We start from the raw sequence: 57671 nt of genomic DNA on the forward strand, positions 1-57671 counted from the left end.
TAATGCAGTACGATCTTCAAAGTTAAGATGATGGTATGACAATTTTATATACTCCATAAACCCTTTAAATTAATTAGGTGGTTTATGTCGCACTTCAAGTTTTACTCTGCCCAGAAACAGGCGCAATCCAGATGACGTTACCATTACGACGCTTATCCAAGTTTTTACTTTTCAGGATAATATCTAAGGCTTGATCCCAAGGCACATCTTTTAAACGTAAGGTAATGTTGCCTTGCACGGTGTCTGATGCCACCATGTTAATGCCTGTGAAATCAGCCAATAACTGCAATACACGACGCACTTCGATGTCTTGGAAATCCAATGAAATCTTTTTGCCTGTATAGCTTTGCGCTGCACGCGGTTTAAACGGGTTTTTATCGACAGGGCGTTTTAGGCTGATCGTTAGTTTGTCTTCTGCTTGATACGCCATATATTCATAGCTGCCTGCAGACTGAATAGTAATCACGCCATTGCTGCCATCATTGTGTGCATCAATGGTCGAAACAGGTGTTGCAAAATCATTGACATTTAAACGACGCGCCAAATGTGCAGGTATTTTATTACCTAAAGTACGTACCACAATTTTGCTACCTTGCTGCTGCACATCTACAGGCGTATTGCTACCGAGTAGATCAATCACCACCTGACCTTCACCTTCACCGCCGCGCTGGAAACCAATATTGGAAACGCCTTGTGCGCTACGTTGAGCAGTTACGGCAGCCACAGGGGTTGCCGTTTTTGAGTTGATTTTTAAAATAAAGGTGTTGCCTTCAACCCGCGTGGTGAATGCCCCCGCGTCTGCTAAGTTCACAGTTAAACGTGAACGCTGTGCATCTGAACTGACCTCTACAGAGCTAGCTTCTTTGGTCGCAACAGCAACGCTGTTTTGTTTCAGAGTTTGTTGTGCTTTATCAAAATCTAGAATCAAACGGGAAGGTTGTTCGAGCTGATATGCAGCAGGTTGAGGTGGCAAACCATTAAACATCACACGAATTTCGGTGCCCTGCCCCGGAATTTGCATGGGTACGATGTTGGTAATGCTGACTTGGGCATTGGCAACTTGCATCACGGCCATTGCGACTGCACCCATTGAAAACTGACGGAACAAATTGTTCATTGTATTACCATCCCCAAAAATAAAATCTTTCACACTGTTATTCATTTTTATTCCTTTAATTTATGGCGCAGGCCCAATTAAAACTAAACTTCTTGGACGTTCTACATAACCTTCACGACCATCTGGAATAATTTCGATTAAATCAATTTGTGTAGGTGTAATATTTACTACACGACCATGATTTACCCCCATATAGCTACCACGTTGGATACGCTCAATTTCACCGTCTGGTGTTTGAATCAATGCCAAAATTTGACCATTTTGACGCATACTGCCTTTCATGGTCAGTGATTCAAGTGCGTAATTTTCCAAAGGTTGTAACTGGCGAGCAAGGTTCGGATAAACGCGTTTCCCTGCCATTATTTTAAGCTCTGCCGCCAATGAGCTCGGCAAAAATGGGCTTTTGAGCTGGTGTGCTGCATAGTTAAAAGTTGGTGCAGGTTCAAACACAGGTGCGGGTTCAATTGGCAGTGGCGGCTGATTACGAATTTCAGCCATTTGTGTATTCACAGCATCAATCCGTGAATCACAACCTACCATCAACAAAGTCGCCATCAGAGCCAACGAAAGCTTTTTAATCTTCATTATTCAGCCCCTCCAACATTACCCGCAGTTTGAGTATCTGCAGTGCCTACATAACGATAAGTTTTTGCTTGCGCTTTATAGGTTACTTGCGGAATATCAGTTTTCTTGTCTGTATTTTCAGTCGCTACAATTTCAAAGTCGTGCATGGTCACAATACGTGGCAATGCTGCTGTACCGCTCACGAATGAACCAAATGCATGGTAATCACCTGTTGCTTCAATTGAAATTGGCTGTTCAATAAAGAACTCTTGCTTAATCTCATTCTCTAAACGAATGTTTTTAAACTTTAAACCTGAATTCACGCCAGTGACGTTAATATCTTCAACCAATCCTGGAATTTCAGTTTCTTTTGGCAATTGTTCAAGTTGTTGATTAAAGTTCGCTTCCATTTCTTGTAATTGTGCTTGATATTGCTGCAAATTACGCAATTTAGAATCTTTTTCGCGGAACTCATTTAACAAGTTTTGTTCTTGTGCTTGTGCTGCTGCAATGGCATCTAACTTTGGCTTGATCACGACAAAATAACCTAAAGCCAAAATCAAGAAAATAATAAAAATCCAGCAGGTAATTTTGACCGAAAGCGGCCAAGCACCATAATTGTTTGGATCTAGGGTATTGAACTGTTGAAAAAACTTTTCAACAGTCATTTTCTTTTTCGGAGCAACAGCAGCATCCTGATTTACTTCATCATATTCATCGAGACTCATTGTGCTGCCCCCGCTGCTGATGTTGGATTAGGTTCTGTTGGTGTTACAGGAATCGCAATATCTTCTAAATCTGAAGTCACTACGAAAGTACCGTAACTTTCCTCTACACGAGGAACCACAGAGCTTGGTGCTTTATCTTTGTTTTCTTCTTTGGCTAAGAATGAATTCATAAATGCATTGCGATACCAAGGCGATGCTTCCAAATTACGCAAGAATTCAGCCACTGTATTTGGACTTTCAGCCTTGCCTTCAAAAGTAAATTTATTGCCTGTCCGACTCACTTTGGTTAAGTACATATTGCTTGGTGTCACACGCACCAATTCATCCACTAAACGCACAGCAATTGGACGCTGACTTTGCAAGCCCTGAATTAACTTCATGCGCTCAACAATAGCATTCCTCTGTTCTTGCAAGCCTTCTAAAGATTTTAATTGTACATCTAGGTTTTGGTTGGTGCTGATCACCAATTGATTGGCTTGTTCTTGATCTTCTAACTTCGCGTTATAGAAGAACCACGCTAAAGTCACCAATAACACCCCAACAGCAGCCGCTGCAATACAAAATACAATAAATTCTTTTTTTCGTTTTTCTCTTAGCTCATCGCGCCAAGGGAGTAAGTTAATCTTTGCCATTAATCAAAACTCCTCATTGCTAAACCACATGCCACCATCAATGACGGTGCATCACTTTCAATTTTTTTAATGTCGATTTGTGGAGAGAAGCCCATTTGCAAGAATGGATTGGCAATGGTCACACGGTAGCCCAGTTTTTGCTGCAACAACTTCGCAAGACCTGGAATATTGGCATTCCCCCCTGCCAATAAAATGTGATCAATTTCGTTAAATTGTGAAGATGAAAAGAAAAACTGCAGTGAGCGTGCAGCTTGTTGCACCACCGCCTCTAAGAACGGTTCGAGCACTTCTACATCGTAGTCATCTGGCAAAGTACGGCTTTTTTTCGCGCGACCTGCTTCTTCATAAGACAAACCATAACGGTTTTGAATTTCTTGTGTCAGCTGCTTACCACCAAAGGTTTGTTCGCGGGTATAAATAATTTTGTTATTTTGCAGCACCGACAAGGTAGTCATGCTATGACCAATGTCCAAAATACCAATAGTGTTCACACCCATTGGCAGGGTATCGGAGAACACTTTAAAGGCATTTTCGATGGTAAAACTTTCGACATCGGCAATTTTGGCTTTCAAACCACCCAACTCTAATGCTTCTACTCGTGCTTCGACGTTTTCTAAACGTGTCGCAACGAGTAACACATTGACGCGGTTTGGATTGGCTAAACGGTCTGGTTGGACTTCAAAGTCTAGGCTGACTTCATCTAATGGGAATGGAATATATTGCTCGGCGTCCATACGAATTTGAACTTCACGCTCATCGCTGGTCATATCTGCATCCATTTCAATGATTTTGGTAATCACCATTGAGGTTGGAATTGCAAATGCTGCCGATGTAGATTGCGTGTTTGCTAAGTTCAATGCACGTTCAAGCGCATCCCCGACTGCTTCTGGATTGAGAATGTTTTTTTCAACCACACTGCCTTCTGGAAGTGGGACCAGCGCATAGCTTTCGACCCAATATCTCCCATTCTTAACAGAGAGTTCTAATAACTTAACAGAAGTAGAACTAATATCTACACCTATTAACCCCTTACTTGGCTTACGATATAACCTACGCACGATAATACCATTCCTATTATTTTTTTATCCCCAAAAAAATTTAACCTACTAATCCGCGCTGGTCTATAATTTTTTACGGATACAATAATTCATCTAACAATCCGTAAATCTACTCGCTATACTGACCAGCAATTAGTTTGCTATTAGCGCTTATTAAAACGCACTTGTTATGAAAAAGCTATCTTGTTCGGGTCGTGTTCATCCATTTTTTTTGATCATAATTATAATTTTGGTCGCAATACCGATGGGTTTCTATGGCATGTATCTCTATATTGCCCCATCTTTGCCAGAAATGACCACCTTAAAAAAAGCACCATTACTAAAGCCATTGCAGGTGTACAGTGCCGATAATGAGCTGATTGCCGAGTATGGCGGCAAACTTTCTGTACCTGTCGACTACGAACATATTCCTGAAAAATTCATTTTTGCGTTCTTGGCAGCTGAAGATTCTGCTTTTTTTGAACACAGTGGAATCAGCTTCAAAGGTTTGGGGCGCGCGGTGAGCGAGGCCGTAACAGGCTCCAATGTGCAAACGGGCGGTTCGACCATTACCATGCAGGTGGCAAAAAACTATTATCTCAGTCCTGAACGCACCTTAAAGCGCAAACTTACCGAAATCTTTTTAGCACGTAAAATTGAACAAAATCTGAGCAAAGAAGAAATTTTGACCTTGTACGTCAATAAAATCTTTTTGGGTAAAAATGCTTATGGTATCGCGGCAGCTGCCAAAATTTATTACAACAAAAGCCTAGAAGAACTGTCGATTGCACAAATGGCTATGATTGCAGGCTTACCTAAAGCACCTTCACGCTACAATCCTGTAGTGAATCCTGAGCGTGCTTTGGAGCGTCGCAACTGGATTTTAGGACGCATGTTGCAATTAGGGTATATCAACCAAAATGAGTACCAAAAAGCGATTGCTGAACCCATTAATTTAGATATGCCAGACCGTAGCATTAGCAATAAACATCCCTATATTGGAGAAATGGTACGTGCTGAACTGGTCAGTAAATTTGGCGAACAAGCGGTTGATTCGGGCTATAAAGTTTACACGACGGTAGACAGCAAACGTCAGATGTATGCTGAACAGGCGGTGCAAGAAGGCTTAGAGGCTTATGATCGTCGTCATGGATGGCGTGGTGCAGAGGCACATGACAAGCCTCTGCATGAGTTTCGTGCTTATGCCAATACCTACCCTGCGCAAGTTAGCAAAGTACTGAATAATTCTTTTGAAGCGTTAATGCAAGATGGCACAACTGTTACTGTACCGTGGTCAGGTATGTCTTGGGCGCGCCCCTATCGCAATGCTAACAGTGTAGGCAATGCGCCAAGTCGCGCGGCACAGATTGTAAAAGTCAAAGATATTGTCCGTTTACGCCCAAATGAAAATAAAACCGCTTGGTCATTAGTACAAGTACCAAAAGTGCAAGGTCAATTGGTCGCAATTAACCCGAATAACGGCGCCATTGAAGCATTGGTGGGTGGATATAATTTCTATCAATCCAAATTCAACCGTACTTTACAAGGTTGGCGCCAACCAGGTTCTACCATTAAACCTTTTGTCTATGCACTGGCTTTAGAGCGTGGTATGACACCACACACCATGGTCAATGACAGTCCAATCACCATTGGTAAATGGTCACCACGTAACTCCGATGGTCGTCATTTAGGCATGATTCCGTTACGTCGTGCACTCTATTTATCTCGTAACACGGTTTCGGTACGCTTATTACAAGAAGTCGGTATTGAGCGTACCCGCCAACTATTCATGGATTTTGGTTTACAGGAAGATCAGATTCCGCGTAACTACACGATTGCATTAGGTACACCACAAGTTTTGCCTATTCAAATGGCAACGGGCTATGCCACTTTTGCCAATGGGGGTTACCGTATTCAACCGCACTTCATTAACCGTATTGAAGATGCTTATGGCAAGGTGATTTATCAAGCCAATCCTGAATATGCGTGTATTGCTTGTATTAATTCCAAAGAACAAACAACTGAAAGTGCCGAAGCCACCACGCCCGATGATGAAGTGATTGAAGTGACCAATAAAAAACTGGCACAAGCTGAACAGGATCCACAATTATTGGCAGAGCGTAGTCAGTACAAACAGGCACAACGTATTTTAAAATCTAGCTCGGCGTATGATATGTCCAACATTTTACGTGATGTGATTCAACACGGCACTGGTCGTGCCGCGCTCAGAATTGGCCGTGGTGATATTGGCGGCAAAACAGGAACCACCAACGACGCCAAAGATGCTTGGTTTGCAGGTTTTAACGGCAAACTGGTGACTGTAGCTTGGGTCGGCTTTGACCAACCTACCACTTTAGGACGTCGTGAATATGGGGGTGTCGCAGCGCTGCCAATTTGGACAGATTTTATGGGCAATGCACTTAAAGGCACACCTGAAGCATGGGTCAGTTTAGACAGCAAAGCCAAAGCGCCACAACGTGAACTCAATCAAATGAATGCAGAACAGAAGCAGGATTATCGTGCTTCACCGCCATTGGCACGTCCACTGTATCGACCTGCGCCTGTTACGCCAGCACGTGCGCCTGAGCGAGATTTTGACGACTTACCAGGCGAGGAAGTGTTAATTCCTGAAAACGCTGCACCGCCTGCCATGCAAGCGCCAAACAACAGCCCTGCCAAACCCAATGCAGCACCTAAACCTGCTCCCGATGCGTTAGAAAACTTAATTGACGAAGTCTTGTAACAACAGACAAGCAGTCAGAAAAAAGCCCTCTTATGCAAACATCAGGGCTTTTTTATGGGCTATTCAAACTTACTTTTTCTGAAATAGATAAATTTGATGCTGTGCTGTCACGTCAAACTGGGTTTGCTGTTCCAACGCCTGACGGCGCTCTGCTTTGGCTTTATAGGCATAAGGTGTCATAGCAATTAAATGAATTAAATCGCTTTGATTGAGCTGTAATGGTGTTTCCACCACACTGGCATCAACCAAATCAAAGGTGTCTTGCAATTGAGTGATAAATTTTTCGGGTTCATGTGGCTTCACTTCTTCAAACAAAGCTTGACGCATCGCCAATAAATGCTCAGGCGCAGGCGTTACTACCAACAAATAGCCTTGTGGTTTTAAAACCCGCAAAATTTCCTGTTGTGGAATTGGGCTAAACAAGCTGGTGCAAACATCAATGCAATGATCCAACACAGGCAAAGTTGCTCCTGTCCCCACCACCCAAGTCACTGCAGGATTCAGTTTTGCCGCTACTTGTACGGCATTCTTGGCAATATCCACCCCGACACACTGCAACACTTCGCCTTGCATGGCAGCAGTGTAATAGCCTTCACCACAGCCAATATCCAACAAATTTTCGATGCGTAACGCACGAATTTTTTGCACCACCGCCTGTTGCAAGGGCGCATAATGCCCGGCACTTAAAAAGGCACGGCGTGCCTGTACCGAAACAGGTGTATCTCCTGGGTTTTTACTGTGTTTATGCTGCACGACATGCAAGTTGACATAGCCTTGTTTCGCGACATCATAACTGTGGTTGCTGGCACAGCGCCACGTTCTGTCATGCAGTTGTAAGACCTGACGACACACAGGACACATCAGCAGATTCATGATTTTCTCCAAAGCAGGCGGCATAAAAAAGTCGGCAGGTGCCGACTTTTCAAGGTTTTTCGGTTCTTTTGGCTTAGCGTAATTTTAAGGTCATTAGGCCTAAAACCACCAGCATAATTGTAATAATCCAGAAGCGAATCACCACTTGGGTTTCACGCCAGCCTTTCTTTTCGTAGTGGTGATGCAACGGCGCCATTAAAAAGACACGTTTATTGCGCATACGCAGTGAACCAATTTGCAGGAATACTGAAATGGCTTCAACCACAAACACACCACCCATAATCGCAAATACGATTTCCTGACGCACCATCACGGCAATCGTACCTAGCATTGCCCCCAAAGATAGCGCACCGACATCGCCCATAAAGACTTGTGCAGGATGCGCGTTATACCACAGGAAGGCTAAGCCTGCACCAATCATCGCGGCACAAATCACCACTAACTCGGATGCATATTTCACATAAGGAATATGCAGATAATCAGCAAAACGAACATCCCCCGCCAAGTAGGCAAATACACCCAAACCGGCCGCAACTAATACGATTGGCATAATCGCCAAGCCATCTAAACCATCAGTCAGGTTTACCGCATTTGAGGCACCGTTAATCACCAAATAAGTAAAGATAATGAAGCCAATACCGAGTGGAATCAAAGACAAAGGAATGCTGAAATCTTTAAAGAATGGGATCAACACATCCAACATATCTGCGGTTTGTGCAGGATTTGGCTGTTGGGTTGCAATCACATACAAGGCAATACCTGCACCCAATGATGCGACCGAAGTCCAGAAGAATTTTTTACGTGCAGGCAAACCCGCATTGTCTTTGTAGCGAATTTTAATCCAGTCATCTGCCCAGCCTACAGCGCCAAAAATGACCATGACCGCCAGTACAATCCAGACATAAGGGTTAGATAAATCTGCCCATAATAGGGTCGAAATACCAATGGAAAGCAGGATTAATACCCCGCCCATGGTTGGCGTACCCATTTTTTTGGCATGCCCTTCAGGTGCATAAGAGCTGACTGCTTGACCGTATTTTAATGCTTGCAGTTTACGAATCATCACAGGGCCAAGCACCAAGCCAATGCCAAGTGCAGTCAAGACACTCAGTAATGAACGTAATGTTAAATAACGAACCACCTGAAACGAGCTGTTATAGCCCGCCAGCTGTTCAAATAACCATAACAGCATTTAAATTTTCTCCATCAATGCAGCCATCAACGTTTCCATATGGGTATAACGAGAACCTTTAAATAGGAAACTCATGGACTGAGGTTGATGTGTTTTTACCAGATCAATTAAAAACGGTAAGGCTTGTTCTTGAGTGACAAAAGCCTGTAATTTTTTTCCATATTGGGTACTACGCGCACCTTCTTGGGTCGCAGGTGCAAATTCACCGACCGCCACCACAAAGTTGATGCCACCAATAGACACCAAATCACGCCCCAACATATAGTGCTGTTGTGCTGCACTATTGCCCAGCTCGCCAATATCACCAATAACCATAACCCGCACGCCTGTTTGCTGTGCAAGGACTTCGCCTGCAGCACGCATAGAGGTTGGATTGGCATTATAGGTGTCGTCAATGAACAAATGTGCGCCATGCTGAATAAAGTTCAAGCGCCCTTTTGCGCCTTGTGCCTGCTCTAAGCCTGCGACTATATCATCTAAACTTACGCCAATTGCCAGTGCAAAAGCCGCAGCTGCCGTGGCATTTTGTACATTGTGTTCACCTGCAAAGGGTAAATGAACCTGACGCACACCTTGGGCAGTATTTAAACAAAAACTTGCCGATTGTGGCTGCAACTGAATGTCTGTCGCAAACACATCACCGCCTTCGCCAAAACTTAGACGCTGTTCCGACTGAACCGCTTGCTGAATCTGTTCGGCAAAATCATCGGCAGCAGGGACAATGGCCGTGCCTTGTGGAGCAATATGTGCATAAATTTCAGACTTAGCCCGACAAATGCCCTCACGTCCACCAAACTCACCCAAATGCGCAGTACCAATATTGATAATGCCTGCCACCTGCGGCTGCACCAAGTTTGAGGTGTAATCGATTTCACCTTGATGACTTGCGCCTAATTCCATCACCGCATATTGATGGCTTGCATTCAACTCCAATAACATCATCGGCACGCCCAAGTCATTATTAAGGTTGCCACGGGTAATTAAAATCGGTGCCAAACGCGACAAAATACTACCCAGCATTTCTTTGGTGGTGGTTTTGCCACTACTGCCTGTTAACGCAATCACTTTTAATTGTGGATGTTGCTGACGACGAAATGCGCCCAAGTGTCCTAAAGCTAAGCGAGTATCAGGTACAACCAATTGGCAAATATCTGCGTCTACAGGCTGGCTGACAATCGCCATTGAACAGCCCTGAGTCGCCACTTGAGCCACAAAGTCATGCGCATCAAAACGCTCACCTTTTAATGCCAAAAAGGCATCACCTGCTTCAGCATGTCGTGAATCGGTCAAAATACGTTTAATCTCGTCCTGCGGTGTGTGTCCATTCAGCCAATAACCTTGTGTTGCCTGTTGCAGTTGCTCAGCAGTCCAAGGTTCTAAAATTGCAGTACTGGTGGTGGAAGTGTGCATACAAATTCCTTATTGCGCTGGGTAAGCAGAAGGTGAGCAATGTTGTGCATCTATCGCAGCTTGCACTTCAATCACATCATCAAACCAGTGTCTTACCCCATCTATTTCTTGATAATTTTCATGACCTTTGCCTGCAATCAACACAATATCACCTGATTGAGCATGTTGAACGGCATATTTAATCGCTTCGCGGCGATCATGAATTTCATGTGTTTGTGCCACTGACAAATCTACACCTGCCTGCATATCGGCAAAAATTTGCAAAGGATCTTCTGTGCGTGGGTTATCTGAGGTCAAGAGCACGACATTGGCATAATCCAGTGCTGCTTGGGTCATAAGTGGGCGTTTGCCACGGTCACGGTCACCACCACAACCAAATACTGCCCAAAGCTGTGCGCTGACATGACGTTTTAGGGTTTGCAGTACTTGAATCAAGGCATCTGGGGTATGTGCATAATCCACCACAAATAAACGCTCTGCATCACGCAGCACTTGCATACGGCCTGGCGCACCTTTCAGTTGTGGTACAGTCGCAATCAAGTCAGTCAACTCAAAACCTGCCTGCTCAGCCGCAATTAAACTCGCCACCAAGTTTTCAACATTAAAATGTCCGAGCAACGGACTTTGCACCACATATTCTGCCGTAGCAGTTTTTAGCTGGAAACGTACGCCATTCAGACTGTATTCGATTTGCTGTACTTGATAATCAGCCGCCTGCTGCGTGGAATAAGTCAAAATTTTCGGTTGTGCAGGATTCTGCTGCGCAGCTTGCAGCATGATCTCAGCATATTCATCATCCAAATTGATAATTGCGACTTTTAAACTGGCAAACTGAAACAACATGGCTTTAGCGGCAGCATAGGCTTCTAAAGTGCCGTGATAATCCAAATGGTCTCGACTCAGGTTGCTATATACCGCAATTTCGATGTCGCAACCATTTAAGCGACCTTGCTCTAAGCCATGTGAACTGGCTTCAATTGCAGTAAACACCGCCCCTTGCTGGGCATAACTGTGCAAAGCATTTTGTAGTTGCAAGGCATCCAACGTCGTGTGCGTTGAAGCTTCTAAATTCGGTAAAATGCCGTTGCCTGTTGTGCCCATGACCGCACAGCGTTGACCTTGCAACATCAACAATTCAGCAATTAAACGTGAAATGGTGGTCTTGCCATTGGTGCCTGTGACCGCAAGTATGCGTGCCAAACGAACAGGCTGCACGGCTTGTAAATATTGTTTTTGCCAGTGTCCCATGCGCTGACGCACATCTGACACCACCAAATTATGCGCTACTGCCAAGGGTATTTCTGAAATCACCGCCAAAGCACCTTGTGCTAAAGCAGCTTGGGCAAATGCAATGGTTTTTTCAGGCTGTGACAAACTGGTCAGGGCGATAAAAATTTCACCTGAACGTACATGACGGCTGTCCAGTTGAAAGCCCTGAAAGTCTTGTGTCATCCAATCTGCAACGCTTGCTGTGCGGTAAATATCTTGAAAGCGAATCGACATGCGTCACCTGTTATGGAGTGTTGAGAGTTTCTAAAGGTTTATCTAAAGGCACGTTCATTAAACGTAACGATTCTTGCATCACACGAGCAAACACAGGCGCTGCCACCAAACCGCCATAATACTGACCCGTTGGGTTTTCTACGACCACCACCATCGCCAAACGTGGATCACTGACTGGAGCAACCCCTGCAAATAAAGCACGATATTCAGTTTGTGAGTAACCTTTGCGGTCTGCGCGAAGTTTATGTGCCGTCCCTGTTTTACCTGCAACCCGATACCCAGGAATATTGGCTTGACGAGCAGTACCGCCTGGCAAGGTCACCGCTTCCATCATCAGCATCACTTGATCGGCAATTTTGGCATCCACAATTTGTTCGCCTTTGGGCTGTTCTTCCAGCTTATATAGGCTAAGCGGCATTTTAACGCCTTTATTGGCCAGCATGGCATAGGCATCTGCCAATTGCAGCACAGTGGCATTTAAACCATAGCCATAGGACATGGTCGCCACTTCTGACACATTCCATTTACTTGGCGGCAAGATTAAACCTGCGCTTTCACCCGGGAATTTAACAGCAGAACGTGCACCAAAACCGAGACGTTTATAGAAAGTTGGCAAAGTTGCATAAGGTAACGACAAGGCAATTTTCGCCACACCTACGTTAGATGATTTTTGAATAATCCCCGCCAAAGTCAGTGACCCATAATTATGAGTATCGCGAATGGTGTGATTGCCCACCCGCATTGAACCACCACTTAAATTAACCACGGTATTCGGTGAATATTTACCGCTTTCCAGTGCCATTGCCACTGTCATTGGTTTCATGGTCGAACCCGGCTCAAAAGAATCGACCGCGCCACGGTTACGCATCGCATCTTTGTTCGATAAGCTTTTTTTATCATTCGGGTTATACGACGGCCAACTGGTCATCGCTAAAATTTCACCGGTTTTAACATCTACCGCAATCGCAGTAGCTGAACGGGCATTATTTGCTACCCCTGCCGCTGTCAATTCACGGTACATAATGTATTGCAAACGTGAGTCGATACTCAGGGTAATGTTTTCGCCTGGTTCAACCTCTTTCACCACTTCTGGGTCTTTAACTCGGTTGCCTTTTTTGTCACGGATGATTTGCTGTTCGCCATCTACACCAGCCAAGCGGGTATTTAGCTGCATTTCCAAGCCTTCAATGCCTGTGCCTTCACTGTTAGTCAAACCAATAATTTGTGCATTTGGCTGTGGCTGCGGGTAATAACGTTTATAGTTCTTTTCGGTATACACCCCTTGGAAATTACGTTTTAGAATCAGCTCTGCCTGTTGCGGCGGCACTTCTTTTTGCAAAACCAAATAACGTGAACGCGGACGCTCGTTCATTTTATTTTTCAGTTCTTGACGATCCATCCCCACGGCATCGGCAAGTTCATCTAAATTCAAGTTTTTATCGGGTAATTGGCGTTGTAATTTACGACTGGTCGGATTTTTTTCTAGCTCGGCTGTGATTTCTTCAAACAGTTTTTTATTGTCAAAATAATCACGTGGATCAATCACCACTTTCATTACAGGAGTACTAATTGCCAAAGGCACACCGTGGCGATCATAAATCACCCCACGCATGGCTTTGAGCTTTTCTGTTCTTAAAATATTGGCATTGGCTTTGTTTTGTAAAAAGTTATGGTTCACAATTTGCACATAAAACGCACGCCCCACCAGTGCCACGAACACTAGCAGTACCACAGCCCACATTAAGTAAAAACGCCACATTTCTACATGAATGGCATTTTTTCCAGTTACCGATTGCTGTTTCTTTCGGGTTTGCTTTTTGCGCGTATCGACCATGTGTAACTCGCCTTATTGTTGTGCTGAAGTTGTAGGCAAAGAAATCACCACCGTTTGCTGTGCAGGCGGTGAATACATACGCAATTGCGTCACCGCACGGGTGCCAATTTGGGCAGTTGCACCAAAGGTCTGCTGTTCAATTAACAAACGCCCCCACTCGGCATTTAAGTCATCTCGCTCGCGCATATAAGAACTCAGCTCACGATAATCATGGCGATATTCAAACACCTGAAACACCACCATAATCGCGCTGATAAACACCAGCGCCAATAAAATAAAATAGGCGACCATTTTTTTCAGTCGCACTTGAGATTGATTTTTTTCAACGCTTTCAGTTTTCATTATTGGCCTTTTCAAGCTAATCGTTCTGCAACACGTAGCCATGCGCTGCGTGAGCGTGGATTGGCTTTGACTTCTTCATCACTAGCACGTACACGTAAGATTTTTTTCAATCGACGTGTATCTTGTTGCTGTTGTGGCAAGCCCCAACCTGAATCTTCAGGCAAGCTCGATTCTTTTTGAATAAACTGTTTAATTAAACGATCTTCCAAAGAATGGAAGCTAATTACAGCCAAACGACCTTCGGGTTTTAACACCTCTACCGCCTGCGGCAAGAAGTTTTCAATATCTTCTAATTCTTTATTAATCGCAATACGAATTGCCTGAAAAGTACGCGTTGCAGCATGTTTGTTTTTTTCCCACTTCGGATGGGCAACTTTTACAATTTCAGCCAATTGCGCGGTGGTTTCAATATAACCCGCCTGTTTAATGGCTTTGGCAATACGGCGGCTATAGCGCTCTTCACCATATTGAAAAATCACATTGGCTAAGGCTTCTTCTTCAATATCCACCAACCACTCTGCTGCAGTCGGGCCTTGCGAATTGTCCATACGCATATCAAGCGGGCCATCTTTCATAAAGCTAAAACCGCGTTCTGCCTGATCGAGCTGTGGTGACGAGACGCCTAAATCAGCCATCACACCATCGACCTGTGTGACACCCAAATCATTTAACGCTTGCTGCATATCGGCAAAACTGGCATGAATAATCTGAAAGCGAGAATCTTGATGCGCCAATTCTGCTGCCACAGCCAAAGCTTGTGGATCTTTATCAAAGGCATAGACTCGTGCCTGCGCATCCAATTTGGATAATAACAAACGCGTGTGTCCACCGCGTCCAAAGGTAGCATCGACATAAATTCCTGTATTGCGATCTGCCAACACGGCATCAACAGTTTCATGAAGTAATACAGAAATATGCGACATAAGGTTCAATCAATACAGCTAAAATTTAACTGCACATTATTACCTTGTTTTGGCAAAGCTCCAAACGTCTTTTTGTAGATAAATATTACTTTTCATAGGGAAAACCGTTTTTGACTTTTTAAAAGCACAAAAAATCTCCGTAGAGATTTTTTTGTGCGCCAATCCAATCAAAGATTAGACAGAAATGAAGATGTGCTTAGCGCTTAGCGCTTAGCATTATAAATTTGGTCAAAAATCGCACCATTCACAAAATGGGTTTTTTGTGCATTTTCCCAACCACCGAACACTTCATCAATGGTGAAAGTTTTTAATTTCGGGAATTGAGCAGCATATTTTGCAAGGACTTTTTCATTACGTGGACGGTAGAAATGCTTAGCCGCCATTTCCTGACCTAAAGGCGAATATAAATAGTTGATATAACCTTTCGCCAACCATTTATTGCCATTTTTTTCTACTGTACGATCTACAATTGCCACCGAAGGTTCAGTCAAAATAGAAATAGATGGATAAACAATATCAAACTTGTCTTTGCCTAAGGTTTTTAAAGTCACAAGGGCTTCATTTTCCCAAGTCAACAACACATCACCAATGCCACGTTCAGCGAATGTGGTCATCGATGCACGTGCTGCCGAGTCCATCACTTTCACGTTGTGGTACATCTTACCTACAAATTCTTGCGCTTTAGCTTTAGAACCGCCTGGTTGCTTTTCTGCATAACCCCAAGCTGATAAATACACCCAACGCGGCAAACCACCTGTTTTCGGGTTTGGGGTAATAATTTGTACGCCCGGTTTGGTTAGATCATTCCAATCTTTAATCTTTTTCGGATTACCTTTGCGCACCATAAAGACGATAGTCGAGGTATAAGGCGCAGAGTTATGAGGAAATTCTTTTTGCCAACCCGCTTGAATTTGACCTGACTTTACAATTTCTTCAATATCATTCGCCAATGCCAAAGTGACAACATCGCCCTTTAAACCATCGACCACGGAACGCGCTTGCTTGCCCGAACCACCATGCGATTGCTTAAAGTTTACGTCTAAACCTGTACGTTTTTTCCAGTACTGACCAAACGATTTGTTAAATTCATCATAAAATTCGCGGGTTGCATCATACGATACATTTAAAAACTGACGATCTGCAGCCTGAGCAGTCGTCGCAGCAAAACCTGTTGCCAATAGAGCAGCAGCCAATAAAGCTTTCAATTGAGTTTTCATTACAACACACATCACTTTTAATCTATCACTCAATATATGTAATGCTTAGGCACTGCGCAATTTGTAAAAAACACAAAAAAATCTTTAAACTCAATAAATTTAACTTTATTTATTTGTTTTTATTAGATTTAGTTTAAGATGCAGCGTTTATTCAAAATTTATACCTTTTTATGAATTAGATATATGAAAAGTGAATAAAAATTTGTTCCACTTTCAAACTTAATGGCAAAATAAACAACATCACATCAAACCTACCTTCTCAAATTAATTTTATTGTGACTTTTGTAAAAATCTTCACGATATCTCCACAGTTGTTTGTTACAACATGTTCTAATCCAAAGCTCAGTGGACAAATCGGTATATAGTGAGTAAATAATGATAAAGATCTTATTAAAAATGTGACGAAAGTCTGCTTTTGTTAAGGTTTTTGTGATTAAATATTTAAGTGATTAAAACTATTTATAAATTGTGAGTTCATTCATAAAGGAAAGGGGGGAATCAAGATGAAATCTAAACTCATATGCATAGCATTACTCAGCTTAAGTACAGTCAGTCACAGTGCTGTGATCAAGTCTACTGAAAGTAAGACCCATTTAACTGCGGAAAAAGGCTCTTTAATTGAAAAAGCCCTTACCCAACAAAAACAGGCAGACAAGCAAAAATTTGACTCAAATAATGATTTAAAGGTGCTGACTTCTATTCACGTCGCTCCAACACAAAATTTCTTTGCCTTGCAAAATCAGCGTTTTAGCCGTTTCGTACAAGCCTTATTCCCGCAAGATAACTCATAACTCCGCATTAAATTCACTGCCTTTGATCCCCTTTTCAAATGCAGTTGAAACGCCCAAGTACAGAATGTTGAATTTAACATTAAGTACTTGGGCTTTTTCGTTATAATGGTTGCAATTTACATTTTGAATTAATTTTTGCTTATGACTGTTCGTACTCGTATCGCGCCTTCTCCTACTGGTTTCCCGCACGTGGGAACAGCGTATATCGCCTTGTTTAACTTATGTTTTGCCAAACAACACGGTGGTAAGTTTATTCTTCGTATTGAAGATACTGACCAACTGCGCTCAACCCCTGAATCAGAAAAAATGATTTTGGATTCATTGCGTTGGTTAGGCTTAAATTGGGCAGAAGGTCCAGATGTCGGGGGCCCGCATGCACCGTATCGTCAGTCTGAACGTATGGATATTTATAAGCAATACGCCTTGCAATTGGTTGAACAAGGACATGCTTTCTATTGCTTCGCTACTAGCGAAGAACTCGATCAAATGCGTGCAGAACAGCAAGCACGTGGTGAAAGCCCGCGCTACGATGGTCGTGGTTTAAACTTGTCTGCAGATGAAGTGCAGCGTCGTTTAGCGGCAGGCGAAGCGCATGTCATTCGTATGAAAGTGCCAACCGAAGGCGTATGTAAATTTAATGATATGCTGCGCGGTGAAGTGGAAATTCCATGGGCGCAAGTCGATATGCAAATTCTGCTGAAAACAGATGGCTTACCAACTTACCATTTGGCGAATGTGGTCGATGACCATTTGATGCAAATCACCCACGTAATTCGTGGTGAAGAATGGATTCCATCGGCACCGAAACATCAATTGCTTTATCAATATTTTGGTTGGGATATGCCTGTGTTGTGTCACATGCCACTGTTGCGTAACCCAGACAAATCAAAATTATCTAAACGCAAAAACCCGACTTCAATCAACTACTACAAAGACATTGGTGTATTACCCGAAGCGTTGCTGAACTATTTAGGTCGCATGGGTTGGTCAATGCCAGATGAAAGCGAAAAATTCACTTTAGCCGAAATGATTAAACACTTTGATATTCAACGTGTCTCACTGGGCGGCCCTATCTTTGATGTAGAAAAACTCAATTGGCTGAATGGTCAATGGATTAAAGCACTTTCACCTGCTGAGCTCTTAGATACCTTATTGGCTTGGAAAGCAGATCGAGCCAAATTGGAAGAGATTGCTGCCGCGATTCAACCGCGTATTCATTTACTCTCAGAAGCGGTCAATTGGTCTGCACATTACTTCAACCATTTCCCAAGCTTAAGCAAGGAACAGTTTGAAAGTAAAAAACTGTCTGAAGAACAAGTGCGTCAAAGCTTGCAATTTGCAATTTGGCGTTTAGAAAGTCTATTTACTTGGAACAACGACACGGTGAGCCAAACCCTGATGGATTTAGCAAACCAAATGGAAGTCAAATTGCGTGATTTCATGCCTGCGTTCTTTATTGCAATTGCAGGTTCAACTGCATCTACCCCTGTAATGCAAACTATGGTCACCATTGGCCCTGACCTGACCTTTGCGCGTTTACGTCATGCCTTAGAAGTGGTTGGCGGACCAAGCAAAAAAGAAGTGAAAGTCTGGGAAAAACTGAATGAAAGCATTAAATTGCCGAAAAATGATGCAATTGATCCAGCTTAATTCATTTTTTTATTGACGTGTGAGCGCAATAGCCCTAATATTGCGCTCACACAGACTGGGGTCATAGCTCAGTTGGTAGAGCGCTACAATGGCATTGTAGAGGTCAGCGGTTCGATCCCGCTTGACTCCACCAAGTTTAAATAAGGCTTTACCTGTGTTGCCTCATCAAGTCCCTATCGTCTAGAGGCCTAGGACATCGCCCTTTCACGGCGGTAACCGGGGTTCGAATCCCCGTAGGGACGCCATATTCAAGATGAATATAAAGCACTTATCTTCATCTTATAAAGAAGCTCAAGCAACGACTTGGGCTTTTTTATTGCCCTGTTTTCTGACAGACTGTTTTTGATTTGCCGTACATTTCGTTAGAATAACAATTAGATCAGAATTTTGGAGTTGTAATGCAATACCGATGCCCTAAATGTCAAAGCCCAAAAATCATGCCTGTTGCACAGGCAGGTCAAGCAACGCCACGTCCTGTTGTGCCTAAAAGCTTGGTGATGCTCATTCCTGCGGTATTTGTATTATTACTTCTGGTTTTAATTAGTATTGCCATGTGGATTTTTGGCGATGGCGCAGGCACGACCTTACAAAGCATTACAGTAGCGGTATTTGTTGTGTGTGTGATTGCAGGCTTTTTGTTCTACCGTGATTTGCCTGATTTTAAAATTTCCATGCAGGCTTTTATGCAGTCGCAAAAGCAATGGAAGTGCCGTGAATGTTCACATGAATGGGAAGTTTAAACACTGTTACTCTTTTCAGATTTCACATCATGCTGTTGTCTTAATACTCAATCAGCATGATTGAGTAAACACAAAAAACCAGCCCTAAGGCTGGTTTTTTATTTACAAACGTCGGGAATAATTACACACCGATTTTGCGATATTTTTGACGCTTGGTTACTAAGTCATCACCATCACGTTTGCGACGATATTCTTCGAATTCAGTATAGTTACCAGTGAAGAATTCTGGTGTTTCACCTTCGAATGACAAGATGTGCGTTGCAATACGGTCTAGGAACCAACGGTCATGCGAGATCACCATCACAGTACCTGGGAATACCAGAATGGCATCCTCAAGTGCACGTAAAGTTTCGATATCCAAGTCGTTCGATGGTTCATCCAGCAGGATCACGTTAGCGCCCATTTGCAGGATTTTTGCAAGTTGTAAACGGTTACGCTCACCACCCGACAATTGACCCACACGTTTTTGCTGATCTTGACCTTTGAAGTTAAAGCGACCGATATAAGCACGAGATGCGATTTCGTATTCACCAATACGCAAGATGTCTAAACCGCCAGACACTTCTTCCCATACGGTTTTGTTGTCGTCTAAGGTGTCACGAATCTGACCCACGTAAGCCACTTTAACCGACTCACCCAGCGTTACCGTACCGGTATCTGGTTGCTGTTCGCCAGTCATCATACGGAATAGCGTCGTTTTACCTGCACCGTTCTCACCGACAATACCAACAATGGCACATGGTGGTACTGAAAAGCTCAAGTCTTTATACAGGGTACGGTCACCAAACGATTTGCTGATCCCTTCAACTTCAATCACCTTGTTGCCCAGACGTGGACCAGGTGGAATGTAGATTTCAGAGGTTTCGTTACGCTGTTGGAATTCACGAGAGTTAAGCTCTTCAAAGCGTTCCATACGTGCTTTATTTTTCTTTTGCTGGCCTTTGGCATTAGAACGAACCCATTCAAGTTCTTTTTTCAATGCTTTAGCAAAAGACTCTTCTTGCTTCTGTTCTTGCTCTAGACGCGCGTTCTTTTGCTCTAACCAAGAAGAGTAGTTACCTTGGTAAGGAATACCATGTCCACGGTCAAGCTCAAGAATCCATTCAGCCACGTTATCTAAGAAGTAACGGTCGTGCGTAATCGCGACGATGGTACCCGGGAAGTCTTTCAAGAAACGTTCTAACCATGCAACAGATGAGGCATCCAAATGGTTCGTCGGTTCGTCTAGTAGCAACATATCTGGTTTAGACAAAAGCAAACGGCAAAGTGCTACACGACGGCGTTCACCACCAGAAAGTTTAGAAACGTCTGCGTCCCAAGCAGGCAGGTTCAGTGCTGCAGCAGCTTGATCCATCTGGTTTGTAAGGTTGTGCGCATTCCAAGTTTGAATAATAGCTTCAAGCTTTTCTTGCTCTTTGGCTAGTGCGTCAAAGTCTGCATCTTCAGCTGCATATTCAGCGAAGACTTCATCAAGACGAGCCAAAGCATCAAGTGGCTCACGCAAGCCATCTTCCACGTTACCACGAACGTCTTTACTTTCGTCCAAAGGCGGTTCTTGCTCAAGATAACCAATTTTGATGCCTGGCTGCGCACGAGCTTCACCAGAGAAATCTTTATCTACGCCCGCCATAATACGGAGCAAAGTCGATTTACCTGCACCGTTTAAACCAAGCACACCAATTTTCGCACCTGGGAAAAATGATAAAGAGATGTCTTTCAGGATTTCGCGCTTAGGCGGAACCATTTTGGACACTCGGTTCATCGTATAAATATATTGGGCCACGTAGGACTCCTCAATAGAAAACCAAATCTGGGGCTCAGATGAGCAGCCCCTGCTCTAATGAGCGAAAAAATAATCGGGTATTATACCTGAATACAGAGAAAAAATAAGACACCCCAAACATCTTGCATGCTTTGTTACAACTCTAGCGATCAGAGGATAAGCACAGCACTTTTTGCCTGCTATATCAAATTTACAGCTATATAATGCAGCATTTTTACACTTTCTTTCATATTTAAAAATGCTAGACTCAAGCCAATTTAACTCACGAAGATGAAGTAAACATGACCTATAAAGACGAAACCTTGGCGATTCATGCAGGCTATAGCCCTGAACCAACCACCAAAGCCGTGGCTGTGCCGATTTACCAAACCACTTCTTATGCCTTTGATAATACGCAACATGGTGCCGATTTATTTGATTTAAAAGTACAAGGCAATATTTACACCCGTATTATGAACCCAACCACTGCGGTGTTGGAGCAACGTGTTGCAGCGCTTGAAGGCGGGATTGGTGCATTGGCTTTAGCATCGGGTATGGCTGCAATTACCTACGCCATTCAAACCATTACCGAAGCAGGCGACAACATTGCTTCAGTATCAACTTTATATGGCGGTACATACAACTTATTTGCCCACACCTTGCCTAAACAAGGCATTGAGGTGCGTTTCTTCGATTATCAACAGCCTGAAAGCTTGCGCGACCTGATTGATGACAAAACCAAACTGGTCTTTGTAGAGTCAATTGGTAACCCATTGGGCAATATTATTGACCTTGAAGCGATTGCAAAAATTGCACATGAATATGGCATTCCAGTGGTGGTGGATAACACCGTTGCCACGCCTGTCTTGCAAAAATCATTTGATTTTGGCGCAGACATTATCATTCACTCACTGACCAAATATATAGGCGGTCACGGTACGTCTATTGGCGGCATTATAGTCGATAGCGGCAAATTCCCTTGGGGCAAATATCCTGAGCGATTTAAAGCCTTAAATACACCTGATCCAAGTTACCATGGTGTGAACTATGTAGAAGCTTTAGGTGCTGCGGCATTTATTGCACGTGCACGTGTAGTACCTCTGCGCAACACAGGTGCAGCGATTAGCCCGCATAACGTATTCCTGATTTTACAAGGTTTAGAAACCTTAAGTCTGCGTATGGAACGCCATACTGAAAATGCGCAAAAAGTCGCGGAATATTTACAGGCACATCCAAAAGTGAAATGGGTTAATTACGCAGGTTTAAAAGATCACCCACAACATGCGTTGGCACAAAAATATGTAAAAGGCAAACCTTCTGCAATTCTGTCTTTTGGCGTGCAAGATGGTCGTGAAGGCGGAACTCGCTTTATTGATGCGCTGCAATTATTCACACGCTTGGTCAATATTGGCGATGCTAAGAGTCTGGCTTGCCACCCTGCGACCACCACTCACCGTCAGTTGAGTGCAGATGAACTCAAGGCTGCAGGTGTGAGTGAAGATATGGTGCGCTTGTCCATCGGGATTGAACATGCCGATGACTTAATTGCGGATTTAGAGCAAGCTTTAACAGCCGTATAAAAACTCATCAGTTCAAGCTTTATACTGGCATCCTGCTGATTAATTTCAACAGGATGCTTTTTTATGTTAATTTTTCTTTGTATGTCTTTGCATTAGCTTTAGTTTATGGTAAAAATAAAGATATACAAATCACAAAAATATAGAGCAATTACTCTAAATTCATTTTTAAATTCAACCACTTATTGCATAGCTTTTTTTGTGAAATCGGCTATCATAAAGCCAAGGAAAACAGTTCAAATTCAATCTGAAATTTGAATCGGCACTTTCAATAAAAATGACAACTCAGGAATCAAAATCAGGAATATTAGCGTGAAGCCAAAACTAGAGAAACTTTTTCAAAAGCGTGTAAATGGTAAAGTCGCCCTTATTACAGGTGCATCGAGTGGTATTGGTTTAACCGTAGCACATAAACTAGCCGATGCAGGCGCGCATGTGCTTTTGGTGGCACGTACTCAGGAAACGCTTGAACAAGTCAAAGCTGAAATTGAAGCACGTGGTGGTAAAGCTTCAGTTTTCCCTTGTGATTTAAACGATATGGACTCTATTGATGCTGTATCACAACAAATTCTCGCCTCTGTCGATCATATTGATATTTTAATTAACAACGCAGGCCGCTCAATCCGTCGTGCAGTACATGAGTCGGTTGATCGTTTCCACGACTTTGAACGTACTATGCAGCTCAACTATTTTGGTGCTGTACGTTTAGTACTCAATATTTTGCCGCAGATGATGCACCGCAAAGATGGTCACATCATCAATATTAGCTCGATTGGTGTATTAGCCAACGCAACGCGCTTCTCGGCTTATGTGGCATCTAAAGCCGCACTAGATGCGTTTAGTCGCTGTCTATCTGCAGAAGCACATACACACAAAATTGCGATTACTTCGGTGTATATGCCACTGGTTCGTACCCCTATGATCGCACCAACCAAAATTTATAAGTACGTGCCAACGCTTTCACCTGAACAAGCAGCAGATTTAATTGCCTATGCGATTGTGAAACGTCCGAAGAAAATTGCGACACACTTGGGTCGCTTGGCTTCAATCACATATGCGATTGCACCAGACATCAACAACAAACTTATGTCGATTGGTTATAACCTATTCCCAAGCTCTTCCGCTTCTGTGGGCGAGCAGCAAAAACTGAACTGGGTACAAAAGGCATATGCACGCCTGTTCCCGGGTGAACACTGGTAATTTATACACATTCAAGTTTTCTTTAGGCGATCTACGGGTCGCCTATTTTATTACCACTCATTTCATATTACGTTATTTCAATCTTGCAACATCTACTGCAAGAGATAACGTTAACAAGCTTAATCATATGTCCATGCAGCTTGAACAAAACATTCAATTGCACCTTATTTTTATGCTATAACTCAGCTGTTTTTGAATATTTTGAATGGATTATGCGAGCACTAGCCCTCATTTTACAGTATGGCTGTTTTGCCTTTGCCTTATTTTTAAGTTATCAGGTTGCAACGGCGCTTTATCAGCAAGAATATGAACTCTTAGAGGTTGTTGCCGATGTAGGCACGATTTTAATTTGTATTGATTTAGGCGTATTTTTATTTAGCAGCAAAGCCTCACAAGGTTTAAATCTTCAGGAATATGCTCGCCAACTTGAAGCACCACCATCAAAACTAGTGGCAGTGACACGTAAACTTGGGCATTTGGGAATCATGCTGATTTTAGTGAGCTGGATTGTGCCGTTGATTTAAAAATGATTAATCAAACTGTAGATTAAAAATATACCCACAAAACAAAAAGCTCCCGAATTTCGGGAGCTTTTTGTTTGCGTAATTAAAGCTTACTTCGAACCTTTAATCCCTGCTTGTAACAACAATGCGCCTAAACCACCAATTTTATTTTCTTGCGGTTTAGCAGCTTGTGGTTTTTTCACTGGTGAACGGTCTGACTGAGGATGTGACTGCTGTGGACGTTTCGCCTGTGGCTTACGCTCTGTACGTTGCTCTTGATCACGACGTGGCGCACGCGCCGCTTTTGCAGGTGAAGCCGAACCTTCAGGACGCATCGATAAATTCACGCGGTTACGTTCTACATCAACCTGCAACACACGTACTTGAACAATTTGACCTGGTTTCACCACTTTATGTGGGTCAGCCACAAACTCATTGGCCAACTCAGAAATATGCACCAAACCATCCTGATGCACGCCCACATCTACAAATGCACCAAAGTTCGTCACATTGGTCACCACACCTTCAAGCTGCATGCCTTCAGTCAACTGTGCCACTTCAGTAATATCTTCACGGAACTTAGCCGTGCGGAATTCAGGGCGTGGGTCACGACCTGGTTTTTCCAATTCAGATAAAACATCTTGAATGGTAGGTAAGCCGACTTGATCATCCACAAATTCTTCAGCATTCACTGAACGGATAATTTCGGTATTGCCAATGATGTCTTTGACTGTAGTCGCTTTAGCAGCCACAATTTTTTCTACCAAACCATAAGATTCAGGGTGAACAGCTGAGGCATCTAAAGGCTCAGAACCTGCTTGAATACGCAAGAAACCTGCGGCTTGTTCAAAAGTACGCTCGCCTAAACGTGGTACGTTTTTCAAGGCTTGGCGGTTATCAAAACGACCATGTTCTTTACGGTAATCTACAATTTGCTGTGCAATTGATTTATTCAGACCTGCGATATAACCCAATATTGCTGAAGATGCCGTATTGACATCAACACCTACCGAGTTCACACAGTCTTCAACCACGGCTTCTAAGGTTTTTGCCAAACCTGCCTGATTCACATCATGTTGATACTGACCCACACCAATTGATTTTGGATCAATTTTTACCAATTCTGCCAATGGGTCTTGTAAACGACGGGCAATAGACACTGCACCACGAATCGACACATCTAGCTCTGGCAATTCTTGCGATGCCAACTCTGAAGCTGAGTACACAGATGCACCCGCTTCAGATACAGATACACGCGTCAATTTTAAGTCGCTGTGTGCAGCCATCATTTCTGCCACCACCGCTTCAGTTTCACGGCTTGCAGTCCCGTTACCAATCGCAATTAAATCAACATGGTGCTCACGGCATAAACGTGCTATCTCTTCAATCGCGCCTGCTTTGTCTTCTTTTGGTGCAAATGGATACACCGTGCTATGTGCAACTACATCACCAGATTGGTTCACCACAGCCAATTTGACACCTGTACGGATACCAGGGTCTACACCCAGCGTACAACGTGCACCTGCAGGTGCAGAAAGCAATAAATGACGCAAGTTTTCTGCAAAGACATCCATCGCTTCGGATTCAGCAGTCAAACGTTTTTCAGTCAATAATGAATGTTCGATTTGTGGACGCACTTTGCCCAACCAGAACAATTTTGCAGTTTGCTTTAAAAAGTCCTGACGTGCTTGCGGCTGAATCTGATCTAAATTGTATTCAGTTTCAATACGTGCCAAAGGTGCACTGTCTTCACCATCAACTTTTAAGCCCAAGACGTTTTCTTGGCGACCACGCAACATTGCCAATAAACGATGCGACGGCACTTTGTTCAGGATTTCTGAAAAATCGAAGTAATCACGGAATTTTTTGCCCACTTCTTTTTTCTCTTCAGAAGCAACCAAGCTTTTTAATACCGCTGTTTTGGCAAAAATTTCTTTTAATTCTGTCGTTAGCGCAATATTTTGTGCCCATTCATCAATCAGAATGTGCTGCACAGCATCTAACTGACTGTCTACATCTGGATAATCTGCATGATTAAAGCCTGTTAAAGCTTCACTTGGCTCGACTTGTTCTGCAAATATTTGCGCTGCGATTGGGCCTAAACCTGCTTCTTTGGCTTTAAACGATTTACTAGTACGTTTAGGACGGTAAGGCGCATAAATTTCTTCTAAGGCATTTTTGGTTTCAGCAGCGTTTACCCGTGCCAATAAATCATCAGATAATTTATCTTGTTCTTTGAGTGATTCTATTACTTTTTCGCGACGCTCATATAAATCACGTAAATACGATAAACGTGTATCGAGCTGACGTAGCTGCGTGTCATCTAAACCTTGCGTCACTTCTTTACGGTAACGTGCAATAAATGGAACGCTAGCACCTTCATCAATCAGTTTGATGGCAGCTTCTACTTGATTTGGTCGTACGGCAAGTTCTTTTGCTAACTGCTGAACTAAGTCAGTCATCGTGTGTGATCCTACAAGGATAAGTACTAAAAGCCATGATTATAAAGACCAAGACTATAAAATCCACAATTGTTTTATGAATTTTATAAATGGTGGTGTTTTGGCGATTTTTGCCAATTCGGCAAAATTTTATAAATCTAAATAAAATTCAGGCTGATGTTAGACTTAAACGGGCAAATATGTCAGTTTTTAACAGGGGAATGCTGTATATATTTGGTATCTATGTCTTGATTTTATCTGCAATATTTGTTGCTTTAGAGCATATGCAAAAGATACCAATGAATCGTATACTCAAAGCCAACTCAACTTTTTGTTTACGACGACAATAAAGAATAAAGGAGCACATCATGAGTTTAGTTGTACCTGCTGAAAAAACAGATACCGTACACAGCGAAACTGACCGCGTTGAACGCATTCTCGTTGTGGATGATGATGTGCGTTTACGTACCCTGTTACAACGTTTCTTGGAAGATAAGGGCTTTGTGGTTAAAACTGCCCACGATGCAACGCAAATGGATCGTTTGTTACAGCGTGAACTGTTTTCTTTAATCGTGTTGGATTTTATGCTACCTGTAGAAGATGGTTTAAGTATTTGCCGTCGTTTACGTCAATCTAACATCGACACGCCAATTATTATGCTCACGGCTCGCGGTAGTGACTCTGACCGTATTGCAGGACTTGAGGCAGGTGCAGATGATTATTTACCAAAACCATTTAATCCAAACGAGCTGTTAGCACGTATTCGTGCCGTATTACGTCGTCAAGTGAGAGAAGTACCGGGCGCACCAAGTCAGCAAATGGAAGTGGTCGGTTTTGGCCCATGGTCACTCGATTTATCGACCCGCACTTTAACCCGTGAAGGTCAGGTCGTGACCCTAACTACAGGTGAGTTTGCAGTACTCAAAGCGTTGGTACAACATCCTCGTGAGCCTTTAACCCGTGACAAGTTAATGAATTTAGCGCGTGGTCGTGAATGGGGTGCGATGGAACGTTCGATTGATGTTCAGGTGTCACGTTTACGTCGTTTAATTGAAGAAAACCCTGCCCGTGCACGATATATTCAAACGGTTTGGGGTGTAGGTTATGTATTTGTTCCAGATGGTGCGGAATAAGTTGAAAATGATGTGAGGCTTTAGCCTCACATCTTCATGCAATGATCAACATTTATGCGCACACCGATCATTGCGCAATGATTTAAAGAACACACATTCTAATAACAAGTATATTTATCATAAAATTTCACTCACCAAATTCGCTTTACAACCTCTGCCACAGGACAAGATGTGAAACTCGAACCCATCGACCCACAAGAATTTACCGACTATGTGGCGTATTCTGAAAAGAAACGTACCCGTTGGGAGCGTTTTTTAGACAAAATCAAACCACGCTCTGCAGCCATGCGTACCACGGTACTGGTGGTGTTTGTAGTGCTGTTTAGTCTGTTTATGTCGTTGTGGTTCTTTTGGCGCACCTTGTATTTACCTGAAATTCAACAACACGCCCGCTATTTAGCGGTTGAACTGGAAATTTTAAACAATCCAGATTTGCGCATTTTTCATAATGAAGCCGAAGTTGATGTAGATGCTTGGCTAAAAAATCGAGTCGGCATTGAATATGTGACCGATCCACGTGAGTTTCCCAATGTACGGGAAAAAGTCATTGCCGAATTTTTTACCCGACAAATTGAAAAAAAACTGGCAACTGAATTAAAAATGCAGGACGTCACTGTATATTTTCAGTTTAAGCCCAGCCCTCGTATTTGGATTCAAACCCCAGAAATGAATGGCAACTGGGTACGTGAACCCCTCAAAACTTATGCCAACTACAGCCCTGAATTGGTGTTTGGCTGGCTTTTGGGGATTCCGCTTTTGGCTGCAGCCATTATTTTGACCTTGGTACGTCAGTTGAACCGACCTTTGCGTCGTCTGCAAAATGCTGCCAACAGCTACAGTAAAACAGGCAAAGCACCCTATTTGGAAACCAATCACGGCCCGCAGGAAATTCGCGAGGTCAACCAAGCCTTTAACCAGATGATTTATACCTTGGAACAGACTGAACGTGATCGTCGGATCATGCTGGCGGGTATTTCTCATGACCTGCGCACGCCACTGACACGAATTCGTTTAAGTGCCGAAATGATGCCCGATGAAGACTTTTTAAAAGAGGGCTTAATTTACGATGTAGAAGATATGGATGCGATTTTGAATCAATTCATTTCTTATATGCGTGATGGTTCCGATGAAGAATTACAAGAAACTGATTTAAATGTGTTGTTGCAGGAACTGATTATTCAGTTTAAACCTTTGGATATACGCTATACTGCACAGGAATTACCTCTAATTCAGGCACGTAGTTTGTCACTAAAACGTCTGATTGGTAACTTAATTAACAACTCCAAACGCTATGGGGCAGAACCAATTGAACTTTCAGCAGAAGTGCTAGAGGATCAGATTCGGATTTGTGTTGCTGACAATGGTACAGGAATTCCTGAAGACCAGATTGCCGATTTAATGCAGCCGTTTGTACGTGGCAATGAAGCCCGCACCGTACAAGGCAGTGGCTTAGGCTTGGCAATTGTGAAACGTATTGTCGATATTCATCAAGGCGAGTTGACCATTCAAAATCGTGAACACGGGGGTCTAGAGGCCATTATAACCCTGCCACTACAAGCTGAAATTGTGGAAGAAAAAAGTAATATTGGCACGCTAGAAAAAATCAAACAAAGTTTGAGTGAACATTTCTAAACGGCTGATTCATTTGATCTCCATCTGGCTTGCTTTACACCAATTTCAGGCCAACAGCAAATCAGATGGATGACCAAAGCAAAAATTTCAGATGGTGCATATCAAAATTGTATAAAAATATATCAAATATATTTTTTCATTTACCGATTAGTATAAAAATAAAATATTAAATTCAATAAATTATGTATCATTTAGTATTTTTATATGCGCATTTAGGCAGAAAATTAGACCTTAGCCTAATACCTATGCAAAATACTTTTTTTGATCGGTACAATCGGTATCAGTCAAGTATTTTATGAGAGTTCGCCATGTCTTTAGATCGCATCCGTTTAGCCTCCCTCCACGACAAAGTAATCAGCGCAGAACAAGCTGCTGAATTCGTTCAAGATGGTATGACCGTAGGTATGAGTGGCTTTACTCGTGCGGGTGAAGCAAAAGCTGTTCCACTTGCATTGGTGGCACGCGCTAAAACCAATCCTTTAAAAATTGACTTAATTACGGGTGCAAGTCTTGGTAACGATTTAGACAAGCAATTGACAGAAGCAGGTGTTTTGGCTCGTCGTATGCCGTTCCAAGTAGACAACACGTTGCGTAAAGCAATTAACCAAGGTCAAGTGATGTTCATTGACCAGCACTTGTCTGAAACCGTTGAGCAAATGCGTAACAATACGCTTAAACGCCCAGACATCGCGATTGTTGAAGCAGTAGCGATTACTGAAGACAGCTTAATCATTCCAACAACTTCTGTAGGTAACTCTGCAAGCTTTGTTGAATATGCAGATAAAGTCATTATCGAAATCAACACGACTGTAAGCACAGAATTTGAAGGTCTACACGATATTTATATTCCTGAAGCGCGTCCAACACGTGGTCCAGTACCATTAACTCACGTTGACCAACGTATTGGTACAAAAGGTATTCAGTTAGACCCTGCAAAAGTTGTGGGGATTGTATTTAACGATACCTTACTTGACTCTCCATCTAACGTGACCGATCCAGATGACGAAACTCAAGCAATTGCAGATCACTTGATTGCATTCTTTGAAAATGAAGTTGCACAAGGTCGTTTACCGAAAAACCTAGCGCCATTACAAGCAGGCATCGGTTCAATTGCAAACGCTGTATTAACAGGATTCAAACACTCTAACTTTGAAGACTTGGTGATGTACTCAGAAGTACTCCAAGACTGTACGTTTGAATTGATTGATGCGGGCAAAATGAAATTCGCTTCTGGCTGTTCAATGACCTTGTCTGAAAAATGTGGCGATCGCGTATTTGGCAATCTTGCACACTACAAAGACAAATTCATTTTACGTCCACAAGAAATTTCTAACTTCCCTGAATTAGTCCGTCGTTTAGGCATCATTGGCATTAACACTGCACTTGAGTTTGATATTTACGGTAACGTGAACTCAACCCACGTATGTGGTACCAAAATGATGAACGGTATTGGTGGTTCAGGTGACTTCGCACGTAACGCACACTTGGCGATTTTCGTGACTAAATCAATTGCGAAAGGCGGTGACATTTCATCTATCGTTCCAATGGCTGCGCACGTAGACCATAACGAACACGACGTTGACATCTTAGTTACTGAGCAAGGTTTAGCAGACTTACGCGGTCTTGCACCACGTGAACGCGCTCGTGCGATTATCGACAACTGTGTACACCCAATGTACCGCAATGCCTTGAACGATTACTTCGAGCGTGCATGTGCAAAAGGTGGTCACACTCCTCACCTACTTCGTGAAGCATTGTCTTGGCATGCAAACTTCGAAGAACATGGTCACATGTTGACACCTGCACAACAAGAATCTGCGCAACCAGCGTAATTCATGTGCAATAAAAAACGCCCTGATTTTTCAGGGCGTTTTTTTATGTCTTAAGTTTTTACGTCTCATAAATTATCACAACGTCATTTGTGACAACGCACTCGACTTTACTCAAATGCCAAAGCTTTAAATTCATCTATAAAATGCTGTCCTAACTGACGCAAACCATCCACACTGAGTGTGGTTTCAATCACACCTAAAGACACGACATCACGTTGAATTTGTAGCACGGTTTGACCTTGCGGGTTGATATAAAAACGAGAACCTAAAGCTGCAAAGTTATTTGCCAAATCTGCGGCTTGTTCAGCTCGAACCTGGTTCACGAGGTCTTGTACAGTAAAACGGTATTGATCTTGCACCAAATTCAGGGTATTGGATTGCCCATATTCAGCACTTAATGCACGGTCATCTAAGACCTGTAAAGGCTTATCAAGATTGGCAAAAGCAGTCACAGGAAGGCACAGCACAAGGCTGAATAAAACAGCAGGAAAAAATTTAGACATAGAACACCTCACACATTACGCCATTACACGTGTGGAGAAATATCCTTTTTCACCCAAGCCTTATTTTAATCTCAAAGCAATTTCGAAATAGTGATTTTTTATACCAAACAACCTAAACGCAGCAAAATTGGAAACCGAATTTCCAAATCTTGAACAGATTGCTGCTGCAACAATTGTTGTAATTCAAGCAAAGGCGTCTCTGTATGCTGCTTTAAATAATGCTGCAGTCCCGACCAGGTGTTTAAATAATTCAGCAATTGTGTTGCCGGCCAGCGATATTTTAGGGAAAGTTCAGGTGTCACGATTTCTTTAAATGGGAAAGGAATCGTGCGATATAAATCATCAATATAACGGCGCTCAGCATCCCAATAACCTTTTAAGGTCTGAAAATACAAGCGTTGAATTGCTGCATTCACCCCAGGGTCTACAACTTGAATCAGCCCATAGCCCACCGCAGCGAATACTCCACGCGGTTTTAACACCCGATGCACTTCGGCGTAAAAGGCTTCAAAATCAAACCAGTGAATCGCTTGCGCAACGGTAATCAAATCCACACTTGCATCTGCCAATCCACTGTCTTGCGCCAAACAAGCGCGATAACGCACATTCGCCCAGTGTGGGGCTTGATCCAACTGTGCCCGACTTAAATCTGTGGCTAAAATCTGTTGAAAATGTGGTGCTAATAACTGGGTAAACTGCCCTGAACCTGCACCGCAGTCCCATGCCAAACCGCGCTCGGGTACGTGCTGTAAAATCGTATCGACAATTGCAGTGGAATATTGCGGACGTGCCTGACGATATAAATCGCTACCCCGCGAAAACAAATCTTTCATGCTGCATTCCCTGACCAGGAGTCCTTTATTCTAATCCACTTTTTTGACAGGGATCGTGGACGTTAGATGAAGATACCAAGCGGCTTTGAGTACAAGGCTTGGTTTTAGACATAAAAAATTTGGAGCATAAAAAAACCTCAAACAGTGTTTGAGGCTTTTGAATATGGTGGCGAGACCCAGGATCGAACTGGGGACACACGGATTTTCAATCCGTTGCTCTACCGACTGAGCTATCACGCCAATGCCCTGTATTAAGCCGTATCTCGGCTGAATAGTCAATAAAAATCATCACTTTTTTATTTGATCGCATAAACTTTATGCAAAAAAAATCCCTGATGGGATCAGGGATTGAAAACGTTTAACCGTTTAGAATATGGTGGCGAGACCCAGGATCGAACTGGGGACACACGGATTTTCAATCCGTTGCTCTACCGACTGAGCTATCACGCCAATGACGCGTATTAAACAGTTTCAGCTGTAAGACGTCAATAGTCTTTTTCGCTTTTCAGTGCAAATGTTTACTTTTACAGCAACCCCTGCATAAATTGGATGAAAAACCACCTGATATTATAGGCTTAGTGCCTATGACTCACAATTTACCCAAATGTGCTAAACAACGATGAATTGCGCCACAGCCTGGCTGAAAATGCTGCACACCTTTGGCTTCTTCCATACGGCACACTTCACTTACCAAACGATCTGCCACACCTCGACCTCGGTTTGCAGGATGCACCACAATATATTCAAGCGTACGATGCTCATCTTGCCCTGTGCACCAAATCGCACCAATCACTTTAGTATTAAATTCTGCCGTGTAAAGTAGGGTATACTGAGCCAAGTTCTGCTCAAGTTGGCTTACCGCATCTTGCCCATCACCAAATTCAGGGCTGGTATCATACAGTCGCTCAAGCTGGCTGCGCACTTCGGTATTTTCCAGTGAAGTATAGGCATGTACGGTAATAGGCATTGATTAACCCTCCTGAGCAATCTAATATGCTGAGACTTCGTCACAGCGAAAACATTTTACATCAATCATTTTTGACGTTTTTTTGAGGAACGTGTCTATGACCCAACGTATCAGTGAAGTGGTGAGGAATACCAACGAAACTAAAATTCGAGTTCGTGTGAATCTGGACGGTACGGGTCAAGGCACACTCAACACTGGAGTTCCATTTTTAGACCATATGATTGATCAAATCAAGCGACACGGTTTGTTTGATATTGATATTCATTGTGATGGCGACTTGGAAATTGATGATCACCACACTGTGGAAGACTGCGGTATCACGCTTGGTCAAGCTTTTGCGCAAGCTTTGGGCGATAAAAAAGGTTTACGACGCTACGGTCACTTTTATGCACCGCTTGATGAATCTTTAAGCCGCGTGATTGTGGATTTATCGGGCCGTCCGGGGTTATTTATGGATATCCCATTTACCCGTGCGCGTATTGGTACTTTTGATGTGGATTTATTCTCAGAATTCTTCCAAGGCTTTGTCAACCATGCATTAATGACACTGCACATCGACAACCTCAAAGGTAAAAACAGCCACCACCAAATTGAAAGCGTATTTAAAGCATTTGCACGTGCTTTACGCATGGCATGTGAAGTCGATCTGCGTGCTGAAAATACAGTGGCATCAACCAAAGGAACACTCTAATGACCCGAATTGCCCTTCTTGACTATGGCATGGGAAATTTACACTCTGCAGCGAAAGCTTTAGAACATGTGGGTGCAACGGTAGATGTGACCAATGACCCAAAACTGATTGCACAAGCCGATAAAATTGTGTTTCCAGGTGTGGGTGCCATGCGTGACTGTATGCAAGGCATGCATGAAGCTGGCATTGATGACGTGGTACGCAATGCGGTCTTTAATAAACCTGTATTGGCAATTTGCGTAGGCATGCAGGCGCTGATGCAACATTCAGAAGAAAATGGCGGTGCCGATGCACTGGGTATTTTTGCTGGCACAGTCAAACGCTTTCCTGAAGTAGCAGGTTTGAAAGTGCCACACATGGGCTGGAATCAGGTACACCAACGTGACCCGAACCACCCTATGTGGAACAACATTGAACAAGATGCACGTTTTTACTTCGTGCATAGTTTTTATGTCGAACCACAAGATGAAAAAATCGTGGCTGCGACCTGTGATTACGGTTTAACGTTCTGTACGGCTCTGCATCAAGACAACTTATTTGCGACACAGTTCCATCCAGAAAAAAGTCACACTGTGGGTTTACAGTTACTAAAAAACTTCGTGGAATGGAACATCTGATCTTCAAGATGATCCTCCCTTTAAAGCCGAGTTAATCTCGGCTTTATTTATGCGTGAATGTTTTTCACTGTTATTGCACACTGATTTGTGTTTAAAATTAAAGCGTTTTATACCTTTTTATTCAAAATAAACTGAGGGGCTGTCGATAATTGGTCTATGTTTGCGATGTGAGAAAAATATCTCACAAGATTTTTCGCAAATATATGCTGTGCGACAGAAAATTCAAAAAATCTAGGAATTACAACAATGAGTCAATATGTACAAGATTCTGCACTCAGTGCAGCGGGGCGTTTTGGTCGATTATCATTTTTAGCGTGGAACTGTTTGCTCAGCTTGGGGCTTGCAGTACTGATTGCAATTATTGCCGTTGTTGCACCTAATTTATTGCTAGAGCTCAGCTCTGGCTCTATGGGCATCGGCATGATCTTGCTCGTGGTCATTTATATCGTTGTGTTCTATTTTAGCTTTATTTTCACCATCCGCCGCTTGCATGACCGTAATCATACTGGCTGGTTGTCTTTGCTGATTTTGGTGCCTTTGGTGAATATTATTTTGGGTTTATATTTGGTATTTGCACCTGGCGATGATCGTCAAAATAGCTATGGTGCGGTACGTGAAACTGCAGGTTGGGAAAAAGTACTGGCTTGGATTTTTATTGTGCTGATGATTTTAGCGATTATTGGCAGCTTCTCGGCAGGCGTATTCAGCAACCTCTAAGCAAAAATATTCCGCTTGATTGATCTTTCAAAATAGCCCATCTGTTGGGCTATTTTTTCAGGATATTCACGTCAATCTTTGTCTTACACAGTATTTTCAATGTTTAGACTTTGCCAAATTTTGCAAAACACTTTAGGCTAAAACCGCCTCCTTACCGCTTTGAATGTTATGGATCTCACTCGCTTGCGAACCCTGCCTAGCCCTGATGAAATTCGGCAATTGCCACTGTTTGAAAATATTGCCCGTCAAAATATTGTTCTGATTCAAAATCTAGAACAATGTCGAGCGATTGAAACTGAATTGAAAACCGCAGCTGTCTTGGGTTTCGATTCTGAATCCAAACCGACGTTTAATGTAGGTGAAGTTTCTACAGGCCCGCATTTAATTCAGCTTGCAACCTTGGAAAAAGCGTATTTATTTCAGCTCAATGATGAAATTTGGCAATTTTTGCAGCCAATTTTTGCCAATCGGGATCAAATTAAAGTGGGGTTTGGATTGAAAAATGATGCCCATTTATTTCGTAAAAAAGGCATACAACTGAATAGCGTGATTGAATTATCTAAGTGTTTTGGCAGTTTTGGTTTTAAAAGTCCGCTTGGGCTTAAAAATGCCATGGCCTTATTATTTCACGTTCATTTCCCTAAAAGCCGAAGTATTAGCACCTCAAACTGGGCACGCAAACAGCTCAGTGAAGCACAAATTGCCTATGCTGCTGCCGATGCCTACGCGCCTGTGTTGATATTTGAAGAATTGGGGCGTTTGGGTCTATTGCCCGAGCATATTCCCAACAGTTCACTCAAATTGCGGATTCGCCCATCTAAAACAAAACCTGCAACAGATGCTTAGAGATTTAACAATACTTTGTTAAGATGCATAAATTGAATTCAATAAGTTTTTGGCAAGGAGCGGAAGCATGCTGATCATCCCTGCAATTGACCTGAAAGATGGCAAATGTGTTCGTTTAAAACAAGGTCGTATGGAAGATGATACTGTATTTTCTGACGATCCAGTGGCAACAGCACAACACTGGGTAAATGAAGGCGCGCGTCGCTTGCATTTAGTCGATTTAAACGGCGCTTTCGCAGGTACGCCAATTCATAAACCTGTGGTTGAAGCGATTGCAAAATCACAACCCGATCTCCCAATTCAAATTGGTGGCGGCATTCGTTCACTCGAAACCATTGAACACTATTTAGATGCAGGCGTATCGTTCGTGATTATTGGCACCAAAGCCGTACAAGATCCTACTTTTGTAGAAGAAGCCTGCAAGAAATTCGCAGGACACATCATTGTCGGCATTGACGCCATGAATGGCATGGTGGCTACCGATGGCTGGGCCAACGTCACAGACGTGAAAGCAACAGATTTAGCCAAGCGTTTTGCTGATGCAGGTGTATCTAGCATTGTTTATACCGATATTGCCCGTGATGGCATGATGCAAGGTGTGAACGTAGAACAAACTGTGAACTTGGCACAATATTCAGGCTTACCTGTGATTGCTTCTGGCGGTGTAACCAATTTAGATGACGTACGCAATCTAAAAGGTCAGCCTGGCATTTTAGGTGCGATTACAGGTCGTGCAATTTACGAAGGCACCTTAAGCCTGCGTGAAGCACAGTTGCTTTTAGATGAGCAATCTTTGTAATTCTGCCGCGTATTTTAAAGAGGTCTGCGGACCTCTTTTTTATTTTACTCATCTTAAGTTTTTTCATCTCCTACAAATTATATGTCTCAGCTTTCACCAATGCTTCGCAGCAAAGCCCCGCAACTGGCGCTCATTTTGATTACTTTAATTTGGGGTGCAACCTTCATTACCGTGCAATACGGTTTGAATTTCAGCAGTCCCGTACTGTTTGTAGGCTTACGTTTTGCCGCAGCCACTTTGGCTGTGGGATTAATTTCATGGCGAAGCCTACGTGGTTTTAGCCTAGATGAACTTTATGCAGGTTTTGCTATAGGCGCAGTCATTGCGCTAGGTTATGCCACTCAAACCATTGGGCTACAAAGTATCAGCAGTAGCGAATCGGCCTTTTTAACCGCACTGTATGTTCCGCTCGTACCGCTGTTGCTGTGGTTATGCTTTGGTCAACGTCCGCATATCATGACATGGTTGGGTGCTATTTTGGCATTTGTAGGTTTGGTCTTTTTAACGGGCAATGGCTTAGGCGCAATTCAGTTAAATTTTGGACAAGCCATTACTTTAATCGGTTCAATTGCGATTGCCTTTGAAATTATTTTAATTGGCTATTTTGCTAATCGGGTCAATTTAAAGCGCGTGACTCTCATCCAACTAGGTTGTGCATCGTTATTGTGTTTTGCGATTGCGCCACTAGTTGGAGAAACTCAATTGCCCGAATTTCAGTGGTCACTCCTTGCTGTGTTGCTTGGCTTAGGCATTGCCAGTGCCGTGATTCAATTGGTGATGAACTGGGCACAACGACAAGTCGACCCTGCGCAAGCGGCTATTATTTATGCAGGTGAACCTGTTTGGGCAGCATTGATTGGACGTTTGGCAGGCGAGCGCTTAGCCGTTTTGGCGTTGTTCGGGGGACTACTGGTGGTTTTAGGGGTGCTGGTCAGCGAATGGCGACCAAAATTTTTAAAACGAAACACATCATCTAAAAAAAGCTGAATAAACAGCATTTCGGTGAGATGCTCAAAACATCTTAAAAGACCAACGAACGTGGATTTAATGATACATCGGTAAATTGTCATTCACACGAATTAAACCGCGTATAGCACGGTAAACCATCCATAACCATGAAATAGCAACTACTGCGATACAGAAAAGTGTCGCAGCCAAAGTCATACTGGCAAAGCTTTGCGCATCTGGACTAAAGAACACCAAAAAGAAAGGCACGAATGCCACAATATTCCAAAACAGATACCACCAGAAGCTGCGAATTTGCCAAGTAAAATGACTGGCAAAAATTGAACCTTGTACATCACTACGTTTTAAATAGTTGATGATCAAGGCAATAACGGCCAATATCCCCGCAGAAAAAATCGCCACGATATACAGCACATATAAAATCATGGTCAATAAGCGATGTGGGTCTTGATCTACTGAATATGAATGCTCTGCGTCTGACATAATGCACCTGATAAGCCTGTTACTGGAACTATAGTTCCAATTAGATATTAAGCTGATTCAGCGGAGAAACTAACCATAAAATCAGCAAGATATTTAACCCAATCGTACAAAAATAAATCTTACGAAAGGGTTGTTTTTGTGTTTTATGGCGTAATTTTTGTTGTGCTAACCATGCTGCAGGCCAGCCCCCTAAAAAAGCCACAATATGCAAGTTATTTTCAGGAATACGACGCCCGCCCTGCTGTGCAGCTTCTTTATCTTGTGCATACAACCAATAACTCAGCGCATTCATCAAACTGATGAATAATAACAATATACCGCTGAGCAATCCCAACAGCGTCAGCAAAGCCAAAGCAACAATATAAGCCACACACACTATTTGCATTGGCTGCATTTTTTGCGTGCTGTTGGATGTTTTTGCACTCATAGCAGCTGCCTTTGCTGCTTTGGTCTGTGAAGCTTTTAAATACACCGCTTGATGCGCTCGGTAACGTCCACGCTCATCCACAGTTACGGTGTATTCCAAGGCACAGCCCACAATGGGACGTGGCCCTTGTCGAGCAAAGTCCTTAATGTGTAAAAACACGCGATCTTTTTGAGGGTCATTCGGCTGAATAAACCCATAACCCTGCTCATCAAACCATTCGACTAAACGTCCTTGATCACGCATGTGCTATATCCCTCAAGCCGTCACAAACTTTAAGCGTTCAATAAGCATATTCCGCATTTCATCTGGATTTTTTTGCAAAATATCTGCCCCTGTCCGCCCTTCTGCCGCATTTTTAGAAGCCACCTGCAAACGCATTAACCAAAAACGTCCTGCCGCCATTGCCAGATACAGCTCCAGACAGGCTTTTTCATCTTCGGTTAAAGGACGCACCGTTTCGTAGGCATTTAAAAATGCAATCGCCTTGCTTTCATTTAAGCTGAGCTCTGGAAAATCGGTACAAAAATCATTCAGGGTGATTGCAATATCAAACAGCAATTCATCTTGATTTAATTCATAAAAATCTAAAATGCCCTGCAACTGCTCCTCTACGAACAAGCTATTGTCACGAAATAAATCTGAATGAATAAAACCTTTAGGACGCTGCGGATAGACTGCGGTTAAAGCCTCATACAAGCCCAATAGTTTCGATAATAAAGCTTGATCTGCCACATGCATGCTTGGTTTTAATTGGCGGGCAACTCCTGCCCAATAAGCATGATCACGTACATGATCGCGCTGCAAAGGGAAATTTTGTAACGCCACATGCATTTTGGCTTGTGCAATTGCAATCGCTTCCACTTGTGCCACTGTTGTCAGTGTCGGATGCTGCCCAATTAAACGTGGTGCAATTTGTGCAGGTTTATCTTTTAAACGATGAATGGCTTGTCCTGAGTGTGACAAGGGCACTGCCACAGGCAAGCCCGCTTGCCCTAAATGCTGTAATACAGGAATGAGCTCGCCTGCCGCTTGCTGATCTAATTCTTCAAAAATGGTCAGCACGTAGTCGTTTTGATTGTCGCAACGCAAAAAATAATTGGTGTTTTGAATCCCGCCTTGAATGGGAATCAGCTCGACCACCTCCAATCCATATGGTGCTGCAAAAACCTGAACTTCCTTTAAAGTCAAAGGAGTATAAACCGACATAGAAAACCTGCGAAAAACCTGAGCTAAGTTTGATAGAATACCCGCTCCATCTGCCAAGGTGTAGCGCTTGTGTGGGTGAGTTTCATAATCGGCTGTAATAATTGGAAAAATTTATGCTAGCGAAACGTATTATTCCTTGCCTAGACGTAGATAATGGTCGCGTGGTCAAGGGCGTGCAATTCCTTGATATTCGTGATGCGGGCGACCCTGTCGAAGTGGCGCGTCGTTATAATGAACAAGGTGCCGATGAAATCACCTTTTTAGACATTACCGCTACCCATCATGGCCGTGATACGACCTATCGTACCGTAGAGCGTATGGCAGAAACTGTGTTCGTACCGCTCACCGTGGGGGGTGGCGTGCGTAAGGTTGAAGACATCCGCCTATTGCTGAACGCAGGTGCAGACAAGGTCAGTATTAACTCGGCAGCAGTCTTTAACCCTGAATTTGTGCAAGAAGCCTCACAGCGTTTTGGCGCGCAATGTATTGTGGTTGCTATTGATGCAAAAAAAACGGGCGATAACAAATGGGAAATTTTCACTCACGGTGGCCGTAAACCAACGGGTATTGATGCGCTTGAATGGGCAGTGAAAATGGCTGACTATGGCGCAGGTGAGCTCTTGATCACTTCAATGGATGCCGATGGTACCCAAGCAGGCTATGACTTGGCGCTCATGCGTGCCATCAATGACCGTGTCACCGTACCGACGATTGCATCTGGCGGTGTGGGCAATTTACAGCACTTGGCAGATGGTATTTTAAAAGGCGGCGCCGATGCGGTACTGGCTGCCTCAATTTTCCACTTTGGTCAGCACACTATTCCAGAAGCCAAACAATATTTGGCAGCGCAAGGTATTGAAATGCGTTTGTAATTTTTAAAAAACAAAACTGTTTTTGACTTTAATTTTAAGTTTCAAAAGTGTAATCCTCGGATTACACTTTTTTTATTTAGGCGCAAAACAGGCAAAAAAAAGAGTCCGAATACCTCTACTGTCCCATATTTCGCTTTAAGAACCCCTTGTGTTCCTTTGATCGTTGTGGGTAGTGCGGTATTGGCTACAACTTTTCCTGAATTAGGTATTGGTTTTGTGGGTGTATGCCTTGCGTTCGGTCTGACCGTATTAACTGCAGCCTATGCACTTGGGCACATTTCCGGTGGACACTTTAACCCTGCGGTCAGTATTGGTTTATGGGCAGGCGGTCGTTTTGAAGCCAAAGAACTGGCGCCTTATATTATTTCACAAATTATTGGTGCAACGCTAGCGGCATTGGTGCTGTATCTGATTGTTCAAGGTCAAGCAGGCTTTGCAGGTACAGGTGGTTTCGCAACCAACGGCTATGGAGATTTATCTCCTGGTAAATACGCACTTAGCTCAGTTTTAATGATTGAAGTTGTACTCACTGCAGGTTTCTTGATGATTATTATGGGTGCAACTGACAAACGTGCGCCTGCAGGTTTTGCCCCCAATTGCAATTGGTTTGGCACTGACCTTAATCCACCTGATCAGTATTCCTGTGACCAATACATCTGTTAACCCTGCACGTAGTACAGGTGTAGCCTTCTTTGCAGAAACTGCAGCACTGAGCCAGCTTTGGGCTTTCTGGGTCGCTCCAATTGTCGGTGCGGTGATTGGTGCGGTGTTGTATCGAGCTATGGCTAAAACTGAAGACTAATTCAAAACTTTGCATTTGAATGATTCAAAATAAAAAGCCCGCGCTGTAAAGTGGCGGGCTTTTTTATATCTTGCTGCTTGGAAGCTCAATCCGTTTAAATTTTATCCATCACAAGAATGGATTTTCAATTTCACCCGCTTCAGGACGATCTAACTTCAGAGGCAAATTGGGGGTCTGTTCTAAAGTCGCAACCACTTCATTTAAAAATGCCTGCAGTGCTTTAGCTGCTTGTAAACCTGCCTGATCTTTGCTGATTTGCAAATTGCCATACACATTGATGCAATCTAGATCATTTTCTAAGGTTAAGTCATGAATCGCATGTGATTCATTCCCATTTTGAAACGGTTTAAACATTAAATTCACCCTAGAATGAAGGTTGCAATATCCATCTTCTTAACTTAGTTTAAGATCTCAACAACTGTAAAATATATTGCAATAAAGCTTCAATCAACTGCTTCACAATTGCATCTTGAGTATCTGCATCAATACTGGCGCCCGATGCTGGACTACTACCCGAGCGTTTAAATTCGTTTTGTAAAGCTTGTAATTGCTCGGCAGATACATCTTCCGCACACTGACTTTCTGCATCCCAATGCGAATAAGCAATAGGTATATTGGCTTTTACAGCATTGGCAGTCAACGGCAATTTATAGGTATTACGCTTTTCTTCTTCAGTTAATTGTGGGAATAAATTGATGCCTAACTGTTCTTCTAAATAGCAGACACTCACCACTTGCACCTGCAGCGAATCATTATTGGGCGCGTAATAAGCCCCTATCGCGCCTGTTTTAGGCATATACACGGCTTTATACACCGCAGTCGGCACAATAACCCCTTGGCCAATGGTTTTTAGACGTTTGGCATTAAAACTTGGCCCCGTAATCACGTACACATCTTGCTTTTGTTTGGTCACCACCGCACGCGTAGCTTCTTCAAGTTCACGCCAAACCTGCTGATTATTTTTAGGGGATTGCGGAACCATATTTGCCAAAGAAAAACTGTCAAACTGGGCTGCCAAGTTGGTCATGTCAGCATTCGGAGCCATGTGTCCACGGTCATAACCCGAACCACGATAATCCTGCAAAGTTGCACGATGCTCGGATTTGACGCGCGGTTCTTCGTGAAAGTTTTCTTCACGCGGAATCCGTTGGCTCAAACGTGCAGGTGTTAAAACTTCTGCCACCCATAATGGGGTTTTGGATACCCCTGAGTACATCACATTAAAGTCATTAAAACACAGCGGATAGCTGTTTTTTTGCAGGCTATTTTTCAGCAAATAGGGCGGCGTTTCCCGATAAAACTGAGTTAAGCAAGCACTATTACCTGTGCTCGGGACCAGTGAAGTCCACTGACTAATTTTTTCTTGACCAAAAGCAATCACAAAACTGCCAGTTGCTACTACACCAAGCAGCACCTTCAAACTGTTTTGATTGAAAATTTGAGTCCAAATATTGGTGGAATTGCGCCGTTTTCTTGCCATAACCGTTACTGTGACTTCGCTCTAAATCCGCAGAGTTTGCCCGAGCTTAACAATCCACTCACAGCTTGTATATGAAGCATCTTTTGTTCGCCTAACAATTATACAAAACCCGCGCTATAACACCACAAAAGCCACACACAACCTGAGTTTTAAGCACTTTTGACATCAGTCTAGATTAGGTTTAGTAGGTTTGATTGCATCCCTTTCAGCGAATCTGCCAAGCTAAATACACCTTTAAGGCATCGTCCAGCGACACCTAAGCACATTACGATGCTCAAGCTAGGTGTGATTGACGATTTAAATTGGTTTTAACTTTATCTTGCGAGTTTTGATGGAGAAATACATGCGTTTTCATCTTTGTGCTTGTGCTTTGGTCAGCAGCATCAGCATTTCTGCCTTTGCCGAACCACCCATTCAGGCAGGTGATACATTGGAAAGCTTATCTAAGGTAAAAATAAGCACCACGATTAATGGACAAACAGGGTCACTACAAGAATTAATTGCCAATGATCAAATACGGATTGTATCGAGTGCAGATGCAAACTTAACAAGTCCAATAGAAAATATGGCGCAACAACCTGCAAACCAAATTTCTGCTGAACAAGCTAATCGGGCTCAAAACCATGTACCAGTGACCATGCCTGCTAGAACTGAATCTGAACTTCAACACGCAGCGCAGGCTGAGCAGATGAACGAACAACACATACCAGCCCCTTCTGCTCCCTTATTGTCATCTTCAGCCGATTTACCTGTGAATGCTGGCGATGATGTAGATGTCACCGCAGAAGCGCTCAATGCTGCACCACCAAGCCCTGCTGCACCTGAAGAGTCAACAGTCAATCTGCCCACGACTAAGCAGCTTGAAACCACAGCACCTGCCGCACAGGACGCAGATTTAAAAGACAATGACTTAAATCATCTGCAGCTAAATGATACTGAACAATAGGATCAATTTAAGACTAAGCTTGAGTTAAAAATAAAAAACCAGCACGATGCAATGCTGGTTTTTTCAAGCTGTTGAGTGATTTTTAAATTTCGATTTGACTACCCAACTCCACCACACGGTTGGTTGGAATTTGATAGAAATCACTCACTGGACTGGTATTGCGCTGCATTGAAATAAACAGTTTTTCACGCCACGGTGACATACCATCGCCCACCGTATGCACAATCCGATCACGCGAAATAAAGAAACTCATTTGCATCATATCGAATTCAAACTCAAGCTGTTCATAAGCTTGTTTCAAGGCATTCGGAATATTCGGTTGATCTTTAAAACCGTAGTACATGGTAATTCGATAAAAACGATCATCCAGTTTTTCGACTTGAATCCGATCTTCTTGCGGCACAAATGGAATATCACGCGTGATAACTGTTACCATGATATTACGTTCATGTAACACCTTGTTGTGCTTAATATTATGCAGCATGGCATGCGGCACGATGTTAGGCGTACCTGTCAGGAAAATCGCATCACCAGGGACGAACATGGTTTCGTTGCCCAGACTAATACTGTGAATGAACAGGTCTATCGGCAAAGCATCTTTTTCCAAACGATTGAAAACCAATGCACGACCATCTTTCCACGTCATTAAAATGGTATACATGATGGCGCCAATTAAAATTGGTACCCAGCCACCCGCTACAATTTTGAGCGAGGTCGAAGCCACAAAAATTAAATCTAGTGTTAAAAATGGCACAGCAAAAAGGGCAACCTTCCACATCGGCCAACGCCAAAAACCATAGGCCAACACTGAAATTAAAATAGTGCCACACAGCATGGTCATGGTCACTGCCACACCATAGGCACTGGCAAGATTGGCACTATTTTCAAACAGTAAAATTAAGATGAGCACCGAAATAAATAAGGCCCAGTTAATGAATGGCAAATAGATTTGACCACGTTCGACATCGGACGTGTGACGTACGGTCAGGCGTGGCAAATAACGCAATTGAATGGCCTGATTGACCATTGAAAATACCCCTGTAATCACCGCTTGAGAAGCGATCACTGCTGCAGCTGTGGCTAGACCAATCATCGGATATAAGCCCCATTCAGGCACCAACATATAGAACGGATTTTCAATTGCTGCAGGGTTGCGTAGCAGTAATGCGCCTTGTCCCGCGTAATTCAATAACAAACAAGGTAAGACAATTAAAAACCACGCAAGGCGAATGGGCATCCGCCCAAAATGTCCCATATCGGCATAGAGTGCTTCGCCACCTGTCATGGTCAAAATTACTGCACCCATAGTGAGAAATGCAACAAAGGGTTGGTCTACTACAAAGTTAAACGCCCAATGTGGACTGACCATGGCCAATACAAACGGAGTTTGGATGATACTGAGCAGCCCCGCACCGCCAATCGCTAAAAACCACAGCAAAGTCAGTGGTCCAAAAAATTTGCCCATCGTGCCGGTACCATGACGCTGCACAATGAACAGTCCCGCCAAAATACCAATTGAGAGCGGTACGAGCCATTGATTAAATATAGGTGTGGCAATACTTAGCCCTTCAATGGCTGACAATACTGAAATGGCGGGGGTAATAATGCCATCGCCAAAGAAAAGTGATGCGCCAATAAAGCCAAGTGCGATCAGAAAGATTTTTTTGTCTTCGGCAATGCGAGTGGTACGCAGGTTCAATGCCAATAATGACATGATCCCGCCTTCGCCATTGTTATCGGCACGCATAATGATGGTGACGTATTTGAAGCTGATGGTGAGCATCATGCACCAGAAAATCAGGGATAAAATTCCCAATACACTGGCTTGAGTAATTGCAAGATGTGCCGTTAAAAAAGTTTGTCGGAAGGCGTACAGGGGGCTGGTTCCGATATCCCCAAATACGACGCCAAGCGCAGCCAAGGTAATGACGGGTAAGGCTGCTTTTTTTGCAGTACTTTGCATAGGTGTCTTCGATTTAGACGGTATTTTTGAGAATCATAGCACTACGCTGAAAGTTTTTCTCTAAATCAAATGTTTCAACTTGGCTTTGTGCTATTTTTTGGTTATTATCCACCGCCTATGGTGAGGTGTCCGAGTGGCTGAAGGAGCACGCCTGGAAAGTGTGTATACGTTAATAGCGTATCGAGGGTTCGAATCCCTCTCTCACCGCCAAATTCGATATTTACGGTAGTTTACCGTAGTGCAAAAGGCTTGATCCTAAAGGGGTTAAGCCTTTTTTTATGCCCGATGCACTACGGGGAATAACGGTAGTATACCGACAACTTTGTCGGTATAAATCCAAATCAGCTAAGTTTTGACCAAAAACTCTCCAAAAGCGCTGATTTTATACCGACAACCAGGAGAAATCAGAATGGCAAAACAGTCTAATAAACTAACTGCTAAAGAGGTTAAAAATCTTAGCTTTGATGTGAGTGGGGCAAAGAAGCAGAGACACCCGGACGGCGGTGGACTGTATTTATTGATTGATGAAACAGAAGCGAAATACTGGCGAATGGATTACCGTCGACCAGTAACTCAAAAATATAACACCCTGGCAATCGGCACCTATCCAATGGTTAGCCTTGAGCAAGCAAGATCTAAACGTGATGAATTTAAGAAGATGTTGTTAGATGGCATCGATCCAGCTGAGCAACGTAATAATAAGAAACGTGAGCGACTTCAAACCTTAGAGAATACTTTCGGTAAATTTGCTGCAGAATGGCTAGAGATCCGTAGACACGAGGGAAAGGTAGACCACGAAACAATTCGCAAACTGAATAAAGATATATTGCCGTTTATTGGAAAGTTACCGGTTGCAGATCTGACCACTGAACAGCTGGAACGTGATGTGACTGATGCGATTATTGAACGTGGTGCACTTGAATCAGCGAGACGTATTAAGTCCATTATAAACATGGTACTCAAGCTTCCATTGAAGCGAAGAATAATTACCTACAACCCTGCTCCAGACATCATTCTTCCCCAGCCGACTAAAGGCAATCATAACGCTGTGACGGATGAGAAAGAGCTGGCAGATCTGTTGCGTAAAACATGGCGTTTAACCAAAGACTTTCCACGCACGAGAATTAGAACTGAGTTAGCAATAAAGCTATCAGCATATATCTACCAGCGCCCTGGGGAAATCAGAACCCTACTTTGGGAATCGGTAGACTTTGAAAATAGATGCCTGTCCTTTGCAGCAAGTAAAACCAATCAAGACCACATCGTACCGTTATCAATTCAAGCGTATGACATTCTCAAAGAACTTGAAGAATTGCGGACCACTTCAAAATACGTTTTTCCAAGTGTCAAAACTTCATCTGAGTGCATGAGTACAGATACCCTTACCCAAGTACTAAAACGATTAGGCTTTAAAGGGAAACATACAGCTCATGGATTCCGTGCAACGGCGCGAACCCTGCTAGATGAACAAATCGAATACAGAACAGACATTGTAGAACATCAGCTTGCTCACAAGGTTAGAGACCCGAATGGTACAGCTTATAACCGAACCAAATTTTTGCGCCGTCGACGCGAAATGATGCAGCTATGGGCTGATTATTTAGACACACTTCGTCAGGGGGGTGATGTATCGAAATTCAAGCCAAACAACGATAGTGAAAATTTAATTCACTTTAAACCTAATACCAAGATGGCATAGCTCTGCTGCGTTTTCTAAAAGGATAAATGGTCATGAGTAATATTAAAGATATTAAAAATCCAGCTCCTTTCTATACATTGAAGGATGCAGCGAAAGAGTTAAATCGAGCTTTGAAAGTTGATTACTATGATGCCAAAAAGCTATTAAATATGGCACTGGTATATGACCTGCAGCTCTATATCTTCGTAAAAGGCTGGCATGGTCAAGCATCTTATGCTGAAGAGATGACGGACGAATGGAACGAGTATGCTGATGTTAATAAACATGGCGGGTATACAAAGCTGCATTTCGATATGGATGCCACTCTAGAGGCTATTATCAATGCAAGACTTAATTTATTTTTTGATGATGGTTGCTTACTTGAAGTACAACAAGAATTAATAAAACTTTTAACTATAAATAAAAAGTTTATTGGAGATACTTCATTTAGTTATTTCGGAAATATTCTAGACATCCAAGACTCATATATAAGAAACCCCAAAAACTATTTTTTAGAAGTTTTTAAAGAAAGGCCTTCTTCTGTTTTAGTAAATGAACTTAGGGGATCTACGCTGCTTTCTGATGCTATTGCTTCCGTAACTGACGTCCATATTGCTTGGATTGAACTTTTGTGGGAAAGACCTAGGCTATATCATGGGTCTGTTATACCAAGGCCTGTAATTGACACCACAATTGAAAAGGAAGGTGAGCCTGCTATTTATCAAGCTATAAACCGAACAGATCTTCTAATAACCCATTATCAACTTTCTAGAATTATTGAAGGCTCTTTAAAGCTTAGAGGCAGAAAAGTTGAAACGATTGAAACTTTAATTGAAAAACAAATTCAAAAGCCACGAGGAATAAGCCCAGCCAGAGAACGAGCTAAATTAGCAGCAAAAACTCTAGCTAATTATCTATGGAGTCAAGATAGGGATAACAAAATTAAAATTAAAGAAATGGCTATTACAGTTTATGCAGAGCTAAGCCAGACCGAACACCGTATTGAATTACCTGATCAGGCCATATCATTAAAAGACTGGATTAAAGAAGTAGCTCCTCCTTATTCTAGAGAGCCTGGAAGGACCAAAGAAAAATATATATCAAGTGAAACTTAATATAGATCAAGTGGAACTTTCCATCTATTAACATATAAGAACCAACAACATACTACCTCTAACGCCGTTGCAGTACGAAACAAACGTTAGAGGTTTTTTATGTCTACTCATCAACAAACTACAGCACCAAAAGGCTTTTATCGCATGTCCCAACTTGCGACTACTGCACCACGCAAGGAACGTACTTACACCGCAAAAGATGGAACAACTCGAATTATTAAAGCTCGCCCTGAACGTCAAGGTCTGCTACCAATGGGGGAAACAACCATCTGGGATAAAGTGCGTGCTGGTGAGTTCCCTGCACCAATCAAGCTAACCGAACGAATTACAGCTTGGCGCATAGAAGATATTGAAGCGTGGATGGCTTCAAAAGGATTGGAGGCTTAATAATGAATGCTTCTATTAATGTACTTTTTCCATCGCAACAAATGCTGAGTTCAGATATCGCTTGCCTAACTAACATCCGCTTAGATTCTGTCAAAAGAACTATCGAACGTTTAGCTGAACGCCGTGTTATTGCTTTACCACCAACGGTGGAAAAGCCTACAAATGGCCGTACAAGTACTGAATATGTGTTTTCTGGTGAACAAGGAAAGCTTGATTCAATTACTGTGGTTGCGCAGCTCTGCCCGGAGTTTACCGCAGCAATTGTAAAACGCTGGTATGAGCTTGAGCAGCAGACTCCAGCATTCGATATCAGCAATCCTCAGCATCTCCTGCAGGCGATTGAAGTCCAAGCTAAACAGAATCTCCAGTTAAGTGCTGAAAACCAAGTACTCTCAAAAGCCATCGAAACAATTACACATACAGAGCACGGCGTTAAGTTTCAGCAAGCCTGCAAAATTTTGAATGTGAAGCAGCAAGAACTGGCTGAATGGCTTCGGAAACATAATTGGGATCGGTATCTAAACAATGCCAGAGCTTCAACTTATTACAGTGAAAATCGCGGCTACTGTGAAACTAAGTATTCACTCAAAGAAGGTGTAAAGCCTTCAGGTCAATCATACAGTTACACACAGACTGAGTTCTTCATATTGCCAAAAGGTATGCAGATCCTAGCTAAAAGGTTTGGGGAGCGGCCATGAATTTTCAAAATATTTTCTGTTTAAGGCTTCTCAAATTAAAAATGATCGGCTATATTGATCCTGTTCGGTGCAAAATCATCGAATTAGCTTTGGTCGGCTATGAATACACAAGCGCATACAGTCCGCTACGGGCTTTTTTTATGCGTAAAATCTCTATGCTTCTGCATCTCTATGGTGAAGCTGGAGAGGGACATCTTCGGATGTGCAGGTCTCTTGTGTACCTGTCGACCAACCCTTTTCAGCTTTACCACCCTCACTTGGTCGTGACTGGTAAAGCTCCTAAACAAACACAAGGAGCGCATTCGTCATGAACGCAAAAGTACAAATTCAATTTCCAGAACAATCAATTCCTTTTTACAGTGTCGCTGATATTATCAGTGCCTATTCACTTGCATCTGAAGCTGCCACACAACTTCGAACTTTGGCTAACCAGATCAACAAAGCAACGGCTTTCGTCAAAGCATTTGTACAAGAAAATGATAAAGCCGACTCCTCTGCTTTTGCTGAACTAGAAAATCTAATAATAATTTCCCAACAGCTTGCTAACAGTCAAGCAGACACTTGCATGCGTGAACTTAACAGACATACGCATAAGCCTGATGATCAGTACGGTGCTGGGGATCTGTTCGACACTTACTCTCTTGCTCATGAAAATACATCATGGCTTGAGACCATGTTTTATCAAATTAAAGATGAAGTCGAAGTAGTCAAAGAAACTATCAAGCAAGGTACTCATGGCGCCGTCTTTGGGACTCTTGAGCACTTAATTCATATTGCTGCGTATTGGGCAGGGAGTCATAGCAACACTTTCGATGTTGAACGCGAAAAGTATGAAGCGGAATGGGAGGCAACTAAAAATGGATAAGCCTTCTATCTCACCAGAGCAAACTCAAGTACAGCCAGAGCCTGTTGTCGATCAGACAGCAATGCCCCCATCAGCTGCATATATTGAATCAGTGCGTATTACTCCAGAGCGTCTCTGGAATACTGTGTTGAAAAATTATAAGCAGCAAGGAGGGCCTAGTGAGCATTGATGCAACACGCTGGGCTTGGACTGTTCCAGTGAACAATTCATCACAACGCCTCGTTCTGCTTTCACTAGCAGATCGAGCTGGTGAAGAACATACTGCTTGGCCAAGCATAGAAAGATTGGCAAAAGATACAGTGCTGGACAAAAAAACTGTTCAAAAAGTTATTCTAGAACTGATCGACCTTGGCTTGGTTCAAGATACGGGAGAACGTACTGGGCCGACCAAGCGAGTCAGAATACTTAAACTCAACGGCGTGAAAGGGCGCGAGGACCATACCCAAAATTTAGATGATGCCAATACACCCAAAAACGGGAACATTAAACAATCCCAAAAACGGAATGATTCCAAAAATGGGAATGATCCCGAAAATGGTGCTTTGAATAACCCCAAAAACGGGATGTTGAACGATCCCAAAAACGGGGTACAGAATCTATCAGGGAATCTACCAATGAATCTCTCTCAAGAGCATGACTGGATTCCTGATGTAGATCAGTTAATAACAAAGATAAAGATGGCAGGTCATGGCAACAATATAGACCTAATCTTTGGCTTACCTAGCTTTGAATTCGAGCTAAGTGCATTCAACTCTTATTTTGATAATAGCGGACTATCTGACAGTAAAAAACTTCATAAGTTCACGGCTTGGATTGTAGACAAGTTTGAACGCTACAAAAAGCAGAATCCTGAATATGGCATTCAGTCTCTGACCGGACAGCAAGCTAATACGGCTCAACCATTTCTTAATTTACCGACTAAGCCTAAGAGCCTATTAGGAGGTCCTCAATGAATACGCCTATTCATAATCTACAAATTGAACAAGCTGTACTTGCAGCACTGATGACTGTTTCAAGCTCGTATAGCCAAGTTGAAAATCTACTGACCGAAGAAGATTTCCACGCTACACGCCACAAACTAATTTTTCAGGCCATAGTAGATCTTGATTCTAAAAATTCACCATATGACGCCGTATTGGTTAACCAGTGGCTAGAAATGCGTAACTATTCTGAAGCTGCTGGTGGTGAGCAATACATCATGCAAATTTTAGGTGATGCCCCTTCCAGCTTTTATAACCTGGTGTCTTATGCTGAGAAATTGAAGGATCTGACGACTTGTCGCCAAGTTGAAGCTGAAGCCTTCAAGATCATTCAACAAGCAAGGCAACTAACAGTAAGCCGCGGCGAACTGGTCCAAAATGCGCAAACCGCCTTTGCCGATCTGAATACTGAATCAGGAAGTGAATCTCTATTTCACATCCATGATGCAGCAGCAAATACTTTTCAAGAAATGCATCGCAAGATTGAAGCAGCGCTTGTGGGCAGTTCTATGATTACAGGGATTCAAACGGGTATCTATGACCTGGACAAAAAGTTAGGCGATGTCGAACCTGGATGTCTAATGGTGGTGGCTGCACGGCCCGCGATGGGTAAAACTACGATGCTCCAGCTCATCGCAAACAATGTAGCAGTCATACAGAAAAAGCCAGCCCTCATCATGTCTGGCGAAATGCCTAAAGAGCAGATCGCCATGCGTCTCTGTTGCGCGATTGCACCGGCAGATATTGGAGTAGTACGCAATTCCCCTCATCTGCTACCTAAAGAGGAATTTACAGCATATACAAACGCCGTTGTGATGCTTCAAAAGGTACCAATGCAGATCAATGATACTTCCCGTCCATCTATTGCAAATATCAGGGAATCTATCCGTAAAGTAAAACATCAGTACGGCTCCATCGGTGTGGTACTGGTTGATTACCTTCAGATTATGAAGACAACAAAACAGTTCGCCCGGGAGGATTTAAAGATTGCTTATTTTACCGGTGAGCTGAAAGCCATGGCCAAAGAGTTTGATTGCGTCATTGTTCTTTTATCTCAGCTCAATCGTGAGTTAGAGAAGCGACCTAATAAAAGACCAATGATGTCGGATCTACGTGAATCGGGCGCGATAGAACAAGATGCAGACCAAATTATTTTCCTGTATCGAGATGAAGTCTATAACAAAGAAACTCGGTACCGAGGTATTGCTGAGGCTATTGTTGGCAAAAACCGTCACGGCGAAACAGGTACCGCATATATGCATGCTCAACTGAAGTATTGCCAATTTACCAATTTGGATTCTGACGCAATTAACGAAATTCAAGGAGCATAAATAAATGGCACACAGCATTGATCGAACTATAGCGCAGAAGGCCGCAGCTGACCGATTCATCAATCTAAGAACTAAAAAGAAAGTTAAAGAATTTATTGTTAAACAGCGCGGTTACAAACGTCCAGACTTTAATCGAATGATTCTGGACTTAAACAAATGTGGCTGGACACACGAAAAGATTGCATTTGTCTTACCAGTATCAGGTGCTTCAACAGTATCTGAATGGGCGCGTGGGGGTATTCCAAATTATGAAAATGGAGAGGCATTAATTCAACTATGGCGGACTGAAACGGGTGTTAGCCGTGAACCCCGTGAAGGTGAATGGATGACGTACAAATACAAGATTGGCCAAATGGATATTTTTGAAGATAGCAGCGAGATAAACGGCGTTATAGATTAATAAAATAAAAGGATTAAGGCATGAATTTAGTAAAAATTTGGGATAAAGAAATTAAAGGGAGGTTGTGGGCCGTTGGGGATATTCACGGTTGCTACAACCTGCTTATGACTCGCCTTAAGGAAATCGGTTTTGACTTTGAAAATGATTTGTTGGTTGCGGTTGGTGATCTGGTGGATCGTGGCACTCAAAACATTCAGTGTGTTGAGTTGCTGTCCAAGCCATGGTTTACGTCAGTGCGTGGCAATCACGAGGATTTATGTATTGGTGGGTTGCATGATGAGGCGTACAAGCAATGCCATATTTCCAATGGTGGAGAATGGTTTTACATGCTGGATGGGCAGGCGATGTACAACATTGCAAAAACCTTCGCTGAGTTGCCAGTTGTTTTAGAAATCAGTCACAACGGTAAAAAGTTCGGTTTTGTTCATGGGCATATTGAGCAGAACAATTGGGAAGAATTTAAGGAAACTTTTACTCAAGAGCCAACAGCATTCCGTGAACCATCCCAGTTAGCCATGTGGGGCCGTGACCGACTAGATGAGGAGAAAAAGCAGTACACCTGCGTATCAGGTGTTGATGCGGTCATTATGGGTCACACGGTCACCCAAAAGCCATGCAAGCGCGATAACTGCTACTGGATTGACACTGGTGCTGTGCACTGGGGAACCATGACAATTTTGGATTTGAGTCGACTTTAAGGAAATTAGATAGCATCTAATTTCATGCATATTAAGAATTGTAGAGCCGTAGCAAGAGATTGAAAGTAATTGGCAAAACCACAAGACAAATGTGATGGGTAACATCTTTTATAAAAAAAAGCCCACCTTTAAGGTAGGCATTATACTTGTGACCATAATTCAAAAGTATTAAGATTAAGTTTCCTAGGCTCGTCTAATACAGTTAATTCTGGTCAATTACTCGAGATAAGAACCGATATAAAAGCAATATGTTTTTATATCGGTTTTTTGTTTTCTGTATCTGCGGTCATATGATTGGTAGCATTCTTTCTTTCCTCTACGTCTTCTGTAAAGTCCATAGGAATTAGAATTGGCTCTTCGGTCGAATTGACGCTATTCCAGTGATCCATATCTAATGATAACTGCAATGCATCACCGAGAATTCCATCTCTTCGCTTCATGAATGACTTTTGTATTAATGGGCGTGGAGCTTCATCAATATCAATCCATAATGACTGTTGAGAGCCTTGCTTGGGCACTGCATGGTTTACTCGGTATGGTCGCCCTGTCGACTTATCTGTTCTAGTCTCCTCTCTCGCTGCAACAGCAATTTTTTTTGCTAAAACATCTAAAGGATCGACAGGTTCTGGAAGTTTATAACCCAGCTGCTCAACAGCAAACTTTGCCACCTCCTTTAAATCAACTTCCGATAGCCCGGTTTTCCTCTTATAAAGCCTTATGGCTTCTTGAAATGCTTGGTTTTGATTCACTTAAAATTACTCCTTAGTCTTCAAGTGGATAAACATCCCCCCAGCCATCAACTACAGCTGAAGGTGTAAGAATTGGTCGAATTGGAACCAAATGCTTTCTAAATAAATTGTATTTTTTCGTATGGTACTGAAGTTTCCCAGCAATAATTCCTGGATGTACTTTAATAGTATTTGCTAATCCCATAATGTCGATATCAGCAAAGAAAGGGTATTTACGAGCGATAAAACTATTCATTTTTTGCTCACTGATTGCATAATATGCCGCAGCCTCATTTGCAATTTTCTCATCCTCATCTTCACTTTCACCAGGGTGAATATCTATATCGATTTTTGGGACAATTTTACCGTGTCCCTGAATGACATGTTCTAACTCGTGGCGTAATACAAACCAAAAATTATCAATCCTATCAAAACGTAATGACATTCCAATAACTGGTGAAGTTCCATCATTTAACCATAGACATACGCCATCCATTTTTGATCCTTTAAGCGATTCTACAATCACAAAGCGGATACCGTGTTCCATAAGAATACGAGGAACTTTTCTAATTTCTTCAGCGGAATACAGTAAAGGTTTTAATTTTTCAGCTGCCATTTTTCCTTTTTCTGGACTATAGGCTGGCACAATCATTTCCGAGGCGATTCTTTTTACATGATTGATCCACGCTAACTGCACGGGCGTAGCAATATCATCACAATTAGATTTTTTTGCGCTATGAGGGGTTATTTCTATTATCTTTTCTAAAGAATCTACTTTAAAAAGACGTAATAACTCTGACTCAATCTTATTGAAATCTTTCTTATTTTCTACATTTAGCCATGAGCGATTAATCATATCGGCTATGGGTAGACTACCGAATAACTTAGCACGGTACTCAAGCTGAGGGTCCGGCATAATTTTAAGTCTAGCTTTGGCTAGATCATATTGACCTTGCAAATTAATAAACTGTTCGGCTGGTACTTTAAAGATATCTTCAAAAATAATAGCTAAATTAGGAGAAATAGATTTTTTATCTTGTAATAGCCTATTAACGCCAGACTCATCAATTTGTAAAATCCCAGCTAAGACTCTACCATTCCACCCCTTCTCAATTAGAAGAGCTGAAAGAGCTTGTCCAGGTGTACGATATTGTTCGAGATTTCTTTCCATAACTTGCAGATTATTTCAGTTTGCGCATTTACGCAAGTTTAAAATTATTTAGCTAGATATGTCCATAATATTTAGATTGGAAATTCCTTTAGATAAAGGCTTAATGCCAGTTAAATCTCACATTATTTAGATTATATTCAGAACTTTATTGGTGAAATCCAATAGCTTCGACTTTTATAAAATCAAAGACTTAATACTTACGGAGCAACTTTAAATTTCATCGGCTGGAAGTCTTCAATATGAACTTTCTTAGCCTTCAATAAATCTTCTCTTTTGCCATCCACGACCAGGATGGCGCGTTTAACCTGAACTGTCCAAGTGCGATCTGCTCCACACATAGTCTCTGATTCGATAAAGATATTTCCAAATGCTTTACCTTGAAGGTTTTGTATATCGCCGTAGGTTATTACATTCTCAGAAGTCCCTTGCACTCTGCCGGATTTGTCATAAGTTCAAGCTGAAATTCTCGATCTAAGATCATTTTATTTTCGTCCTATGCCTGCAGGTAATTCTCGGAAATTATCCAGCTCTTCTTCTTACCATCATAAATAGGCTGTAACTTAGCAATAGTCACATAATGCCAAAATCCATGACGTTCATTATGGATCGGAAGTACGACCACGAAATCTCCTTTCTTGAATTGGGCTTGCACATTTCCGCATGGTGCACTTACTTCCTGATACCCATCTTTAGTCACAAGATTTACTTGCACATCAATGGCGGATCGTCCCAAGCTTGCCATAGCTGGATCTTGTAAGGTTATCTGCAGGGATGCTTCATCTAATACGAAACCATGGATAGGCTGATTACTCTTAACCTCTGAAGTATATTTTTTACGGAGGAAGGCTGTTAACTCCTCTCTACTATCAAAAACTCTGACCTGATTCATTTTATTTTGGTATAGCATGAATCCTAAACTACTAATGGCTATTGCTATAATCAGAGCCAGAATATAAAGCATCTCAATTCTCTTTACTTTGATATTTCAAATGAACAATACATACCCTATCTATAGAAAAATAGAAAGGAGCCGAAGCTCCTTTTTTTATTGCCCGATGGCTTTACCAAAATCCGGGGCTTCTATCTCGTCCCATTCTCCCCACCACTGTGTACGGTCTTGTTCCTT

Annotated in this window: 54 protein-coding genes, 5 tRNA genes and 4 pseudogenes (1 of these 63 running past the window's edge); 32 read left to right on the forward strand and 31 right to left on the reverse strand. The window is 42.6% G+C overall.

Features of this window, described 5'->3' with window-relative positions; translation table 11 throughout:
- Nucleotides 1-112: 112 nt before the first annotated feature.
- The 5 genes and pseudogenes from L6C30_RS07955 to L6C30_RS07975 form a co-directional block, all read right to left on the reverse strand.
- Nucleotides 113-1117: pseudogene (locus L6C30_RS07955) on the reverse strand (AMIN domain-containing protein); the annotation flags it as partial.
- Between the two features lie 60 nt (nucleotides 1118-1177).
- Nucleotides 1178-1702 (reverse strand): pilus assembly protein PilP, encoded by a 525-nt coding sequence (locus tag L6C30_RS07960; RefSeq protein WP_019836142.1) that lies wholly within the window; start codon nucleotides 1700-1702, stop codon nucleotides 1178-1180.
- Nucleotides 1702-2409: a type 4a pilus biogenesis protein PilO gene (locus L6C30_RS07965; protein WP_236162817.1), complete on the reverse strand. Its 708-nt coding sequence runs from the start codon at nucleotides 2407-2409 to the stop codon at nucleotides 1702-1704. Before L6C30_RS07965 ends, L6C30_RS07960 begins: the two co-directional genes overlap by 1 nt.
- The gene (locus L6C30_RS07970; protein WP_236162818.1) at nucleotides 2406-3041 is read right to left on the reverse strand and encodes a PilN domain-containing protein; all 636 of its coding nucleotides are present in this window, start codon (nucleotides 3039-3041) and stop codon (nucleotides 2406-2408) included. Before L6C30_RS07970 ends, L6C30_RS07965 begins: the two co-directional genes overlap by 4 nt.
- Nucleotides 3041-4099 carry a pilus assembly protein PilM gene (locus L6C30_RS07975; protein WP_019836139.1) on the reverse strand — a complete coding sequence of 353 codons (1059 nt, stop codon included), beginning with the start codon at nucleotides 4097-4099 and terminating at the stop codon, nucleotides 3041-3043. The genes L6C30_RS07970 and L6C30_RS07975 overlap by 1 nt, the downstream gene beginning before the upstream one ends.
- Nucleotides 4100-4268: 169 nt before the next feature.
- On the opposite strand from L6C30_RS07975, the gene ponA reads away from it, so the two are divergent.
- On the forward strand, nucleotides 4269-6821 hold the full coding sequence (gene ponA, locus L6C30_RS07980; RefSeq protein WP_236162819.1) for a penicillin-binding protein PBP1a: 2553 nt from the start codon (nucleotides 4269-4271) through the stop codon (nucleotides 6819-6821).
- A gap of 69 nt (nucleotides 6822-6890) precedes the next feature.
- Here the strand turns inward: ponA and L6C30_RS07985 are convergent, their stop codons facing one another.
- The 8 genes from L6C30_RS07985 to L6C30_RS08020 form a co-directional block, all read right to left on the reverse strand.
- Nucleotides 6891-7694, reverse strand: coding sequence for a putative RNA methyltransferase (locus tag L6C30_RS07985; RefSeq protein WP_136144152.1), 804 nt, complete (start codon nucleotides 7692-7694; stop codon nucleotides 6891-6893).
- Nucleotides 7695-7767: 73 nt separating this feature from the next.
- Complete coding sequence (gene mraY / locus L6C30_RS07990) at nucleotides 7768-8886, reverse strand: phospho-N-acetylmuramoyl-pentapeptide-transferase (RefSeq protein ID WP_019836136.1); 1119 nt, start codon at nucleotides 8884-8886, stop codon at nucleotides 7768-7770.
- Nucleotides 8887-10296 carry a UDP-N-acetylmuramoyl-tripeptide--D-alanyl-D-alanine ligase gene (gene murF, locus L6C30_RS07995; RefSeq protein ID WP_236162820.1) on the reverse strand — a complete coding sequence of 470 codons (1410 nt, stop codon included), beginning with the start codon at nucleotides 10294-10296 and terminating at the stop codon, nucleotides 8887-8889.
- A 9-nt stretch (nucleotides 10297-10305) separates the two neighbouring features.
- Nucleotides 10306-11799, reverse strand: coding sequence for a UDP-N-acetylmuramoyl-L-alanyl-D-glutamate--2,6-diaminopimelate ligase (locus tag L6C30_RS08000; RefSeq protein WP_236162821.1), 1494 nt, complete (start codon nucleotides 11797-11799; stop codon nucleotides 10306-10308).
- A 10-nt stretch (nucleotides 11800-11809) separates the two neighbouring features.
- Nucleotides 11810-13633, reverse strand: coding sequence for a penicillin-binding protein PBP3 (ftsI, locus tag L6C30_RS08005; RefSeq protein ID WP_236162822.1), 1824 nt, complete (start codon nucleotides 13631-13633; stop codon nucleotides 11810-11812).
- Between the two features lie 12 nt (nucleotides 13634-13645).
- Nucleotides 13646-13975 (reverse strand): cell division protein FtsL, encoded by a 330-nt coding sequence (ftsL, locus tag L6C30_RS08010; RefSeq protein WP_372238848.1) that lies wholly within the window; start codon nucleotides 13973-13975, stop codon nucleotides 13646-13648.
- 11 nt (nucleotides 13976-13986) lie between these two features.
- Nucleotides 13987-14898 (reverse strand): 16S rRNA (cytosine(1402)-N(4))-methyltransferase RsmH, encoded by a 912-nt coding sequence (gene rsmH, locus L6C30_RS08015; protein ID WP_236162823.1) that lies wholly within the window; start codon nucleotides 14896-14898, stop codon nucleotides 13987-13989.
- 203 nt (nucleotides 14899-15101) lie between these two features.
- Nucleotides 15102-16115, reverse strand: coding sequence for a sulfate ABC transporter substrate-binding protein (locus L6C30_RS08020; protein ID WP_026437988.1), 1014 nt, complete (start codon nucleotides 16113-16115; stop codon nucleotides 15102-15104).
- A gap of 503 nt (nucleotides 16116-16618) precedes the next feature.
- Between L6C30_RS08020 and L6C30_RS08025 the strand changes: the two genes are divergently transcribed.
- The 5 genes from L6C30_RS08025 (at nucleotide 16619) to L6C30_RS08045 (ending at nucleotide 19296) form a co-directional block, all read left to right on the forward strand.
- Nucleotides 16619-16906: a hypothetical protein gene (locus tag L6C30_RS08025; RefSeq protein WP_236162824.1), complete on the forward strand. Its 288-nt coding sequence runs from the start codon at nucleotides 16619-16621 to the stop codon at nucleotides 16904-16906.
- A 141-nt stretch (nucleotides 16907-17047) separates the two neighbouring features.
- The gene (gltX, locus tag L6C30_RS08030; protein ID WP_236162825.1) at nucleotides 17048-18556 is read left to right on the forward strand and encodes a glutamate--tRNA ligase; all 1509 of its coding nucleotides are present in this window, start codon (nucleotides 17048-17050) and stop codon (nucleotides 18554-18556) included.
- Nucleotides 18557-18613: 57 nt separating this feature from the next.
- Nucleotides 18614-18689, forward strand: a tRNA-Ala gene (locus L6C30_RS08035).
- Nucleotides 18690-18725: 36 nt separating this feature from the next.
- Nucleotides 18726-18801: transfer RNA gene (locus tag L6C30_RS08040), tRNA-Glu, on the forward strand.
- A gap of 153 nt (nucleotides 18802-18954) precedes the next feature.
- Nucleotides 18955-19296, forward strand: a complete 342-nt coding sequence (locus L6C30_RS08045; RefSeq protein ID WP_026438243.1) for a membrane protein — start codon at nucleotides 18955-18957, stop codon at nucleotides 19294-19296.
- 121 nt (nucleotides 19297-19417) lie between these two features.
- Here L6C30_RS08045 and ettA read toward each other — a convergent pair whose 3' ends face one another.
- A complete protein-coding gene (gene ettA, locus L6C30_RS08050; protein ID WP_236162826.1) occupies nucleotides 19418-21079 on the reverse strand; it encodes an energy-dependent translational throttle protein EttA in 1662 nt (553 codons plus the stop codon).
- A gap of 281 nt (nucleotides 21080-21360) precedes the next feature.
- Between ettA and L6C30_RS08055 the strand changes: the two genes are divergently transcribed.
- The 3 genes from L6C30_RS08055 to L6C30_RS08065 all read left to right on the forward strand — a co-directional run bounded on the left by L6C30_RS08055 (nucleotide 21361) and on the right by L6C30_RS08065 (nucleotide 24359).
- Nucleotides 21361-22638, forward strand: a complete 1278-nt coding sequence (locus L6C30_RS08055) for an O-acetylhomoserine aminocarboxypropyltransferase/cysteine synthase family protein (RefSeq protein WP_236162827.1) — start codon at nucleotides 21361-21363, stop codon at nucleotides 22636-22638.
- Nucleotides 22639-22947: 309 nt separating this feature from the next.
- Nucleotides 22948-23835: an SDR family NAD(P)-dependent oxidoreductase gene (locus L6C30_RS08060; RefSeq protein ID WP_019838217.1), complete on the forward strand. Its 888-nt coding sequence runs from the start codon at nucleotides 22948-22950 to the stop codon at nucleotides 23833-23835.
- A gap of 212 nt (nucleotides 23836-24047) precedes the next feature.
- Nucleotides 24048-24359: a hypothetical protein gene (locus L6C30_RS08065; protein WP_019838218.1), complete on the forward strand. Its 312-nt coding sequence runs from the start codon at nucleotides 24048-24050 to the stop codon at nucleotides 24357-24359.
- Nucleotides 24360-24448: 89 nt separating this feature from the next.
- Here L6C30_RS08065 and L6C30_RS08070 read toward each other — a convergent pair whose 3' ends face one another.
- Entirely contained in the window at nucleotides 24449-26800 is a 2352-nt protein-coding gene (locus tag L6C30_RS08070; RefSeq protein WP_236162828.1) for a Tex family protein, read from the reverse strand.
- 347 nt (nucleotides 26801-27147) lie between these two features.
- On the opposite strand from L6C30_RS08070, the gene ompR reads away from it, so the two are divergent.
- The 3 genes from ompR (at nucleotide 27148) to L6C30_RS08085 (ending at nucleotide 31376) form a co-directional block, all read left to right on the forward strand.
- Nucleotides 27148-27912 (forward strand): two-component system response regulator OmpR, encoded by a 765-nt coding sequence (gene ompR / locus L6C30_RS08075; RefSeq protein WP_004974415.1) that lies wholly within the window; start codon nucleotides 27148-27150, stop codon nucleotides 27910-27912.
- A gap of 171 nt (nucleotides 27913-28083) precedes the next feature.
- Nucleotides 28084-29544: an ATP-binding protein gene (locus L6C30_RS08080; RefSeq protein WP_236162829.1), complete on the forward strand. Its 1461-nt coding sequence runs from the start codon at nucleotides 28084-28086 to the stop codon at nucleotides 29542-29544.
- A 308-nt stretch (nucleotides 29545-29852) separates the two neighbouring features.
- A complete protein-coding gene (locus L6C30_RS08085) occupies nucleotides 29853-31376 on the forward strand; it encodes an acetyl-CoA hydrolase/transferase family protein (RefSeq protein WP_019838222.1) in 1524 nt (507 codons plus the stop codon).
- 107 nt (nucleotides 31377-31483) lie between these two features.
- On the opposite strand, the gene L6C30_RS08090 is transcribed toward L6C30_RS08085, so the two are convergent.
- The 5 genes from L6C30_RS08090 to L6C30_RS08110 form a co-directional block, all read right to left on the reverse strand.
- The gene (locus L6C30_RS08090; RefSeq protein ID WP_236162830.1) at nucleotides 31484-31879 is read right to left on the reverse strand and encodes a hypothetical protein; all 396 of its coding nucleotides are present in this window, start codon (nucleotides 31877-31879) and stop codon (nucleotides 31484-31486) included.
- A 98-nt stretch (nucleotides 31880-31977) separates the two neighbouring features.
- Entirely contained in the window at nucleotides 31978-32712 is a 735-nt protein-coding gene (locus tag L6C30_RS08095) for a class I SAM-dependent methyltransferase (RefSeq protein ID WP_019838224.1), read from the reverse strand.
- A gap of 164 nt (nucleotides 32713-32876) precedes the next feature.
- Nucleotides 32877-32952 (reverse strand) — tRNA-Phe (locus L6C30_RS08100).
- Nucleotides 32953-33086: 134 nt separating this feature from the next.
- A tRNA-Phe gene (locus L6C30_RS08105) sits at nucleotides 33087-33162 on the reverse strand.
- A gap of 139 nt (nucleotides 33163-33301) precedes the next feature.
- Entirely contained in the window at nucleotides 33302-33679 is a 378-nt protein-coding gene (locus L6C30_RS08110; RefSeq protein ID WP_019838225.1) for a GNAT family N-acetyltransferase, read from the reverse strand.
- A 97-nt stretch (nucleotides 33680-33776) separates the two neighbouring features.
- Between L6C30_RS08110 and hisB the strand changes: the two genes are divergently transcribed.
- The 6 genes from hisB (at nucleotide 33777) to L6C30_RS08140 (ending at nucleotide 38336) form a co-directional block, all read left to right on the forward strand.
- Nucleotides 33777-34370, forward strand: coding sequence for an imidazoleglycerol-phosphate dehydratase HisB (hisB, locus tag L6C30_RS08115; RefSeq protein WP_019838226.1), 594 nt, complete (start codon nucleotides 33777-33779; stop codon nucleotides 34368-34370).
- Nucleotides 34370-34987, forward strand: coding sequence for an imidazole glycerol phosphate synthase subunit HisH (hisH, locus tag L6C30_RS08120; RefSeq protein WP_070153599.1), 618 nt, complete (start codon nucleotides 34370-34372; stop codon nucleotides 34985-34987). Before hisB ends, hisH begins: the two co-directional genes overlap by 1 nt.
- Nucleotides 34988-35233: 246 nt before the next feature.
- The gene (locus L6C30_RS08125) at nucleotides 35234-35704 is read left to right on the forward strand and encodes a DUF805 domain-containing protein (protein WP_236162831.1); all 471 of its coding nucleotides are present in this window, start codon (nucleotides 35234-35236) and stop codon (nucleotides 35702-35704) included.
- A 168-nt stretch (nucleotides 35705-35872) separates the two neighbouring features.
- The gene (locus L6C30_RS08130; RefSeq protein ID WP_236162832.1) at nucleotides 35873-36550 is read left to right on the forward strand and encodes a 3'-5' exonuclease; all 678 of its coding nucleotides are present in this window, start codon (nucleotides 35873-35875) and stop codon (nucleotides 36548-36550) included.
- Between the two features lie 67 nt (nucleotides 36551-36617).
- Nucleotides 36618-37349 (forward strand): 1-(5-phosphoribosyl)-5-[(5-phosphoribosylamino)methylideneamino]imidazole-4-carboxamide isomerase, encoded by a 732-nt coding sequence (gene hisA, locus L6C30_RS08135; protein ID WP_019838229.1) that lies wholly within the window; start codon nucleotides 36618-36620, stop codon nucleotides 37347-37349.
- A gap of 99 nt (nucleotides 37350-37448) precedes the next feature.
- A complete protein-coding gene (locus tag L6C30_RS08140; RefSeq protein ID WP_019838230.1) occupies nucleotides 37449-38336 on the forward strand; it encodes an EamA family transporter in 888 nt (295 codons plus the stop codon).
- 57 nt (nucleotides 38337-38393) lie between these two features.
- Here the strand turns inward: L6C30_RS08140 and L6C30_RS08145 are convergent, their stop codons facing one another.
- From L6C30_RS08145 to L6C30_RS08155, 3 genes are read right to left on the reverse strand one after another with little or no spacing between them, the layout of a single operon-like run.
- The gene (locus L6C30_RS08145) at nucleotides 38394-38798 is read right to left on the reverse strand and encodes a hypothetical protein (RefSeq protein ID WP_019838231.1); all 405 of its coding nucleotides are present in this window, start codon (nucleotides 38796-38798) and stop codon (nucleotides 38394-38396) included.
- A gap of 40 nt (nucleotides 38799-38838) precedes the next feature.
- Complete coding sequence (locus L6C30_RS08150; protein ID WP_019838232.1) at nucleotides 38839-39468, reverse strand: DUF1294 domain-containing protein; 630 nt, start codon at nucleotides 39466-39468, stop codon at nucleotides 38839-38841.
- Nucleotides 39469-39480: 12 nt separating this feature from the next.
- Nucleotides 39481-40431: a homoserine kinase gene (locus tag L6C30_RS08155; RefSeq protein ID WP_236162833.1), complete on the reverse strand. Its 951-nt coding sequence runs from the start codon at nucleotides 40429-40431 to the stop codon at nucleotides 39481-39483.
- Nucleotides 40432-40544: 113 nt separating this feature from the next.
- Here L6C30_RS08155 and hisF point away from each other — a divergent pair, with 113 nt between their 5' ends.
- Nucleotides 40545-41303 (forward strand): imidazole glycerol phosphate synthase subunit HisF, encoded by a 759-nt coding sequence (hisF, locus tag L6C30_RS08160; RefSeq protein WP_019838234.1) that lies wholly within the window; start codon nucleotides 40545-40547, stop codon nucleotides 41301-41303.
- A gap of 216 nt (nucleotides 41304-41519) precedes the next feature.
- Nucleotides 41520-42105, forward strand: a pseudogene (gene aqpZ / locus L6C30_RS08165) (aquaporin Z).
- A 108-nt stretch (nucleotides 42106-42213) separates the two neighbouring features.
- On the opposite strand, the gene L6C30_RS08170 reads toward aqpZ, so the two are convergent.
- Together L6C30_RS08170 and L6C30_RS08175 are read right to left on the reverse strand one after the other, a co-directional pair.
- Entirely contained in the window at nucleotides 42214-42459 is a 246-nt protein-coding gene (locus L6C30_RS08170; RefSeq protein ID WP_236162834.1) for a hypothetical protein, read from the reverse strand.
- Between the two features lie 49 nt (nucleotides 42460-42508).
- A complete protein-coding gene (locus tag L6C30_RS08175) occupies nucleotides 42509-43585 on the reverse strand; it encodes a DNA/RNA non-specific endonuclease (protein ID WP_236162835.1) in 1077 nt (358 codons plus the stop codon).
- Between the two features lie 343 nt (nucleotides 43586-43928).
- Here L6C30_RS08175 and L6C30_RS08180 point away from each other — a divergent pair, with 343 nt between their 5' ends.
- Nucleotides 43929-44531: a hypothetical protein gene (locus tag L6C30_RS08180; protein ID WP_019838238.1), complete on the forward strand. Its 603-nt coding sequence runs from the start codon at nucleotides 43929-43931 to the stop codon at nucleotides 44529-44531.
- Nucleotides 44532-44613: 82 nt separating this feature from the next.
- Here the strand turns inward: L6C30_RS08180 and L6C30_RS08185 are convergent, their stop codons facing one another.
- Nucleotides 44614-46494 carry a potassium transporter Kup gene (locus L6C30_RS08185; RefSeq protein ID WP_019838239.1) on the reverse strand — a complete coding sequence of 627 codons (1881 nt, stop codon included), beginning with the start codon at nucleotides 46492-46494 and terminating at the stop codon, nucleotides 44614-44616.
- Nucleotides 46495-46613: 119 nt separating this feature from the next.
- Here L6C30_RS08185 and L6C30_RS08190 point away from each other — a divergent pair.
- From L6C30_RS08190 to L6C30_RS08240, 11 genes and pseudogenes are all read left to right on the forward strand, one after another.
- A tRNA-Ser gene (locus tag L6C30_RS08190) sits at nucleotides 46614-46704 on the forward strand.
- Between the two features lie 199 nt (nucleotides 46705-46903).
- A complete protein-coding gene (locus L6C30_RS08195) occupies nucleotides 46904-48193 on the forward strand; it encodes an integrase arm-type DNA-binding domain-containing protein (RefSeq protein WP_236162836.1) in 1290 nt (429 codons plus the stop codon).
- 32 nt (nucleotides 48194-48225) lie between these two features.
- A complete protein-coding gene (locus L6C30_RS08200) occupies nucleotides 48226-49287 on the forward strand; it encodes a hypothetical protein (protein WP_236162837.1) in 1062 nt (353 codons plus the stop codon).
- 99 nt (nucleotides 49288-49386) lie between these two features.
- A complete protein-coding gene (locus L6C30_RS08205; protein WP_068535178.1) occupies nucleotides 49387-49674 on the forward strand; it encodes an AlpA family transcriptional regulator in 288 nt (95 codons plus the stop codon).
- Between the two features lie 2 nt (nucleotides 49675-49676).
- Nucleotides 49677-50372 (forward strand): phage antirepressor KilAC domain-containing protein, encoded by a 696-nt coding sequence (locus L6C30_RS08210; RefSeq protein WP_194559024.1) that lies wholly within the window; start codon nucleotides 49677-49679, stop codon nucleotides 50370-50372.
- Nucleotides 50369-50683, forward strand: a pseudogene (locus L6C30_RS08215) (hypothetical protein). The gene L6C30_RS08210 and the pseudogene L6C30_RS08215 overlap by 4 nt, the downstream one beginning before the upstream one ends.
- Nucleotides 50680-51237 (forward strand): hypothetical protein, encoded by a 558-nt coding sequence (locus L6C30_RS08220; protein ID WP_236162838.1) that lies wholly within the window; start codon nucleotides 50680-50682, stop codon nucleotides 51235-51237. The pseudogene L6C30_RS08215 and the gene L6C30_RS08220 overlap by 4 nt, the downstream one beginning before the upstream one ends.
- Nucleotides 51238-51395: 158 nt before the next feature.
- Nucleotides 51396-52190, forward strand: coding sequence for a helix-turn-helix domain-containing protein (locus tag L6C30_RS08225; RefSeq protein WP_194559022.1), 795 nt, complete (start codon nucleotides 51396-51398; stop codon nucleotides 52188-52190).
- Nucleotides 52187-53548: a replicative DNA helicase gene (dnaB, locus tag L6C30_RS08230; RefSeq protein WP_236162840.1), complete on the forward strand. Its 1362-nt coding sequence runs from the start codon at nucleotides 52187-52189 to the stop codon at nucleotides 53546-53548. Before L6C30_RS08225 ends, dnaB begins: the two co-directional genes overlap by 4 nt.
- 4 nt (nucleotides 53549-53552) lie before the next feature.
- Nucleotides 53553-53948: a hypothetical protein gene (locus L6C30_RS08235; protein ID WP_236162841.1), complete on the forward strand. Its 396-nt coding sequence runs from the start codon at nucleotides 53553-53555 to the stop codon at nucleotides 53946-53948.
- 20 nt (nucleotides 53949-53968) lie between these two features.
- On the forward strand, nucleotides 53969-54646 hold the full coding sequence (locus L6C30_RS08240; RefSeq protein ID WP_236162842.1) for a metallophosphoesterase: 678 nt from the start codon (nucleotides 53969-53971) through the stop codon (nucleotides 54644-54646).
- 254 nt (nucleotides 54647-54900) lie between these two features.
- On the opposite strand, the gene L6C30_RS08245 is transcribed toward L6C30_RS08240, so the two are convergent.
- From L6C30_RS08245 to L6C30_RS08265, 5 genes and pseudogenes are all read right to left on the reverse strand, one after another.
- Nucleotides 54901-55395: a hypothetical protein gene (locus L6C30_RS08245; protein ID WP_004964749.1), complete on the reverse strand. Its 495-nt coding sequence runs from the start codon at nucleotides 55393-55395 to the stop codon at nucleotides 54901-54903.
- 13 nt (nucleotides 55396-55408) lie between these two features.
- On the reverse strand, nucleotides 55409-56545 hold the full coding sequence (locus tag L6C30_RS08250) for a transcriptional regulator (RefSeq protein WP_004964752.1): 1137 nt from the start codon (nucleotides 56543-56545) through the stop codon (nucleotides 55409-55411).
- 197 nt (nucleotides 56546-56742) lie between these two features.
- A pseudogene (locus L6C30_RS08255) lies at nucleotides 56743-56991 on the reverse strand (hypothetical protein); the annotation flags it as partial.
- Between the two features lie 47 nt (nucleotides 56992-57038).
- A complete protein-coding gene (locus tag L6C30_RS08260) occupies nucleotides 57039-57506 on the reverse strand; it encodes a hypothetical protein (protein ID WP_180066426.1) in 468 nt (155 codons plus the stop codon).
- Nucleotides 57507-57590: 84 nt separating this feature from the next.
- A protein-coding gene (locus L6C30_RS08265) for a hypothetical protein (RefSeq protein ID WP_194559018.1) crosses the window boundary here: on the reverse strand, nucleotides 57591-57671 show its 3' portion. It continues 2454 nt past the right edge of the window; the window shows 81 of its 2535 coding nt (coding positions 2455-2535); the start codon falls outside the window, past its right edge; the stop codon is at nucleotides 57591-57593.

This window comes from Acinetobacter sp. KAM396 (genome assembly GCF_021602765.1).
GTDB classification, from domain to species: domain Bacteria; phylum Pseudomonadota; class Gammaproteobacteria; order Pseudomonadales; family Moraxellaceae; genus Acinetobacter; species Acinetobacter towneri_A.

Excerpts from the sequence above, each read along its gene's own strand:
- L6C30_RS07960 (WP_019836142.1), bottom strand. The coding sequence starts at position 1,702 with ATGAAGATTAAAAAGCTTTCGTTGGCTCTGATGGCGACTTTGTTGATG.
- L6C30_RS07965 (WP_236162817.1), bottom strand. The coding sequence starts at position 2,409 with ATGAGTCTCGATGAATATGATGAAGTAAATCAGGATGCTGCTGTTGCT.
- L6C30_RS07970 (WP_236162818.1), bottom strand. The coding sequence starts at position 3,041 with ATGGCAAAGATTAACTTACTCCCTTGGCGCGATGAGCTAAGAGAAAAA.
- ponA (WP_236162819.1), top strand. The coding sequence starts at position 4,269 with ATGAAAAAGCTATCTTGTTCGGGTCGTGTTCATCCATTTTTTTTGATC.
- L6C30_RS07985 (WP_136144152.1), bottom strand. The coding sequence starts at position 7,694 with ATGAATCTGCTGATGTGTCCTGTGTGTCGTCAGGTCTTACAACTGCAT.
- mraY (WP_019836136.1), bottom strand. The coding sequence starts at position 8,886 with ATGCTGTTATGGTTATTTGAACAGCTGGCGGGCTATAACAGCTCGTTT.
- murF (WP_236162820.1), bottom strand. The coding sequence starts at position 10,296 with ATGCACACTTCCACCACCAGTACTGCAATTTTAGAACCTTGGACTGCT.
- L6C30_RS08000 (WP_236162821.1), bottom strand. The coding sequence starts at position 11,799 with ATGTCGATTCGCTTTCAAGATATTTACCGCACAGCAAGCGTTGCAGAT.
- ftsI (WP_236162822.1), bottom strand. The coding sequence starts at position 13,633 with ATGGTCGATACGCGCAAAAAGCAAACCCGAAAGAAACAGCAATCGGTA.
- ftsL (WP_372238848.1), bottom strand. The coding sequence starts at position 13,975 with ATGAAAACTGAAAGCGTTGAAAAAAATCAATCTCAAGTGCGACTGAAA.
- rsmH (WP_236162823.1), bottom strand. The coding sequence starts at position 14,898 with ATGTCGCATATTTCTGTATTACTTCATGAAACTGTTGATGCCGTGTTG.
- L6C30_RS08020 (WP_026437988.1), bottom strand. The coding sequence starts at position 16,115 with ATGAAAACTCAATTGAAAGCTTTATTGGCTGCTGCTCTATTGGCAACA.
- L6C30_RS08025 (WP_236162824.1), top strand. The coding sequence starts at position 16,619 with ATGAAATCTAAACTCATATGCATAGCATTACTCAGCTTAAGTACAGTC.
- gltX (WP_236162825.1), top strand. The coding sequence starts at position 17,048 with ATGACTGTTCGTACTCGTATCGCGCCTTCTCCTACTGGTTTCCCGCAC.
- L6C30_RS08045 (WP_026438243.1), top strand. The coding sequence starts at position 18,955 with ATGCAATACCGATGCCCTAAATGTCAAAGCCCAAAAATCATGCCTGTT.
- L6C30_RS08055 (WP_236162827.1), top strand. The coding sequence starts at position 21,361 with ATGACCTATAAAGACGAAACCTTGGCGATTCATGCAGGCTATAGCCCT.
- L6C30_RS08065 (WP_019838218.1), top strand. The coding sequence starts at position 24,048 with ATGCGAGCACTAGCCCTCATTTTACAGTATGGCTGTTTTGCCTTTGCC.
- L6C30_RS08070 (WP_236162828.1), bottom strand. The coding sequence starts at position 26,800 with ATGACTGACTTAGTTCAGCAGTTAGCAAAAGAACTTGCCGTACGACCA.
- ompR (WP_004974415.1), top strand. The coding sequence starts at position 27,148 with ATGAGTTTAGTTGTACCTGCTGAAAAAACAGATACCGTACACAGCGAA.
- L6C30_RS08085 (WP_019838222.1), top strand. The coding sequence starts at position 29,853 with ATGTCTTTAGATCGCATCCGTTTAGCCTCCCTCCACGACAAAGTAATC.
- L6C30_RS08090 (WP_236162830.1), bottom strand. The coding sequence starts at position 31,879 with ATGTCTAAATTTTTTCCTGCTGTTTTATTCAGCCTTGTGCTGTGCCTT.
- L6C30_RS08095 (WP_019838224.1), bottom strand. The coding sequence starts at position 32,712 with ATGAAAGATTTGTTTTCGCGGGGTAGCGATTTATATCGTCAGGCACGT.
- L6C30_RS08110 (WP_019838225.1), bottom strand. The coding sequence starts at position 33,679 with ATGCCTATTACCGTACATGCCTATACTTCACTGGAAAATACCGAAGTG.
- hisB (WP_019838226.1), top strand. The coding sequence starts at position 33,777 with ATGACCCAACGTATCAGTGAAGTGGTGAGGAATACCAACGAAACTAAA.
- hisH (WP_070153599.1), top strand. The coding sequence starts at position 34,370 with ATGACCCGAATTGCCCTTCTTGACTATGGCATGGGAAATTTACACTCT.
- L6C30_RS08125 (WP_236162831.1), top strand. The coding sequence starts at position 35,234 with ATGAGTCAATATGTACAAGATTCTGCACTCAGTGCAGCGGGGCGTTTT.
- L6C30_RS08130 (WP_236162832.1), top strand. The coding sequence starts at position 35,873 with ATGGATCTCACTCGCTTGCGAACCCTGCCTAGCCCTGATGAAATTCGG.
- hisA (WP_019838229.1), top strand. The coding sequence starts at position 36,618 with ATGCTGATCATCCCTGCAATTGACCTGAAAGATGGCAAATGTGTTCGT.
- L6C30_RS08140 (WP_019838230.1), top strand. The coding sequence starts at position 37,449 with ATGCTTCGCAGCAAAGCCCCGCAACTGGCGCTCATTTTGATTACTTTA.
- L6C30_RS08145 (WP_019838231.1), bottom strand. The coding sequence starts at position 38,798 with ATGTCAGACGCAGAGCATTCATATTCAGTAGATCAAGACCCACATCGC.
- L6C30_RS08150 (WP_019838232.1), bottom strand. The coding sequence starts at position 39,468 with ATGCGTGATCAAGGACGTTTAGTCGAATGGTTTGATGAGCAGGGTTAT.
- L6C30_RS08155 (WP_236162833.1), bottom strand. The coding sequence starts at position 40,431 with ATGTCGGTTTATACTCCTTTGACTTTAAAGGAAGTTCAGGTTTTTGCA.
- hisF (WP_019838234.1), top strand. The coding sequence starts at position 40,545 with ATGCTAGCGAAACGTATTATTCCTTGCCTAGACGTAGATAATGGTCGC.
- L6C30_RS08170 (WP_236162834.1), bottom strand. The coding sequence starts at position 42,459 with ATGTTTAAACCGTTTCAAAATGGGAATGAATCACATGCGATTCATGAC.
- L6C30_RS08175 (WP_236162835.1), bottom strand. The coding sequence starts at position 43,585 with ATGGCAAGAAAACGGCGCAATTCCACCAATATTTGGACTCAAATTTTC.
- L6C30_RS08180 (WP_019838238.1), top strand. The coding sequence starts at position 43,929 with ATGCGTTTTCATCTTTGTGCTTGTGCTTTGGTCAGCAGCATCAGCATT.
- L6C30_RS08185 (WP_019838239.1), bottom strand. The coding sequence starts at position 46,494 with ATGCAAAGTACTGCAAAAAAAGCAGCCTTACCCGTCATTACCTTGGCT.
- L6C30_RS08195 (WP_236162836.1), top strand. The coding sequence starts at position 46,904 with ATGGCAAAACAGTCTAATAAACTAACTGCTAAAGAGGTTAAAAATCTT.
- L6C30_RS08200 (WP_236162837.1), top strand. The coding sequence starts at position 48,226 with ATGAGTAATATTAAAGATATTAAAAATCCAGCTCCTTTCTATACATTG.
- L6C30_RS08205 (WP_068535178.1), top strand. The coding sequence starts at position 49,387 with ATGTCTACTCATCAACAAACTACAGCACCAAAAGGCTTTTATCGCATG.
- L6C30_RS08210 (WP_194559024.1), top strand. The coding sequence starts at position 49,677 with ATGAATGCTTCTATTAATGTACTTTTTCCATCGCAACAAATGCTGAGT.
- L6C30_RS08220 (WP_236162838.1), top strand. The coding sequence starts at position 50,680 with ATGAACGCAAAAGTACAAATTCAATTTCCAGAACAATCAATTCCTTTT.
- dnaB (WP_236162840.1), top strand. The coding sequence starts at position 52,187 with ATGAATACGCCTATTCATAATCTACAAATTGAACAAGCTGTACTTGCA.
- L6C30_RS08235 (WP_236162841.1), top strand. The coding sequence starts at position 53,553 with ATGGCACACAGCATTGATCGAACTATAGCGCAGAAGGCCGCAGCTGAC.
- L6C30_RS08240 (WP_236162842.1), top strand. The coding sequence starts at position 53,969 with ATGAATTTAGTAAAAATTTGGGATAAAGAAATTAAAGGGAGGTTGTGG.
- L6C30_RS08250 (WP_004964752.1), bottom strand. The coding sequence starts at position 56,545 with ATGGAAAGAAATCTCGAACAATATCGTACACCTGGACAAGCTCTTTCA.
- L6C30_RS08260 (WP_180066426.1), bottom strand. The coding sequence starts at position 57,506 with ATGCTTTATATTCTGGCTCTGATTATAGCAATAGCCATTAGTAGTTTA.